Origin of the sequence: Pseudomonas sp. PWP3-1b2 (assembly GCF_049896045.1) — a bacterium.
GTDB classification, from domain to species: Bacteria; Pseudomonadota; Gammaproteobacteria; order Pseudomonadales; family Pseudomonadaceae; genus Aquipseudomonas; species Aquipseudomonas antarctica_B.
Genome location: NZ_JAFCTN010000007.1, coordinates 142,632 through 200,302, shown reverse-complemented (window position 1 = coordinate 200,302; position 57,671 = coordinate 142,632). Strand labels below are relative to the sequence as shown.

Here is a 57,671-nt window from a genome sequence, read left to right as displayed (position 1 = left end):
ATCTCATCCACCGTGCGCTGGCAGCCCGTGCAAATATCGTCGTCATCCAGCGCGCAAATGCTCACGCACGGCGAGGCGACGGGGCGTTCTATCGGGTTCATTCTTCCTGCTCTGCCAAATCCTGCGCATAGCGCTGCGCGTTATGCACATAGTGCGCGGCGCTGGCCTCGAGCATGCGTTTCTGCGCCTCGGTCAGCTCGCGCACCACCTTGCCCGGCGAGCCCATCACCAGCGAACCATCCGGGATTTCCTTGCCCTCACCGATCAGCGAGTTCGCGCCGATGATGCAGTGTTTGCCGATCTTCGCGCCGTTGAGGATCACCGCATTAATGCCGATCAGGCTGTAATCGTCCACCGTGCAGCCATGCAGCATTGCGTTATGGCCAATAGTTACGCCGGTGCCCAGGGTCAGCGGGTAGCCCATGTCGGTGTGCATCACGCTGCCGTCCTGCACGTTGCTGTTTTTGCCGATCAGAATCAGCTCGTTGTCGCCACGCAATACCGCGTTGAACCAGACGTTGGCGCCCTCCTCCAGCTTGACCTTGCCCACCAGCGTGGCATTAGGGGCTACCCAACTGTGTGGATGCGTCTCGACGCGGGCATCGCCCAGGCGGTATTTCATGGTTTTTCCTCACGGCTCGCCATTCAAACGATGGCTTAGATATTGATGAAGCTTTTGGGCGGCTGGTGCAGGCTGATCTTGGCGTCGTCATAGAGCAGGTTGATCAGCTCCACAATCATTATCGCCGTCAGGCCCCAGATCTTGTATTCGCCGAAGCGGTAGCTGGGCACATACCAACTGCGGCCCTGGTAATCGATTCGGTGAGTGTGTTCGCGCGGGTCCTGCCGGAAAAACTCCAGGGGCACGCTGAAAACAGCGGCAATCTCGGCGTCATTGGCCAGGTACTCGACGTAATCGGGAATCACGCCGACATAAGGCGTGACCCGAATGCCGTGCAGGGAAATCAGCGGGCTCAACGGGCCGATGATTTCGACCAGGCCGGGCGGCAGGCCGATTTCTTCTTCGGCCTCGCGCAATGCGGTGAAGATCAAGTCAGGGTCTTCGGGGTCGCGCCGGCCGCCGGGGAACGCCACTTCGCCGCCGTGGGTCGACAGACCACTGGCGCGCAGGGTCAGGATCAGCTCGGGTTCGTCACTGCGGGTAATCGGCACCAGCACCGCAGCCTCGGGGAAACGCCCGTCGGTTTCCAGCGTATGGGGGGTGTGGTTGCTTACGCGGCGAAGTAGCTCGTCCAGCATGAGTCATCTCGGTCTGTTGGCTACCATGCATCATGCACCAAAGCTTGCGGGCGCCCAACCCCAAAACCCGGAGCATGTCGCTAAACGACAACTTGCAGGGCCCCGCCTGCCACGCCAAGATAGACGCACTCTTCAGGAACCCCAGCATGAACTTCTGCAGCCAGTGCGGTAAACCGGTTACCAGGCGCATTCCCGAAGGCGACGGCCGCCTGCGTTATGTGTGTGACCACTGTTCGACCATTCACTACCAAAACCCCAACATCGTCGCCGGCACGGTGCCGGTCTGGGGCGATAAAGTGCTGCTGTGCCGCCGCGCCATCGAACCGCGCCTGGGGTACTGGACCCTGCCCGCAGGCTTTATGGAAAATGGCGAAACCGTGGAGCAAGCGGCCGAACGCGAAACCCTGGAAGAAGCCTGCGCCCGTGTGCGCAACCTGAGCATCTATACCCTGATCGACGTGCCGCACATCAGCCAGGTGCATATTTTCTACCGCGCCGAGCTGGTCGACCTGGACTTTGCCGCCGGCCCCGAAAGCCTCGAAGTGCAGCTGTTTGATGAAGCCGACATCCCTTGGTCCGAGCTGGCTTTCCGCACGGTCGGGCGTACTTTAGAATACTTTTTCGCTGACCGTCGGCAGCAGGCGTTCCCGGTGCGCAGCGAAGCGGTGCCGCCCATGGGCAAACCCACCGAATAAAAAAACCGGCAGATAGTCTTTAAGGGAAACCGTGTTAATGCGTCTGTTGCTCGCTCTGATCTGCCTGTCGTTCGCTACCTTTTCGTCGGCCTCCACGGTGGAAATCATCGGCGGCAAACCTGTCGAAAAAGTCCTCGTGCTCAAGTCCGCCCACCAATTGCAGCTGATCAACGACGGCAAGCCGCTCAAGACCTATCGCATTTCCCTCGGTAAAAACCCCAAGGGCACCAAGCTGTTTGAAGGTGACCGCCGCACCCCCGAAGGCTTTTACTGGATCGACTGGCGCAAGACCAGCGACCGTTTCAACCTGGCCATGCACATCTCCTACCCGAACATCAGCGACTCCGCCCGCGCGCGCCGCGAGGGTGTGAGGCCGGGCAGCATGATCATGATTCACGGCACCCCCGACACCGAAGATTACCCGGAGCAGTGGTTTCACACCCTGGACTGGACCGACGGCTGCATCGGCATGCGCAACGTCGACATGCGTGAAGTCTGGAACCTGGTCAAAGACGGCACCATGATCGAGATTCGGCCGTAAACCGCGACCGTTCGTAAAATAATTCGAAAATAATTCCTGCCTCAGGCCGCGCCTGCCGGTGAATACCAGTTCACCGCAGCGGGCTGCGCCGTTCTGCACGCGATACAGACCTCTCTAATACCACTTCATGCCAGGCCCCATTGCAGGGCCCTAAAACCGTCGCCTGCACCGTTTTGGCTGCATTGACATGGTATTTAAGTGGTATTAATTTTCGGCCAATACCGGGCGACAACATTCCAATAATGCATCGGAAACCTTAACGATGAATCCCATCCTGGGCTTACGCCCCGACGACAAACAATCCACGCCGCTGTACCTGCAATTGGCGCGCAAGCTGGAAGCGGCGATCCACGCCGGCCAGTGGACGTCCGAGCAGGCGCTGCCGTCAGAACGCGCACTCAGTGAACAACTGAGCATTTCGCGGGTGACTGCCCGCAAAGCGCTGGAAGTGTTGTTTGACCAAGGCCTGATCCGCCGCAGCCAGGGTTCCGGCACCTTTATCACGCCGCGCCTTGAGCAACCGCTGTCGCGCCTGTCCGGGTTCAGCGAGATGCTGCGCCTCAAGGGCTTTGTGCCCAGCTCCCTGTGGCTGGAGCGCGACATCACCCCGCCGACCCACGAAGAACTGATCCGCCTGTGCCTGTCGACCAGCGACAAAGTGGCGCGACTGAAGCGTTTGCGCAAAGCCGACGACACGGTGATGGCCATTGAAATGACCGTGGTCCCCGCCGCAGTGCTGCCACAACCGCAGGCCTTGGGCAGTTCGCTGTACGAATACTTTGAAAGCATCGGCAAGCCCATCGTGCGCGCCTTGCAGCATGTGCAGGCGATCAACGCGTCGGACGAGTTCGCCAGGCTGGTAGGCATCGCGCCCGGCACCGCCATGCTGTTGATGACCCGCGTCGGCTACACCGCCGACAACACGCCGATTGAAATCACCGACACCTACTGCCGCAACGACTACTACGACTTTGTCGCAGAGCTGCGCCGCCACGACTATTCCGCTGAATTGCGACTTTAGAGAACTGCCCATGTCCGAAGACAATATCCTCACGCCCCAAGGCTGGGTTCGCGGCCGCGTGGTGCACGAGCACGGCAAGGTGACTGCCATCGAAGGCGTACCTTGCGACCCGGCAGACAATGACCTGCCCTACCTGCTGCCGGGCTTTATCGACCTGCACGTGCACGGCGGTGGCGGCAAAGACATCATGGAAGGCGCCGCCGCGTTCGAGACCATCACCCGCACCCACGTGCGTTTTGGTACGACGTCGCTGCTGGCCACCACCATGACTGCGCCGGTTGACGAAATTTCCAGCGTGCTCGGCCAACTCGGCATCTTCTGTGAGCAGCGCCCTGCCGGCAGCGCGCGGGTCCTCGGCGTACACCTGGAAGGCCCCTACATCAACCCAGGAAAACTCGGCGCTCAACCCAACTTCGCCCACACCGCACTGATGGAAGAAGTGGAAGCCTACCTGCGCCTGGCGCCGATCCGCGTGATCACCATCGCCCCGGAAATTGCTGGCCACGATGCCCTGATCCGCGCGCTCAGCGCACGCGGCATACGCATGCAGATTGGCCACACCCTGGGCAGCTATGAAGAAGGCGTCGCCGCCCTCGCCGCCGGCGCCACCAGCTTCACGCATTTGTACAACGCCATGAGCCCGCTGCATCACCGCGAGCCGGGCATCGTCGGCGCCGCGCTGGCCCACGCCAAATACGCCGAATTGATTCCGGATTTGCTGCACGTACACCCCGGCGCCATGCGCGTGGCCCTGCGTTCGATCCCGTGCCTGTACTGCGTGACTGATTCCACCGCCGCCGCCGGCATGCCCGACGGCGAGTACAAGCTGGGCAGCCACACCGTGACCAAGTGCCTGGGCGGCGTACGCCTGGCCGACGGAACGCTGGCCGGCAGCACCCTGACCATGGATCAGGCGCTGCGCAACCTGGTGAAAATCGGCCTGCCCATCAGCGAAGCCTCACAGCGCCTGTCGCAATTTCCTGCGGACTACCTGGGCCTGGAAGAACGCGGCCGCCTGCAACCGGGCAGCTTTGCCGACTGCGTGCGCCTTGACCGCTCCCTGACAATCACCGACGTAATGGTCGAAGGAGAAACCATTGACTTCAAAAATGCTTGAAGAGGCATTGGCCTCCTCGGACGCCGTTGCGGCGCAACTGCAACGCCTCAGCCCGATGCTCGAGGAAGTCGCCGGCCGCCTGCGCCGCCAGCCGCCGCAAGTGGCGATGACCATTGCCCGGGGCAGCTCGGACCATGCCGCCAGTTATTTCGCCTACCTGGCCATGCAACACGTGGGCATCCCGGTGGCGTCGTTGCCGATGTCGGTGGTGACCCTGTTGCAAGCGCCGTTGAAGGTCAGCGGTCAGGTAGCGTTTGGTTTCTCGCAGTCGGGGCAAAGCCCGGATTTGGTCAACAGCCTGCGCCTGCTGCGCAAACGCGGCGCCCTGAGTATTTCGCTGGTCAACGCCGAAGACTCGCCACTGGAAGCCGCGTGCGAATTCCACGTGCCGCTGTGCGCCGGGCCGGAACTCAGTGTTGCCGCGACTAAAAGTTTTATCGCCACCCTCAGCGCCAGCGCGCAATTGATCGGCCACTGGAACCAGGACCTGTTGCTGCTGCAAGCCTGCCAGGCGCTGCCTGAGGGACTGCGCGAAGCCGCAAAACAAGCGTGGGCTCCCGCCATTGACGCCCTGCGCGACAGCCAGCGCCTGATCGTAATTGGCCGTGGCGCCGGTTTTGCCATCGCCCAGGAAGCTGCGCTCAAGCTCAAGGAAACCTCGGCGATCCAGGCCGAAGCGTTCAGCAGCGCCGAAGTGCGCCACGGACCGATGGCCTTGATCGACGAAAACTATCCACTGCTGGTGTTCGCCCCACGCGGCGCCGAGCAGGCTGGCCTGTTGAGCCTGGCCGCCGACATGCGCCTACGCGGTGCCCGCGTGTTGCTGGCCGCGCCGGACGATGTGACCGAGCGCGACCTGACCCTGAGCCGCGCCGAACACCCGAGCCTGGATCCGATCCTGGCGATTCAAAGCTTTTACGTCATGGCTGCAGGCCTGGCGGTTGCCCGGGGCATGGACCCTGACCAACCACGCCACCTGAGCAAAGTTACCCGCACTCACTGAGTCGCGTTTTCCTGATGAGTACCGTGCCCATGCCCTACAACAATAATGAATTGACCCTAAGCGCCCCCCTCAGTGGCCCGGTGCTGACCCTGGGCAACGTTCCCGACGAAGTGTTCGCAAGCGGCGCGATGGGCGACGGCATTGCCATCGACCCGCTGAATGACTGCCTGCACGCACCGTGCGACGGGGTGATCATCCACGTTGCGCGCACCGGGCACGCACTGACGATTCGCGCCGAGAATGGCGCCGAAGTGCTGATGCATGTGGGCATCGACACCGTCGAGCTGAATGGCGAAGGCTTTGCGCTGCTGGTGAAGGAAGGCGCGCGGATCACTGAAGGCCAGGCGCTGGTGCAGTTCGATCTGGACCGCATTGCGCGCCAGTGCAAAAGCCTGATCAGCCTGATCATCCTGACCAACGGCGAAGGCTTTGAGCTGCGGCCGATTGCCGGCAACACCGTCAAACTCGGCGAGCCGTTGTTGCAGATTGTGGCGCGTTCAACCACCGCGACGCAGACGGCTGTGGATAACTCAGCGGCTGAAGTACGCGCCAGCGTGCGCATCACTCACCGTGGCGGTTTGCATGCGCGCCCCGCTGCGTTGATCCGCAAGACGGCGCAGGGTTTCAGCAGCCAGGCCCATCTGCATTTCGCCGGTAAATCGGCAGCCTGCGACAGCTTGATTGGCCTGATGGGGCTGGGGATTGGCGAGGGCGATGAAGTGCGTGTGAGTTGTCGCGGCGAGGATTCCGAGGCTGCGTTGCAGGCGCTGGTCGCCGCGCTGTCCCTAGCGGTTAAAGAAGAACATCACGCACCGGTTGCCGTCGCTGTGCGTGGGGCGAACATCGAAGCCGGTGTGCTGCAAGGAGTGTGCGCCGCGCCTGGCCTGGTGTGCGGGCCGCTGTTTCGCCTGACCGGCATTGAGTTACCGGAAGACACCGGCAACCATTCCCGCGACGACCAACTGCAACGCCTCGACACCGCGCTGGAGCAGGTGCGCGGTGAAATTCGCAACACGCTGGAGCACGCCCGCCAGCGCAAAAACGTCGAGGAAGAAGAGATTTTCGCGGCGCACCTCGCCTTGCTGGAAGACCCGGCCCTGTTGGACGCGGCAACCGGTGCCATCGAAAACGGCAGCGCCGCCACCCACGCCTGGCGCGATGCAATCCAGGCCCAATGCGCGGTGTTGCTGGCGCTGGGCAAGCCGCTGTTTGCCGAGCGCTCCAATGACCTGCGCGACCTGCAACAGCGTGTGTTGCGCGCACTGCTGGGTGAAGCCTGGCACTTCGAATTGCCTGCGGGCGCGATCGTCAGCGCCCATGAGTTGACCCCCTCGGACCTGCTGCAACTGAGTGCGCAAGAAGCTGCCGGTATCTGCATGGCCGAAGGCGGCGCGACCTCCCACGTGGCTATTCTGGCCCGCGGTAAAGGTTTGCCCTGCATCGTCGCGCTGGGCGCGGAAGTGCTCGACGTGCCCCAAGGCCAACGCGTGGTGCTCGACGCCGCCAACGGTCGCCTGGAACTCATGCCCAGCGACGCGCGCCACGCCGAAGTGCACCACATTCGCGACGCGCAAAAGCAGCGCCGTCAACAGCAACAATCTCAGGCTCAAGAGCCGGCGCGCACCACTGACGGCGTGACCATCGAAGTCGCGGCCAACGTCGCCTCCAGCGCCGAGGCCCAGGTGGCATTTGAAAACGGCGCTGACGGCGTCGGCCTGCTGCGCACCGAATTCCTGTTCGTCGACCGTCGCATCGCGCCGGATGAGCAAGAGCAACGCCGCGCCTACCAGGCGGTATTGGATGCCATGGGCGACAAGTCGGTGATCATTCGCACCATCGATGTGGGCGGCGACAAACAGCTCGACTACCTGCCGTTGCCCGTCGAAGCCAACCCGGTGTTGGGCTTGCGCGGCATTCGCCTGGCCCAGGTACGCCCCGACGTGCTCGACCAGCAACTGCGCGCGCTGCTGCAAGTGTGCCCGCTGGAACGTTGCCGCATCCTGTTGCCGATGGTCAGCGAAGTGGATGAGCTGCTGCAGATTCGCCAGCGTATGGACGAGTTGTGCGTGGAGCTGGAACTGACTCAGCGCCCCGAACTGGGCGTGATGATCGAAGTGCCTGCCGCCGCGCTGATGGCCGAGCAGCTGGCGCTGCACGCGGACTTCCTGTCGATCGGCACCAACGACCTGTCCCAGTACACCCTGGCCATGGACCGTGACCACGCCGGCCTCGCTGCGCGGGTTGATGCCTTGCACCCGGCTCTGCTGCGGCTGATCGCCCAAACCTGTGCCGGCGCCGCCAAACACGGGCGCTGGGTTGGCGTGTGTGGCGCCCTCGCCTCCGACCCGCTGGCCACGCCGGTACTGGTAGGCCTGGGGGTCAGCGAGCTGTCGGTAAGCCCGCCGCAAATCGGAGAAATCAAGGACCGCGTCCGCCATCTGGACGCGGCGCAATGCCGGCAAATCAGCCGAGGCCTGCTCGACCTGAGCAGCGCCAAGGCGGTTCGCCAAGCCTGTCAACACCACTGGCCGCTGAGCTGACAACAACAAGAAAAGGAGACTCGCCATGTACCAACATTTCATCGAAGGCCTGCAACGCCTGGGCCGTGCACTCATGCTGCCGATCGCGATTCTGCCGATCGCCGGCCTCTTGCTGCGCCTGGGCGACACCGACCTTTTGAACATCGCGGTGATGCACGACGCCGGGCAAGCGATCTTCGCCAACCTGGCGCTGATCTTCGCCATCGGCATTGCTGTGGGTTTTGCCCGCGACAATAACGGCACGGCGGGCCTGGCAGGCGCTATCGGTTATTTGGTAATGATCTCCACGCTCAAGGTGATGGACACCACCATCAACATGGGCATGCTCGCCGGTATTGCCAGCGGCTTGATGGCCGGTGGGCTGTATAACCGCTTCAAGGACATCAAGCTGCCGGAGTACCTGGCCTTCTTTGGCGGGCGACGGTTTGTGCCGATTGTCACCGGGTTCAGTGCGGTCGGATTGGGCGTGATCTTCGGCCTGATCTGGCCGCCGATTCAGCACGGCATCAACAGCTTCGGCGTGCTGCTGATGGAAAGCGGCAGCCTCGGCGCGTTCGTGTTTGGCGTGTTCAACCGCCTGCTGATCGTCACCGGCCTGCACCATATCCTCAACAACATGGCCTGGTTTGTGTTCGGCAGCTTCACCGATCCGGCGACCGGCGCGGTGGTGACGGGCGACCTGACTCGTTATTTTGCAGGCGACCCGAAAGGCGGCCAGTTCATGACTGGCATGTTCCCGGTGATGTTGTTCGGCCTGCCGGCGGCGTGCCTGGCGATGTACCGCAATGCGTTGCCGGAACGCCGCAAGGTGATGGGCGGGATTTTCCTGTCGATGGCGCTGACCTCGTTTTTGACCGGCGTGACCGAGCCGATTGAATTTGCGTTCATGTTCCTTGCGCCGTTCCTGTACCTGATTCACGCCGTGCTGACGGGCCTGTCGATGGCTGTCACCAATATGCTGAATATCCACCTGGGCTTTACCTTCTCCGGCGGGTTTATCGACATGGTGCTGGGTTGGGGCAAGTCCACCAATGGCTGGCTGGTGTTCCCGGTCGGGTTGGCTTACGCGGTGATCTACTACAGCGTGTTCAACTACTGCATTCGCCGCTTCAACCTCAAAACGCCGGGGCGTGAAGATATCCCGGTGGTGCAGGCTGAAGCGATGAGTGATAACCAGCGGGCCAGCGCGTATATCCGTGCGTTGGGCGGTGCGGCGAATCTGTTGAGTGTGGGCGCCTGTACTACGCGTCTGCGGTTGGACATGGTTGATCGCAACAAAGCAGTGGATACGGAGCTGAAAGCGCTGGGCGCCATGGCTGTGGTTCGGCCGGGGAATGGCGGGAGTTTGCAGGTGGTGGTCGGGCCGATGGCCGATAGCATTGCTGATGAGATTCGCCTGGCCATGCCGTCGTTTGTGGCGGCTGCGCCGGTGAGCGTTGCGCCTGTGGATAAGCCGGTTGCGGTGAATGTGCAGGAAGCCGAGAAATGGCTGAGCGCGCTGGGTGGCCGTGGGAATGTGCGGCAGCTGGAAGCCGTGGCGATGACCCGGTTGCGAGTGGAGTTGGGGGATGATTCGGTGTTGTCCGAAGCGGACCTCACTGCGCTGGGTTGCCAAGGTGTGAGCCAGCTGGAAAGCAGGGTTTGGCACCTGCTGATTGGTGACAGGGCCAGCGGATTGGGTGAAGCGCTGGAGCGCTTGGTGACCCGCCCAATCAACGCCTGATCAAGCGCTCCCACGCGCTGCGTGGGAGCTTTACAAAATGCGTCCCCACCCAGTGCGTGGGGACGCTCAGCGTTAGCCGCCGAACACCAGGCTCACGGACTGCGCCCCCGCATTCTTCACCGTAAAGTCCTTCGCTTGCGCGGCGGTCTTCAAGGTGTAGGTGTAATTGGACGACGCGGTCCACTGCGCCTTGGGCGATTTTTGATTAGTGATCGCAGGCACGCTGCCGATGTCGGTAAAAGTACCCGTGCCTTTGTCATCCAGCATGCCGTTACTTTCACTGCCCGCACCAAAGTTGTTGCTCTCGGAAAGAATGTTGGCGTTTTGCGCCAGCGTAAAACCGAGGTGAAACTTGTTGATGTAGTTGTTATAGACATGGAAGTAGCCATAACGCATCAGCCCTGGGGCGCGCACTTCCATATTGTCGAAACGGTTGTGGCAGATCGTCAGCCGCGGGAAACCATTGAAGGCGGCGTTGTTGTCATCGGCCGGGTGGCCCAGGATCAAACCATACTTGTGGTTGCCGAAGAAGCAGTTACTGATCGTCGCGTAATCAGCCTTGTCGCCGATGTACAACAGCTTGTCGAGGCTGCCATCGTTGGCGGACCATTCGTGGCCGACGAAGGAGCAGTGGTCGATCCAGTACTTGCTGCCGTAGTTGAGGTACAGCTGAATGTCATCGTTGTCCTTGATACCAACGGAATGCTGGAAAACGATGTTTTGAAAAATGATGTTTTGCGACTGCGGTGTCGCGCGCAAGTGGATGTTGTTAAGCGTGCGATTCTGGAACGAACCGACCAGGGTTTTGTTGGAGCCCATGGACACCTTGGTCAAGCTGGACGCCGAAATATTGCTGTTGATCACCAACACGCGGGGCGTGGCATCCGCGATTTGGGCCTTGAGTTGATCCAACGTGGTGATACTGACCACTTGGCCGGACCAACCGCCAGTGACGTTAGCGGCTTTGGCAAAACCGGTGATGCCAGTGAGTTTGCTTTCTGGATAAGACATGAGTTCCCTCTCTTGAATCATAAGACCCAGGTATTTGGGTCAAGAATGAAACACGGCCGTCCTGGCCATGCTTACAGCGTTGAAGGGTGTGAATAGCGACAGGTGCTATTCACTCGCCCCCCAAATACTGTACATAAACACAGTATTTTATAAATGACGGTCGGTCAAGCCTCAGCTTCATTCCGCAGCTCGCTCCCTCGCCACAGCGTGAGTGGGGTCAGTTGTTGATGGGGACTTCCTGTAAATCCAACACCCGATCCACTATCAGTTGGATACCTTCCAGCATCCGATGAATTCCCAACACCGCATCGCGCTGCGGGCCGTCGATATCAAACGCCAGATTGCCCGCCAGTGCCTGAACTGATGCCAGGTCTTGGGAAGCGTTGGCGAGCAGGGTTTCGCTGCTCAGGTTGGGGAGTACGGTGAAGATTTGATCGGTGGGTTGAGAATCAGATGGGGGATTTGGACTGTCTTTGATCATGGTAATGCTCCTCAAAAAATGGGAACTACCAGCATCACTTGCAGATGATGGGTGGCAGCTGTGCGCGGGCCTGCAAGACCAAGGAAGGAGCATCCCGGGTAGACCCTAAAGTCTCCCGCACACAGCCACCATAAAAACGATGACCATGAAAAGCGCCACGATTATAGCGGCGCTTATGAGCTCCAACATAATTTCGGCGGGCTTGCAGTCCCGATCGCTGAATTGGCAGCGACCAGAGAAGACTAGTGAAGCGAGTTCCGAGGGACAACCTGAAAGGCTTGTGGGAAATCTCCGAGACCTGAAGAAATCGCAGACAATAAAAACCCGGCTTAGGCCGGGTTCTTTAATCACAACGAACGCCTAGACGGACGCCTCACGTTGCTGCGCTTCGTAATGCCGAGTCTGAAAAGGCATCAGCGCTTGAACCTTCAAACCCAGCCCCTCACTCAGCCCCCAGGACATCGCCAGCTCATCACGACGACTGCGCAGCGCAACAACGCCCTGAGGCTTCACCTCTTGTTTGTAAGCAGTCGCCGAAAAAAGCTCAAGAGCGTGCAGCGCTTCCACTACCCGACTATCTGTCACACACGCGAAGCGCGTGAAGCGCTCCAGCAGATAGCCCGCGCGACGAAGTTCCAATTCGCTGGAGTGAGCATCCAGAAAATTCTTCACTTCACCCACAAGATTCGCGTCCGAATACCAAACAGCTTTCGCTGCGCTCACCAGCGCATCGTCATCAGCCTGATTCAGAGGGCTCTTGACGAGAGTGTCCAAGGCGGATGATAAGACGGGACCGTTAAAAGGCTTCGCCATCTGCAGGCTCCAGATAATCGTGCAAGATATTGTTCAGAATGGATCTGGGTGGCTCTTTGTTGCCAACATACATATCAATTGCCTGCAACGCCAGCCGACGGAGCTCAGTGGTCAGGATGAAGCCAGCCCTCAGCAACGCCATGATGTCGCTCACATCTTGATCAGTGGCTCGGCCCAATTTGGAGATTGCAATGTCGATCGGTGCAGCTATATGCAGGTGCAGTACAGACTCCACAGGAAACTCGTCCAAAGGAAGACTTCGCTCCCAGTAATCTTCGTGAAGTGGGCCGAAGCTGGTGTGATATTGAAGGTCATAGTTAAGCTCCATCACACGACCGGACTGCGCATCGAAAAACTGCTCAGGAAATTCCGCCAGCAGTGTCTGAAGGCGCAGCTTGTTTCGAAAACTAGCGCAGTAAATCTCAGCGTCAACATCCGTGGAAATACGATGGTGCGTGTATAGGTGGACAGCACAACCGCCAAAGACAATGACCTTGACCGCGCCAGGCCTCGCCCCCTCAAGCATCAGTTCCACTTCAATGGATTTGAACATTGAAACCAAGGCTTGCCCGAGTGGAGTATTTGTATTGAGGCGAGGAACGACGACATCTGGAAACTCCATTATTGAATCTCAAGCCGATACGAGGTTGTTGAACGGGCGTTGAGCTCAAATCCCGATCACTGGTTTTTTCAGCGACCGCTGGAGGCTATTGAGGCTGGTTCCGAGGGACAACCTGAAAGGTGTGTAGGAAAGGCCCACAGCGCCTGCACCGACGCCATCGCAGGCAAGCCAGCTCCCACACGGTCGACTGTGGGAGCTGGCTTGCCTGCGATTGGCCCGCACAACCAACAAAAAACCCGCTGACCAAACTGGCCCAGCGGGTTTCTTGTTAAAGCAGCGTGCGAATCAAAAATCCGCCAACTGCCACACCTCATACGCCGGTGTCTCATACGGATGGCTCAGTTTCAACGCGGCCACAACAGCCACAATCAACTCATCCGTCACCACCAGCTCAACCTTCCATTCTTCAACCACTTCAACCTGACCCACTTGCCCGATAAACGGCTGGCTGCCGTCCATCGCGCGAAATTGGCCCTTGCCCAGCACTTGCCAGGCGCAGCTGTCGTAGTTGCCGATGCGCCCGCCGCCAGCAGTGAAGACGGCGGTTTTCACCGTCTCCACATGGCTGTCGGGCACGAAGAAGGCGAGCTTGTACACCGCCTTAGTTCACCCACACGCGAGCGTTGCGGAACATGCGCATCCAGGCGCCGTCCTCGTCCCACTCTTCCGGGCGCCACGAGTTCTGCACGGCGCGGAATACGCGTTCCGGGTGCGGCATCATGATGGTGACGCGACCGTCGCGACTGGTGAGGCCGGTGATCCCGCGCGGCGAGCCGTTCGGGTTGGCCGGGTAGGTCTCGGTGACCTTGCCGTGGTTGTCGACGAAGCGCAGGGCCACGGTGCCGGACAGGTCGGCTTCGAGCAATGCTTCTTCGCTGGCAAACTCGGCATGGCCTTCACCGTGGGCGATGGCGATTGGCATGCGCGAACCGGCCATGCCTTGCAGGAAGATCGAGTTGGATTCCTGCACTTGCACCATGGCGACACGGGCTTCGAACTGCTCGGAACGGTTGCGCACAAAGTGCGGCCAGAATTCGCTGCCCGGAATCAGTTCGCTGAGGTTGGACATCATCTGGCAACCGTTGCACACACCCAGGGTGAAGCTGTCGTTGCGTTCGAAGAAGCCCTGGAACGCATCACGCGCACGGCTGTTGAACAAGGCCGACTTGGCCCAGCCCTCACCGGCACCCAGCACGTCGCCGTAGGAGAAACCGCCGCAGGCGACCAGGCCTTTGAACTCGTTGAGGTCAACGCGACCGGCGAGGATGTCGCTCATGTGCACGTCGATCGCATTGAAGCCGGCGCGGTCGAACGCGGCCGCCATTTCCACCTGGCCGTTGACGCCCTGCTCACGCAGCACGGCAACCTGTGGGCGAATGCCTTTTTTGATGTAAGGCGCGGCGATGTCCTGGTTGACGTCGAAGCTGAGTTTGGTGCTCAGGCCCGGGTTTTCTTCTTCCAGGATCACGTCGAATTCCTGCTCGGCGCACTCAACGTTGTCACGCAGACGCTGGATCTGGTAGCTGGTTTCAGCCCACTGGCGTTGCAGCAAGCGGCGTTGGCCGGCAAACACGGTGTCGCCATTGAAGGAGATGTTGATTTCACCGTTGTTGATCGGTTGGCCGATGACAGCCACGCAGTCGTCCAGGCCAGCGGCGCTGAATTGGGCGAGCACGTCCGGCGTTGCGTCCTGGCGAACCTGAATCACGGCGCCCAATTCTTCGTTGAACAGCATGCCGTTGATTTCGGAGGCATCCTCGGCAACGCTGTCGAGCACGATGTTCAGGCCGCAGTGACCGGCGAAGGCCATTTCCACAACGCTGGTCAGCAAGCCGCCATCGGAACGGTCGTGGTAAGCCAGCAGGTGGCCGTCGGCGTTGAGGCCCTGGATCACGGCGAAGAAGGCTTTGAGGTCTTCTGCATCGTCGACGTCCGGCGCGTGTTTGCCGAGCTTGCCATGGGTTTGCGCCAGGATCGAGGCGCCCATGCGGTTCTGGCCACGGCCCAGGTCGATCAGGATCAGGTCGGTGGTGCCCTTGTCCATGCGCAGTTGCGGGGTCAGGGTCTTGCGGATATCAGTAACGGGTGCGAAACCGGTAACGATCAGCGACAGCGGCGAGGTGACGCTCTTGTCGGTGCCGTCTTCGTTCCAGCGCGTGGCCATGGACATCGAGTCCTTGCCCACCGGAATGGTGATGCCCAGCTCCGGGCACAGCTCCATGCCGACAGCCTTGACGGTGTCGTACAGACGCGCGTCTTCGCCTGGGTGACCGGCAGCGGACATCCAGTTGGCCGACAGTTTGATGTCGGACAGCTTGCCGATGCGCGAAGCGGCGATGTTGGTGAGGGTTTCACCAATCGCCATGCGGCCCGACGCCGGAGCGTCCAGCAGGGCCAGCGGCGTACGCTCGCCCATGGCCATGGCTTCCCCGGTGTAGACGTCGAAGCTGGTGGCAGTGACGGCAACGTCGGCCACTGGAACCTGCCACGGGCCGACCATTTGGTCACGGGCAACCAGGCCAGTGATGGTGCGGTCGCCGATGGTGATCAGGAAGCTTTTGCTCGCCACGGCCGGGTGGTGCAGCACGCGTTCGATGCTGTCGGCCAGTTCCAGCGCACTTGGGTCGAAGTCATCGCCCAGCTCGGCTTCCCGTACCGCCGAACGGTGCATGCGCGGGGCTTTGCCCAGCAGCACTTCGAGCGGCATGTCGACAGGGCTGTTGCCGAAGTGGCTATCCGTAACGGTCAGCTGCGGCTCGGCAGTGGCTTCGCCAACCACGGCGAACGGGCAACGCTCGCGTTCGCAGATGGCCTGGAAGCGCGCGAAGTCTTCAGGGCCAACGGCCAGTACGTAGCGTTCCTGGGATTCGTTGCTCCAGATTTCGTGCGGGGCCATGCCCGGCTCGTCGTTTGGAATGTTGCGCAGTTCGAAACGGCCACCACGGTCGCCATCGTTGACCAGTTCCGGGAAGGCGTTGGACAAACCGCCGGCGCCGACGTCGTGGATGAAGCTGATCGGGTTCTTGTCACCCAACTGCCAGCAACGGTCGATGACTTCCTGGCAGCGGCGTTCCATTTCCGGGTTTTCGCGCTGCACGGAAGCAAAATCCAGGTCCGCCGAGCTGGTGCCGGTGGCCATGGAGGAAGCTGCGCCGCCGCCCAGGCCGATCAACATGGCCGGGCCGCCGAGGACGATCAGCTTGGAGCCGACCAGAATCTCGCCTTTCTTGACGTGTTCTTCGCGGATGTTACCCATGCCGCCAGCCAACATGATTGGCTTGTGGTAGCCGCGCACTTCATCGCCACGCGGAGTGGTGATGGACTGCTCGAACGTACGGAAGTAACCGGTCAGCGCCGGACGGCCGAATTCGTTGTTGAACGCAGCGCCGCCCAACGGGCCTTCGATCATGATGTCCAGCGCGGTAACGATGCGCTCAGGCTTGCCGTACGGCACTTCCCACGGCTGTTCAAAACCCGGAATTTGCAGGTTGGACACGGTGAAACCGGTCAGGCCCGCCTTTGGCTTGGCGCCACGGCCGGTGGCACCTTCGTCGCGAATTTCGCCGCCGGAACCGGTGGCGGCGCCAGGGAACGGAGCAATCGCGGTTGGGTGGTTGTGGGTTTCAACCTTCATCAGGATGTGCACCGGCTCCTGCACCGCGCCGTACTGGCGGGTTTCAGGGTCCGGGAAGAAACGGCCGGCAACCGAGCCGACGATGACCGAGGCGTTGTCCTTATAAGCAGACAGAACGCCTTCGCTGTGCATCACGTAGGTGTTCTTGATCATGCCGAACAGGCTTTTTTCCTGGCTTTCGCCGTCGATGTCCCAACTGGCGTTGAAGATCTTGTGACGGCAGTGCTCGGAGTTGGCCTGGGCAAACATCATCAGTTCGATGTCGTGCGGGTTGCGCTTCAAGCCGTTGAAGGCGTCGACCAGGTAGTCGATCTCGTCTTCGGCGAGCGCCAGGCCCAGTTCGGTGTTGGCCTTCTCGAGGGCGGCGCGGCCACCGCCGAGCACGTCAATCGCGGTCAGCGGCTTCGGCTCGGCATGGCTGAACAGACCGGCAGCCTGTTCCAGCTGGCTGACGATGATCTGGGTCATGCGGTCGTGCAGGCTGCTGGCGATCAGCTCGGCTTCGGCGTCGCTGAACTGGCCAGCCACGTAGAAGGCAATGCCGCGCTCCAGGCGCTGAATGCTCGACAGGCCGCAGTTGCGGGCGATGTCGCTGGCCTTGCTCGACCAGGGCGAAATGGTGCCGAACCGTGGCAGAACCAGGAACAAGCGGCCAGTCGGCTCTTGAACGGGGACGCTTGGGCCGTACTTCAGAAGGCGTGCCAGCACTTGCTGTTCGTCGGCGGTCAACACGCCGGTTACGTCGGCGAAGTGAGCAAATTCAGCATACAGGCCTGTAACCGCTGGAACCTTTTGGCTCAGTTGCTCAAGGAGTTTGCTGTGGCGAAAGGCAGAAAGGGCAGGAGCGCCGCGCAGGATCAACATCTTCGGGACAGCCTCGGGAAGGGGGTGTGCTTTGAGGCCGTGCATTCTAGCGTAAACCGCCGCCAACGGCACCCGAAACGGCACCGCTGGCCGTTGCCGAACGTCAGTTGGCAGGGTTTGCACGGTATCGGGGCGTTTTGCGGGCCTTGGCGCGCAGTTATTTTAACCGTCACAAACCCTCGCCAACCCGCATTTCTGCGGGCTGCAGCCCGGTTCTGCGGGCACTATCAGACAAGTCCCCTGCTGTCGAGATATGGCGCCGAGGGTCGTTTGCGTATACTGCGCAGATGTTCTCCCCTACTGCTTTGCGCCCGCGATGCGCCAAATGGCTGCTCGCAACCGGACTCTTCCTGATGCTCAGCGCGTGTGTTGATAAACCCAGCACGCTCGAGCGAATCAAGGAGGATGGCGTATTGCGTGTAATTACCCGAAACAGCCCCGCCACGTATTTCCAGGACCGCAACGGTGAAACCGGTTTCGAATACGAGCTGGTCAAGCGCTTTGCCGACGACCTGGGCGTTAAGCTGGAAATCGAGACTGCCGACAACCTCGACGACTTGTTCGGTCAGTTGGGCAAACCCAACGGTCCGGTATTGGCTGCCGCCGGTCTGGTGAGCAGTGAGCAACGCCAGCAACAGGTGCGTTTCTCCCACCCTTACCTGGAAGTGACCCCGCAGATCATCTACCGCAACGGCCAATCCCGCCCGACCAACGTGGCGGACCTTGTCGGCAAGAAGATCATGGTGCTCAAGGGCAGCACCCACGCCGAGCAATTGGCGGCGCTTAAAAAGCAGAATCCTGCGATTGAATACGAAGAGTCCGACGCTGTTGAGGTAGTCGACTTGCTGCGTATGGTCGATGAAGGGCAAATCGACCTGACCCTTGTCGACTCCAACGAAGTCGCGATGAACCAGGTGTACTTCCCTAACGTGCGCGTGGCGTTCGACCTCGGCAATGCCAGCAACCAAAGCTGGGCCGTGGCGGCGGGCGAAGACAACAGCCTGCTCAACGAGATCAACAGCTACCTGGACAAGGTCGAGAAAAACGGCACGTTGCAGCGCTTGAAAGACCGCTATTACGGGCACGTGGATGTTCTCGGTTACGTCGGCGCCTACACTTTCGCCCAGCACTTGCAGCAGCGTCTGCCCAAATACGAAAAGCACTTTCGCGCCTACGCCAAGGAAGAAAAAGTGGACTGGCGATTATTGGCGGCCATCGGCTATCAGGAATCGCTGTGGCAACCGGCCGTCACCTCCAAGACCGGCGTGCGCGGCCTGATGATGCTGACCCAGAACACCGCCCAGGCGATGGGCGTGTCCAACCGCCTGGATGCCAAGCAAAGCATCATGGGCGGCGCCAAGTACCTGGCGAAGATCAAGGATGAACTGGACAACAGCATCGCCGAACCGGACCGTACGTGGTTTGCGCTTGCGGCCTATAACGTCGGTACCGGGCATCTGGAAGATGCGCGTACGCTGGCGAAGAAAGACGGCCTGAACCCCAACAAGTGGCTGGACGTGAAGAAGATGCTGCCGCGCCTGTCGCAAAAGCAGTGGTACAGCAAGACACGTTATGGCTATGCGCGGGGTGGTGAGCCGGTGCATTTTGTGGCGAACATCCGCCGGTATTACGACATTCTGACCTGGGTGACTCAGCCGCAACTGGAAGGTAACCAGGTGGTGGAAGGTAACTTGCACGTGCCGGGTGTGGATAAAACCAAGCCGCCGGAAGATAACCAGCAGCTATAGACGCCCTTCCAGCCACCACACAACCCTGTGGGAGCCGGGCTTGCCCGCGATGGCGGCGTGTCAGCCAACCTACCGCTAAATGACCCACCGCTATCGCGAGCAAGCCCGCTCCCGCATTTGCAGCTGTGCTTGGCTTAGAGGCCAGTGAGCAGGTGCACGACTCCACCCGCCAACACCATCACGCCAGGCACCCCTGCAGCCTTCAGCGCCGCCGCATCCAACCGCCCCGCATCCTGCAACTGCACCCGCACACGTGTCAGTGCTACTCGCTGCTGCGACTTCAGGTTCTGCGCCCCGCCCAGCGCCGCCAGCATATCCGCCGACAACGCACCTTGCTCCGGCACCACCACCGTCTCGGCAATCAAGTCCGGCGTCAGGGCTTTCCAGAACGCCTGCTGAAATTTCTCGAACATGCTCAGTGCTCCAAAACAGGTGAAGTATCGACGCTGGCAGCGCGGTAAAGGCGCAGGGCCTCACGCACTTGACCTGCTTCTTCCAGGCCCAGCACCTGGCGGGCGATGATCTGGCAGCCGGCCAAATCCACTTCGCGCACGGTGGCCTTGATGGTCGGGATCAATGGCACGCTGACCGACAGTTCATCCACGCCCAGCCCGATCAGCACCGGCACCGCCAATGCTTCAGACGCCAACGCGCCGCACACGCCCACCCACTTGCCGTGGGCATGGGCGGCCTTGACGGTGGTGGCGATCAGGCGCAGCACCGCCGGGTGAAAACTGTCGGCCTGGCTGGCCAGCCGCGGATGATCGCGGTCCATCGCCAACGTGTATTGGGTCAGGTCATTGGTGCCGATGGAGAAGAAATCCACGTGGGGTGCAAACACATCCGCCATCAATGCGGCGGACGGTACTTCGATCATGATGCCCAGCTTCGGCAGCTCGGCAAGCCCCAGCGCCAGCGCTTCTTCCTCAAGAATCTGCCGCGCCAGGTGCAGCTCCGACAGCAGGCTGACCATCGGCAACATGATGTGCAGGCGCGCAAAGCCGGCACTGGCGAGGATGGCGCGGAACTGCTCGCGCAACAGTTCAGGACGCTCCAGGCACAGGCGAATACCACGCAAGCCAAGAAACGGGTTGGTCTCGGCGTCCATCGGCACGTAGGCCAGTGGCTTGTCGCCACCGACGTCCAGGGTGCGCACCACGAGGTTGCGCTCAGGGCCCAGCGCACGGGCGATCGCCGTGTAGGTGCCGGCCTGCTCCTCGGGGCTTGGCGCGCGGTTGCGGTCCAGGTAGAGGAATTCGGAACGCAGCAGGCCGACGCCTTCGCCACCCAGGGTCAAGGACTGCTCGACTTCCTGCAACGAGGCAACATTGGCCGTGACCTCAACGTGATGGCCATCGCGGGTGGTGGCCGGCAAGGCAGCCTGCGCCACCTCACGCTGACGGCGCTGCACTTGCTGATGGCGGGCAGCCTGCAATTGTTCGATTTCAGCCAGGTCCGGCTCCAGGTGCAGTTCGCCTTTATCGGCGTCGAGCAGGACATGTTTGCCATTGGCCAGCGCCAACACGTGACCCGGCACGCCGCAAATCGCCGGCAGGCCGAGCGCGCGGGCGAGGATCGCGACGTGACTGGTCGCGCCGCCGCCAACGGTGACAAAACCCAGCACCTTGCGCGTATCCAGGCTGGCGGTTTGCGACGGCGTCAATTGCTCGGCGATCAGGATGGCCTGCTCCGGCAAATCCCATGCGCGGTCCTGAATACCGAGAATAAGCTTCAGCACGCGCTGGCCGACATCGGCCAAATCCGCCGCGCGTTCGGCGAGCAGGGTATGGCCCGATTCCTTGAACAGCCTGGCGGTCGCAACGGTGGCGCTGTTCCAGGCAAACGCGGCGCTCTTGCCGTGGGCCAGCAGACCGTGGGCTTGCTCCAGCAGGGTCGGGTCTTCGAGCAACTCCTGATGGGCGCGGAAGATTTCCGCCTGGGCACCGCCGGCGGCGTTGGCTTGCAGGGTTTGCAGCGCCTGGGTTGCCGCCAGCAGGCCACGCGTCAACGCATCGCGCTCGGCCGTTTCGTCGATGCCGTTTTCAGTGATCGTCAGCTCGGGCTCAGCCACTTGAACAACCTGGCCAAACGCCGAACCCGGCGACGCACACACGCCGCGCAGCAACGTCTGTGACGACACCGGCGCGAGCGCCTCAACCACCTCAGCCGGTGCCAAAACCGTCTCGCCGCAGCCGTCTGCCAACAGCGCGACCAATGCCGTAATCGCCGCTTCGGCATCGTCACCTGCGGCACTTACCTGCAGCGAATCGCCCTGCACGGTTTGCAGCGCCATGATCGCCACCAGGGATTTTGCGTTGGCGCTCTGGGTCTGCTTGTGCAGGTAAATGCTCGCGCTAAAGGCTTTAGCTGCCTGGGCGAACACCGCCGCAGGTCGAGCGTGCAAGCCGTTGGCGTTGGGCAGGGTCAGCGGCTTGGAGAACAGTGCGTCGCCCTCCTCCTCATTCACCGCTTCAACGGCCTCACCTGGGGATAACTGCAACAGTGGCTGGCCGACCTCTACCAAACCGTTCGCCAGCAGGGTAAAGGGCTCGCCACTGACCACCAGCATCAACGTCAGCAAACTGCGTGCATGGAGCGCCACGTAGTCGGCATCGAATTCAATCAGCGGCTGACCGGCCTCCACGCGCTGGCCTTCCTGCACCAATCGCGTGAAGCCCTGGCCCGCGAGGTTCACGGTGTCCAGGCCAATGTGCAGCAGCACCTGGACGCCATTGTCGTCGGTGATGCTGAGCGCATGACCACTGTCCTGAATATTGCTGATCACCCCGGCCAGTGGCGCGCAGACCGTCTGCGAGGTCGGGTCGATGCACAGGCCGTCGCCGATCAGGCGGCTGGCGAACACCGGGTCGGGCACCTTGTCCAGCGCCAGCAGCACCCCGGACAGGGGCGCCAACAGTTCCAGGGGTTGCGTTGTGGTCATGACTTCACCTGCTGTTTTGTTCTGTAAAAATCATAGGGCGAACGACGATCCAATGTGGGCGCTGGCTTGCCTGCGATAGCATCACCTTGGCCTTACCGAGAGACCGGGTCGCCTGCATCGCAGGCAAGCCAGCTCCCACATAAAGCGCGGTTATTTCCACCAATATTCAACCTGCACACCCACATTTGACCCATGCCGCGCCGTGCCATACGCGCCGGTGTCGGATAACGCCGAACCCGCCGCCAGTTCATTCGCCGCGCGCTTGGCGGCTTCGTTCCAGCTGGCGTAGGTGTAATACAAACGCACTTCCGGCCGCGCCCAGAACTCGGGGCCGTTGGGCGACCAGGTCGGGGCGAAGGTAAATTTGCTCAGCTTGCGCGTACCACCCGCAGCCTCGACCTGATCATGCCCAAGTTCGGTGACCAGCTTGAACTGCTCGCTGATCGCGTACGCGGGGCGCACACCGATGGACATCCACGTCTGATCCTGGCTGCCGGGACGAATATCTTTCTGGTACACCGCCTCGACTTGCCCACCGAAACGCGGCGTCACCTGCCAGTCGAAAAACTCCACGGCGCGGTAGCTTTTGCTGCTTTTGTCCAACGTGGTGTCGCCGGTGTAACCCAGGCCGGTGCCGGGGCCTTCGCCGTACTGCAAGGCGAATTTGTTCTTGCCGCCAAGGAAAGGTTTTTGCACATGCTGCGCGGTGATCGCCCAGCCGCTGTTGGCATCGCGGCCGCCGGCTTTGTCGATGTAGCTCAAGCCAAATTCCAGCTCGCCGCCGGGGTTGGTCTTGAAGCCCGCCACGTTAAAGTCGTGACGGGTGGCGTATTCCTTCTGGTACAGGTTGTCCTTGCGCGACAGGGCGTAGCTGTACCTGAGATCGCCGATTTTCACGTCCTCCACACCACCACCCGTGGCGCTCTGGTTCCAGTAGTAGAAGTCGGAAATATGGATGTCGTTTCGTTTGTAATAACGTCGACCGGCCCACACCGAACCGCCGTTGAGGCTCGGCAGGTTGGACCACTGCGCATACATCTGCGGCATGCGCGCCGAGCCGTTGTCTTCGCCCTGGAATTTCAGGGCGCGGTCGTATTTGTTGTAAAGCGATGCCATGGCATCGACGCTGAGTACCGAACCGTCATCCAGCGTCAGCAGGTCCTGGCGCAATTCCAGTTCCCCGTATTGCTCGCATTCGTTCCCCAGACGGTATTTGGTTTGCGCCCCCGGCAACTGGAAACATTGCTGCTTGCCACTGCCGGTTGAAGTGCCTGCGCCGCTGCGCAGGTAACCGGCAAATTCGAGAGCCTGAGCGGCATAAGAAGCAGAGAGACACGACGCAATGAGGCCCAGCTTTATTGTTGTTTTCATGAAGCACTCCGATATTTTTTATTATGTTTTTGGGTGAAGCGCCCCTGCACTCCCAGGCAGGGGTTGAAGCGGGTCTTAGTCCTTGAGGTGCAGCACAAAGGATTCATAAGGGCGCAACGTCACCGTGGCCGTACGCGGCGGGCAGTCGGGGTAGTTGCTGATCAGAAGGCGCTGCGTTTGCGCGGCGTTTATCACGTGTTCGGGCAGCTGGATTTCGCACGGCGTGCCGTAGAAATTGTTGAGCACCAGCAGACGCTCGCCATCGCCTTCACGCAGATAGGCCCACACCTGCAGGTGGTCTTGCAGCAGTTGGCGATACACACCTGCCTGAATCAGCGGCTCGCAGCGACGCAGAGCGATCAGCGCGCGGTAGTGATGCAGCACCGAATCCGGGTCATCCAACTGGCGCTCGACGTTGATCTGCGCCGCATTGGCGGGGATGCCGATCCACGGTTCGCCCGTGCTGAAACCGGCATTCGCCTGGCTGTTCCACTGCATCGGCGTGCGGCTGTTGTCGCGAGACTTCTGCATGATCGCCGCCATGCTCGACGCCTCGGACTCACCCGCATCGCGCTTGAGGCGGAAGATGTTCAGGGTCTCGACGTCGCGGTACTGGTCGATCTTGTTGAAGCCGGGGTTGGTCATGCCCAGTTCTTCGCCCTGGTACACATACGGCGTGCCTTGGAGGAAGTGCAGCGCAGTGGCGAGCATCTTGGCCGAAACCACGCGGTGCTCGCCGTCATCACCAAAACGCGAGACCACACGTGGCTGGTCGTGGTTACACCAGAACAGCGCGTTCCAGCCACCGCCGGCCTGCATGCCGAGTTGCCAGTCGGAAAAAATCTGCTTGAGTTGCAGAAAATCAAAGTCCGCCCTCACCCACTTTTCCAGGTTCGGGTAATCGACTTTCAGGTGATGAAAGTTGAAGGTCATCGACAGCTCTTTGGACTCCGGCCGCGAGTAGCGGATGCAGTGTTCAAGGCTGGTGGATGACATTTCGCCGACGTTGATCAGGTCATGCCCTTCGAACACTTCGCGGTGCATTTCCTGCAGGTATTCATGCACGTTCGGGCCATCGGTGTAGAAGCGCCGGCCGTCAGTGTTGTCTTCGGGGAAATCGGCGGGTTTGGAGATCAGGTTGATCACGTCCAGACGGAAACCGCCCACGCCTTTGTCGCGCCAGAAGCGCATCAGCTTGAACACCTCGGCGCGCACTGCGGGGTTGGCCCAATTCAGGTCGGCCTGGGTGTGGTCGAACAGGTGCAGGAAGTACTGGCCGGTTTGCGCCTCGTATTCCCACGCCGAGCCGCCGAACTTGGATTCCCAGTTGTTCGGCTGGTCGCGCCAGATGTAGAAGTCACGGAACGGGTTGTCGAGGCTGCTGCGCGCTTGCTGGAACCACTCGTGCTCAATGGAGGTGTGGTTGACCACAATGTCGAGCATCAACTTGATGCCACGCTTGGCCGCTTCGCTGATCAGCAAGTCGCAGTCGGCCATGGTCCCGTAGCTCGGGTCGATGGCGTAGTAGTCGCTGATGTCGTAGCCGTTGTCGCGTTGCGGCGAGCGCAGGAACGGGGTGATCCACAGGCAATCCACGCCCAGCCATTTCAGGTAATCAAGCTTGTCCACGATGCCCAGCAGGTCACCGGTGGCGTTACCCGCGTGGCTGTGGAAGCTTTTGGGGTAGATCTGGTAGATCACCGAGTGTTGCCAGTTTTGCATGGTGGGTTCCTTCAGTAGAGTTTTGTGCCTGGCTCCAGGGCCTTATCGCAGGCAAGCCAGCTCCCACATTGATTTGTGAACACATTCAAAGGTGGAAGCTGGCTTACCTGCGATAGCGATCAATCAGGCGACCCGATACCCCGGCCGAACAATCTTCATGCTCAACGCACAGGTCAAAACAAACGGCACGACCATCGCAATCACCATCCCGATCACGAAAACCGGGATGAACTGCGGAAGGATCGAGATAAACGCCGGCAAGCCACCGACGCCAATGGCCGACGCCTGCACCTTGTTCATCGACAGGAAAATGCTGCCCAGCGCCGAGCCCAGCAGGGCGGCATAAAACGGAAACTTGAAGCGCAAATTCACCCCGAACATCGCTGGCTCCGTGATGCCGAAATACGCAGATATCGCCGAGGTCGACGCCATGCTTTTGTCCCGCGCATTGCGGGTGGTGTAGAACACCGCTAGCGCGGCGCTGCCCTGGGCCAGGTTGGACATCACGATCATCGGCCAGATAAAGGTGCCGCCGTGTGTAGAGATAAGTTGCAGGTCCACGGCGAGGAACATGTGGTGCATGCCGGTGATTACCAGCGGCGCATACAACAGGCCGAAAATCGCCCCGCCAACCATCGGCGCCAGGTCAAACAGGGTGACCACGCCTTCGGTGATCAGGATGCCGAGGTGACGGGTCACCGGGCCGATGATCGCCAGCGCCAACACGCCGGTGACGACGATGGTGGTGATCGGCACGACCAGCAGTTGAATCGCGTTGGGCACCCGCGCGCGCAGCCATTTCTCGATCACGCTCATCACATACGCCGCCATCAGGATCGGCAGGATTTGCCCCTGATAGCCGACCTTCTCGATCTGGAACAGGCCAAAAATATCGAAGTACGGCAGGCTCTGGCCGTCCAGCCCCGCCACCGCCTTGCCGTAGTTCCAGGCATTGAGCAGGTCCGGGTGCACCAGCATCAGGCCGAGCACGATGCCGAGGATTTCACTGCCGCCAAAACGCTTGGCCGCCGACCAGCCCACCAGCGCCGGCAGGAACACAAACGAAGTGTTGGCCATCAGGTTGATCAGGCTCCACAAACCATCCAGGTTCGGATAGGCCTCCAGCAGCGTCTTGCCCTCGATGAACATGCCCTTGGCGCCCATCAGGTTGTTGATGCCCATCAACAGGCCGGCAATGATCAGCGCGGGCAGGATCGGCATGAACACATCGGAGAACACACGCACCAGACGCTGCATGGCGTTGGTCTTGTCGGCGCCCTTCTTCTTCACGTCGGCGATGGTTGCGGCGGCAAGGCCGGTGTGTTCGCGCAGGGCGGCGTAGACCTTCTCCACTTCGCCGGGGCCGATCACCACCTGGAACAAACCGCCGGTGAAAAACGAGCCCTTGACCAGATCGACGCCGTTCAACGCACTGCTATTGACCAGGCTCGGGTCCTTGAGCGCCAGGCGCAGGCGGGTAACGCAGTGGGCAGCTTGCTCAAGGTTGTCGCTGCCCCCGAGGTTCTCGAGAATCTCGCGGGCAATGTTCGAATAGTCGTGGCTCATGCTTGTTTTCCACTTTGATTTTTTTATTTGAGGGCAGTCATTGGCAGCACGCCGAAGGCAAAAGTACTCGTCTGTACGAGTTAAAGCAACAACTCGTACAGACGAGTTTGCAAATGTTTATCTGTTGTAGGCCCACGCATCGCTACAGGCCACAGATATCCAAGGGTCTAATGGACAAACCCTACACGGGCCACTAATGTTCCTGCCGTGAACGCGCCGTTCACCTTCACCACGTCGGGCACAGAGCCATCCCCATGAGCAAATACAACCAGATCTATACGGATCTGCTTGCCAGCATCACCACTGAACGGCTGCAACGCGGCACGCGCCTTCCCTCCGAAACCGAATTGATGGACACCTACCAGGCCAGCCGAGGCACCGTGCGTCGGGCAATCGAGCAGCTGCAGGAGCGCGGGTTCGCGCAAAAAATCCACGGCAAGGGCACCTTTGTGTTGTCGCCGAACCCGATTGAGTTCCAACTGGGCGGCATCGTCAGCTTCCACGAAACACACGCCGACCTTGGCGACGACGTGCGCACCGAAGTAGTCGAGTTCAGCCAGTTCCCGCTGGAAGGTTCACTGCTGCAACACATCGAAGCCGAGCCCGGCACGCCCATTACCCGCATCAAACGGGTGCGGCGAATTGGGGGCAAACGGGTAATTCTCGACATCAACCACTTCGTCGCCGACGTGATCCCAGGGCTTGACCGCTCGATTGCCGAGCAGTCGATCTATGCGTTTATCGAGCAGACCCTGCAGCTGCAAATTGCCTACGCCCAGCGCACCATCGAAGCCCTGCCGCGCAGCAAGGACGATCAGGCGCATCTGGACCTGGATGGGCAAAGCCATGTGATCGTGGTGAGTAACCAGACGTTTTTGCAGGATGGGCGGCAGTTCGAGTACACCGAGTCGCGGCATACGTTGGATAAGTTTTACTTTTCGGATATTGCGCGGCGGTGAGCCATCCCTGGCACTACGTACCCCGTCGCCATGCGAAGGCGGCGTTAACGTAGTTTCGAACTTAGCGAGGCAGTGAAGGAAGTGGAGCGGGCACACCGGCTGGCAAGGGTGTTTGGGCCACGTTGAAAACGGCAGCCAATGTGGCGTAGTAGCCGTCGAGCGCCACAAAGTCGATGACGCCGCGGTCACCCCACTTCTGATGGACGCGCTGGTAAGTCGCGTCGCTCACACTCTTGTTGCGGTGCAACTCGTCAAAAAAGTCATAGAGCGCTTCTTCGTCCGATGGCATACCCACAGGTCGTTGGCCTTCGGCCAGTGCTCTTATAAGCGTCGACGAAAGTCCAGCCTTGGGCGCTAGCTTTTCATGCGCATGCCATTCGTTCTGGTTGCTCCAATGGCGCAGAGTCATCAGGATCACAAATTCAGCCAGACGAGGTTCGAGCCCAGCGTGATAGCGAAGGTATGCGCCGGTATCCTGCAAGCGGTTGAGAAGTTCAGGGTCGCGCAGCAATACGCTGGTGCCGATGCTGCGCGGTGAACCGCCAGGTGGCACAGATTTGGCGACTAGATCGATGGCGTTTTTCTGCGCCGCAGTAAGCGTTTCAGGGGCAAGAGGCGGCATTCTGTCAGCGGCCATCGCTGAGACGCTGACTGCACCAATGCATCCGGCCAGGAGGAAGGAGCGTAGTTTCATGTTTTATCTCTCGTTGCTGAGCGTGAATCTGCATGAGATGTTTTCAAGGCAGACTAGATACCTTTAGTGACCAGGCGGAATTTAGTCTATTGAGGGGGAAACGCTGAATCCAACACCCTTTATTGATGCACGCAATCTGATTTGGTTATCGCTTCAGGGGCTTTTCATCCTGGCCTGTAGGCAACGCGAATCGACAGCGGTACTTAGTTCATGAACATCCGACGCAAGCCATCGTTATGCTGATTAACGACCGTGGCATTAAGATCATCGCTGCTGGAACGGCATATCTGTCATCGATGCAGACTTCCGACTTAAACATCGCCAACTAAGTGTGAGCCGGGCGCCAAAACACGCTTGAATCAATGATAGGCGTCGCAAGGCTTGTATAAATACTTACTTGGTCAGCCCCAGTTGAACGCGAGCTTCCATGGCCGTGGCAATTCGTCCGCCCATTGATTTAACGATGTCACATGCTCGCTCAACAAGTTCTGCGTTGTCTTTTGCCAGAACGCCTTTAGCGATATAAATGTTGTCCTCAAGTCCCACACGAACATGCCCGCCACAGAGCCACGCTTGAGCAACCATTGGAAACTCATCACGTCCAATTCCAAAGGCACCCCACATAGCATTAACGGGTAACAGGCTTCGTGCATAAAGCATTGTCTCAGGCGTAGCTGGAAAACCATACTTCACCCCTAAAACGAACGTCCACAGGCCCGGCCCTTCCAATGTACCGTCCGCCATGAGGTCGAGTGCCAGACGTATATCACCAGAGTCAAAAATTTCGAGCTCCGGTTTAACGCCAGCCTCGCGAATGATCGATGCCATTCGCCTAACATTTTTGGGTGTGTTGATCACGACTTGACTGCCCGAATTCATCGTATTCAGGTCAAGCGAGCAGATGTCCGGTTTCAACGCAGCTATGTGCTCCACCCGACGATGAGGGGGAAGCAATGTGGTTCCCGGCCCAGCTACACGTGGATCCATATCGCCTGGAACAAAGCGACCTCCTGGCCCCGTTGTGAGATTGATGATGAGGCCTTTATTGTCTTTGCGGATCAACTCCATGACCTCTCTGTACAGAGACAGATCCATGGACGGTTGACCGCTCTGCGGGTCTCGAACGTGGATGTGAGCAACGGCTGCGCCAGCCTCGGCGGCCTCCAAAGCGGATGTGGCGATCTGCTGGGGTGTCACAGGCAAGCCTGGATGTTGTTCAGGCTTCGTCAGGTTGCCGGTAATCGCACACGTGACAATCGTCTTTTGGTTGTTCATTTTCCGTCCTTAATTCAGTTGGCGTCCGCCGTCGACGACTATGTTCACCCCAGTGCTGAATTTGAGATGGGTTGCACAGGCTGCGACGGCAGCCGCAACATCATCCGGGGTACCGATGCGTGAGAGAGGCGTTGTTGCTGCGACCTTGCTGTTGAAATCCGCGCCGCGTCCCGGGACAAAGTGAGTATCAACCACGCCGGGCGAAACGTTCAGGATGCGGATTGTTGGTGCGAGCGCGCGTGCGAGCGCAACGGTCATGACATCGAGACCAGCCTTTGCGGCGCAGTACGCGATATTGCTTCCCTGCCCTGTTGTGGCCGACACCGATGACAGATTTACCACCAACCCATCACCCGAGGCTTCCAGCAAGCCGCGAAAGGCGCGAATAGCCGCGAACTGGGCGCGCCAGTTCACTTTCATGATGTTGTCGATCAAATCGTCGTCAAGCATATCGAGGTCGCCGTGCGGGACCGGTTGGGTATAGCCTGCGGCATTGATCAAAATGTCAGCGCGGCCGAAAACACTTCGCGCTTTTTCTGCCAGTGCCGTCAGCGTGGCACTTTCGAGCAGCGATGCAGTGGCAGCCAAATGGCCGACGCCGACCAGCGAGTCAACCACACGTTGCGCACGGCTAATGTCGCCGTGGCCGCAAACGATCACTGTCGCACCCGCATCTGCAAGCCTACGGGCGACCGCTGCACCAATGCCGCCTGTACCGCCGATAACCACAGCAACTTTTTTATTAAGCATGTTTTCCAAGTTCCACCCGCTTTTCTGAATACAGAAAGTTTAATTAGGCGACAGTAAAATCCATTCAAGCTGGCGCCTTTAAATGAAGGTTTTTAGCGCCTTTAAACTAGTCAAGCGTGTGAACTTAAGAGAGCATTCGCGAGGACGGAACGCTCGTTGATAACGTCGTAAGCTCGATATTCTTGTCCCGGCGCTGGCGTAGACATGGCCGCCATGAAGATGTTGTCGGACTGTATGAAATTGATTTTCAGCGACGTTGACTGGCACGTCCAAAACAATAATTGTCTCGACCCAATACCTTAAAAGCATTGCGCTTAGCGGACGTGCCAACAAACAGTCTTGATTGGCTAGAAGTTTTTGTCAGGCATGTATACTTTGGAGCAAAGTGATTGTCTCAAGGCCCACGGCAAAGCGGGGGCTCCTGATCAATAGGCCGACACGGCCAAACAACCAACGAGAGCGCCACGTAAGCCTATGGACTTGAGACAGTTGAAATATTTCAAAGCATTGGCCGTGCACCAGCACTTTGGCCGTGCCGCCACCGTGTTGCATATTGCGCAGCCTGCTTTAAGCAGACAAATTCAGTTGCTTGAGTCCGAACTAGGGGTGCGCCTGGTAAGTCGGCATTCAAGAGGCGCATCGCTGACCGCTGAGGGAGAGCTGTTGCTTGAGCGCGCCACCTTTCTACTTCGTTATGCCGAACAGATAAAAATCGATATCGTTGAACTTCAAGCCTCTCCACGAGGCCCGGTCGTTCTCGGACTTCCTCCCGCCTTGGCAAGTTTCATCGTGCCCCCGTTGGTGGCTAAAATGAGGACTCGCTACCCCGACATACATCTTCGAATCCATGAGAGTTTTGCCCCGGTTCTCTGCGATGCGCTCGAGCAGGGCACGATTGATTTCGCAGTGTTAAGTGGCCCGATCGTGGCCACGCCTCTCATTCAGGTAATGCCGTTACTGAATGAAAAAATTTGTGCGGTAGGTCGCTTCGATGACGAACGCTTACCGAATGGCCCCATCAACATCGCAAGTTTGCAAGGCATACCGCTCGTACTGACGGGAGTGATGACATCGGGTGTGCGCCTCGCGCTCGACCGCGCGTGCGCCATGGCTGGGGTGACGCTCGATGTTTTGATCGAGGTTGAGAGCGCGACCTTGGCAGCCCAGTTAGTAAAGGACGGCGTGGGATGGACGATTCACTACGCGGCAGCCGTCGCTCTTGACGTTGAAGACAAGACGCTGCGAGTCGCGCCAATCGAAGGGCTCATCTTGCGACGCTACCTTGCTCAGGCGGTTCTGCGTCCACCTTCGAAGGCGACCGTGGCAATGATTTCCTTGCTTCACGAGACGGCTGCGTCACTGGTACAAGACGGGCAGTGGCCAATGGCCGAGATGGTTTCTCCGAGCGGCGTCTAACCTTGGCCAGCGCTGCTCCTTCCCGGGGCTTATGGCCGCTCTGTTTATGCGTCTGCCTGTCGACGTGGTCGCGATAATCTGAGAAAAGCTCAGGCACGAAGAGTCTCTGAAGCGTATGGCAACCTGGGAGCGGCGGGTTCAGTAACGCTTTGCTTGGCAATGCACAAGTTGCCAGATTTCTCCAGACCCAAAAAGCCAAAAGCCCGCAATTACGCGGGCTCCGGAGCATTTCTTGCTAGATCGTGCCGGACAATGCCGGACGTCCGATCATTCCCACTCGAACATAAACAACCATAAAAAGTCTTTACAAATCATATTGTTATTTTAATTTTTTCAGTTGATACCACGAAAAATGCCATTAACGAAAAGCTGTTTTCGCACGCACTGCATTACTCATGTGTTGCAGTCATCGGTTAGGAGCAAAAACTTGCGTTTTGCCTCTTCTTTCCTCTTTCAGTTCAAATAGCCCTTGCTGGAGCGCAAGCCTGACGGCATGTAGGAAAACCTCCTGCAACACCGTCGACGGCGGCGTAGGATCTACCGGGACATTTCACCGGCGAGACCATAAGACCGTGCGCCGCATCAACAGGGCAAATGCCTCGTGCGCTACGAGGCCCCTAAAATCAGCACAATCCCGCTAATGAGGCGCGAGCATTCTTGGATATGCTCGATCCAGGTATTAATATCTAGCAAACTATCTGATTCGCTTGCCTCAGCACTCGCAATACGCGTGAAGATCGTCACATTCCTGAGCGTTTTCCTGAGCGTTGTTATCGCCGCCTTGCCCGTCACGGAACTTTCGGACTAAGCCTCAATCAGAGCGCATGACTGAATGTAGGAAATTTCGTTTCTGCTCGTCGAAACCCTTACATTTTTCTATTTTCTTCAGTGCCACTGCCGTTCCAGGCGGTTCACTTATTGTGCCTCTGATTCTGATCACAAGGATGTGAAATGCCCGCGGACTCACGCTGCCCACTGCACAAGCCAAGCCCCTCTCGATATGTCGTGGGGCTGGCCCGCTTGTCGTCGATGAATGCAAGACACCTCGCGCTGACGGCGCTGGCAGTGTGGACACTCTTTACGATCGCCGCCGCTCAGGCTGCCGGGCCTGAAGAGGAATTACTGCGTCAGCAGGAGCGTGAGCGCGCGCTGCGTGATCAGTTGGAATCGCGGCCCGATGTGCGGCTTCAGGCACCTGCGCTCGACGAAGGCGGCTCTCGTCTTCCTGTAAAAGAAGCACCCTGCTTCGCCATTAAAGACATCCGCCTGATTGGCGACGCATCCGAGAAGTTTCAATGGGCGCTGAAGGCCGCCAACCCCGAGGACGACCCCGCCGTGGGGCGTTGCCTGGGTGGCGCGGGTATCAACATGACGATGAAGCGCATGCAGAATGCGATCATCCAGGCGGGATTTGTCACCACCCGCGTGCTTGCCGAAGCGCAGGACCTCAACAGCGGAATTCTGGTGCTGACAATCGTGCCGGGGCGCATCCGCGAAATCCGCTTTGCCGAAGGCACCAGCCGTCGCGCCACCCTGTGGAATGCGATGCCTGCCAACCCCGGCGACCTGCTTAACCTGCGCGATATCGAACAGGCGCTGGAAAACTTCAAGCGCGTGCCCACTGCCGACGCCGACATTCAGATCACCCCCACCCTGGCGGCTGATGCCAAGCCCGGCGAAAGCGATGTGGTGATCAAATGGAGCCAGCAGTTTCCGGCCCGCGTGAGCCTGTCCTTCGACAACTCGGGCAGCAAATCCACAGGCAAGTATCAGGGCAATGTGTCGCTGTCGCTGGACAACCTGCTGTCGCTCAACGACTTGTTCTACGCCAGCTTCAACCACGACCTGGGCGGCGGCGAGTCCGGCCGACACGGCTCCAATGGCAATACGCTCCACTACTCGCTGCCGATGGGTTACTGGCAACTGGCGTTCACCACCAGCGAGTACAACTACGAGCAGTCGGTCGCCGGCGCTACCCAGACGTACCAGTATCGAGGCGAAAGCCGTACCAACGATCTGCGCCTGTCGCGTCTGCTTTACCGCGATGCCGTGCGCAAGACCACGGCGTGGGGTGGCCTATGGACACGGTCTTCTGAAAACTTCATCGACGACACCGAGATCGGCAACCAGGATCGGCGCATGGCGGGCTGGCAGCTCGGCCTGGATCACCGGGAATTTATCGGCACCTCTATTCTGGACCTTGGCGTCGCCTACCGTCGCGGCACCGGCGCACATGATTCGTTGTCGGCACCCGAAGAAGCCTCTGGAGCCGGCACATCCCGCTCGCAGATCATCACCGCCGACGCCCAGTTCCAAGTGCCCTTCACCATCAGCGACCAGCGTCTGCGCTATATCGGCAGTTGGCGGTCGCAGTGGAACCGCACGCCGTTGGTGCCGCAGGACCGCTTCTCGATTGGCGGACGTTACAGCGTGCGCGGGTTTGACGGCGAAAACATTCTTTCTGCCGATCGCGGCTGGACACTGCGCAACGAAGTCGGCCTGGCGCTGGGGCAAACCGGCCAGGAGCTTTACACCGGTGTCGACTACGGCGAAGTCAGCGGTCAGGCCAGTAAGTTCCTGATTGGTAAACGACTGGCGGGGGCTGTGGTGGGTGTGCGTGGTGGTTACAAGGGCCTGTCTTATGACTGGTCGGTAGGCACACCGCTCAAGAAGCCCGATGGCTTCAAGACTGCCAACGTGACCAGCGACTTTACCGTCATCTGGTCGTTCTGAGGGGTAATGCCATGCGTTTTGAAACCCTGGACATCACGGCACCCGGCCTGATTGACGAGCCTTGGAACGAGGCGGCGGTGCTGGGCTCGGTCACTTGGTTGTGGATGCATTCCAGCGCTCACCGGGATGCGCCACTGCACAGCTTACCGACACTTCTGCTGCCGGCGCTCAAGCATCGCCAATTCGTGCTGGGCAGCGAGCACGGCAAGCCGGTGTGCTACCTCTCTTGGCTTAACGTCGATGTGGCAGCGGAACAACGCTATTTGCAGCAATCACCGTTGACATTGAGCGAGGCGGACTGGAATTGCGGCGAGCGCCTCTGGCTCAACGACTGGGTCGCGCCGTTTGGCCATACGGCCACCTTTACCCGAATCCTCCAGCGCCACCTGTTCGCCAACCGATGCGGTCGCGCGCTGTATCACCGGGGCGACGAGCGAGGCCTGCAAATCAAGACATTCCAGGGCATCGGTGTGATCCCTGAACAGGCCAGAGCCTGGTTTGCAGCTCACCCGGTTGCCACAGCACCGTAACTTCAACTTTTGTATCGCGGGCCGGCTCCGCAAATGGAATTGCTATGAACAAGCACCTGTACCGAATTGTTTTCAACAAGGCACGCGGGCTGTTGATGGTGGTGGCGGAGAACGTCACCAGCCAGGTCAAGGCGCCGGGCACTCGCGTCAGCCTCACCACCGCCGCCGCGGGCTGCACGGCAACGCTCGGGCCGATGCGTTTTGCATTGATGATCGCGCTCGGGCTAGTGTCCTGGAGCGCTGTACCGGTGTGGGCGGCGGGCACGATTGTGGCCGATCCGACTGCCGCAGCCGGCCAGCGTCCGACGGTGATTCAAAGCGCCAACGGCACGCCGCAGGTGAATATTCAGGCGCCCAGCGCGGCCGGGGTTTCGCGTAACACCTACAATCAATTCGATGTCGACCCGCGCGGCGTCATCCTCAACAACAGCGGCGCCAACACCCAAACGCAACTGGGTGGCTGGATCGAAGGCAACGCAGCGATGGCCAAAGGCAGCGCGCGGGTCATCCTCAATGAGGTCAACGCCAGCAACCCCAGCCAGTTACGCGGCTATGTCGAAGTCGCCGGGCAACGCGCCCAGGTGGTCATCGCCAACCCGGCCGGCATTACCTGCGACGGTTGCGGCTTCATCAACGCCAACCGTGCGACCCTGACCACCGGTCAGGTGCAGCTGGAGAACGGCAGCATCAGCGGCTACACCGTGAACGGCGGCACCCTGAACATTCAGGGCAAGGGCCTTGATAGCCGCGACGCCGATTACACCGACCTGATTGCCCGTACCGTGCAGGTCAATGCGGGTATCTGGGCCAATGACCTTAAGGTCACCGCCGGACGCAATCAGGTCAACGCCGATAACACCCAGGCCAAGCCTCAGGCCAGCGCCGACGGCGACAAGCCAGCCGTCGGCATCGATGTGGCGCAATTGGGCGGAATGTACGCCGGGAAGATCGTGCTGGTGGGGACCGAATCGGGTGTCGGCATGCGCAATGCCGGGCAAATTGGCGCCATGGCGGGTGAAGTGGTCGTCAGCGCAGACGGCAAACTGCACAACATGGGCACAATCAGCGGCACCACAGCCACCCGTATCACTGCCACAAGCGTTGACAATAGCGGCTCGCTTTACGCCAAGGGCGATTTGAACCTCACCAGCTCCGGGGATATCGATAACAGCGGCACCATTGCCAGCCAGAATCAAACAGCCCTCAGCGCCAAATCGATTCGTAGCACCCAGGGCTCAAGCCTGGCGGCGGGCGCAGGCGTGGATGGCAAACTGGGCAGCAGCGGCAACCTTGCGGTGCGCGCCACCCACGTCAAAGCGCAGGGTCAAAACCTGGCGGCAGGCGATGTCAGCATCCAGGCCGATGATCTGGACCTCAGCGGCAGCCAGACTCAAGGCCGCAATGTCACCCTGACCGCCAACAACGGCGATAGCAACCTCAGTGGCAGCCGCGTGGATGCCAGCCAGACCCTCGCGGCCAACGCGACAAAAACCCTGCGAACAGACAGCGCCAGCGTCAACGCCGACAACCTGCAACTGAACGCCAGCGACCTGTCCAACGTCGGCGGCGAACTGGTGCAGACCGGCGTCGCCGACACCTCGATAAACGCCAGCGCGACCCTCGACAACCGCAGTGGACGCATTGCCTCCAACGCCAACAATGCACGGCTCAGCGCCAGCCGCGTCGACAACAGCGGCGGCACCATCGAGCATGCCGGCAAGGGTTCGCTGGGCATTCAGGCCAACCAACTCGGCAGTACCAAAGGCAGCATTGCCAGTAATGGCAGCGTGTCGATCAAGGCTGACGACGTGGTGCTGGATGAAGGTCTGGCCCAGGGCCAACAGCTCACACTCCAGGCCCGCACCCTGTCCAATCAATACGGGCGCATTCTGCAAACGGGGCTGGAGCCTTTACAGATCAATGTCAGCGAGCAATTCAACAATCAGAACGGCCAGGTCAGCAGCCCAGGCGCTGTGGCGATCAACGTTGGCACGCTGAATAATAAGAACGGCAAAGTTGTTGCAACCGACGGCGGCCTGCTGACGGTGACCGCCAGTGATCTGATCGACAACAGCGGCGGCACGCTGGCGGCCAGCGGCACCGCGCAACTGAACGGCGCACGCCTGGAAAACACCCAAGGCACCGTCAGCGCCGGTGGCGAGCTGCAAGCGCAGTTCAGCCAGTTGAACAACATCGGCGGCACGCTCGCGTCTACCCAGCGCATGGCGATCATCGCCGGGCAGTTCAACAACACCAATGGTGTGCTCGGCTCGGTGCAGTCCGGCCTTTCGGTCAACGTGACCAACGGCGCGCTGACCAACAATGGCGGGCGTCTGGAAGCCCAGGGTGACATCGCCGTTACAGCTCAGGGCCTGGATAACCGCAGTGGTGTGATCAGCGGTCAGGCATTGGACCTCAACAGTAACGGCGCTCTGGCCGTCAACAGCGACGGTACACTCGACGCCCGCGCCACCCTCGACCTGCGCAGCGGCGAGTTGCGTAACGCGGCGGGCTTGATTCAGTCCACAGGCAAGCTGTTTATCGACACCGGCAGCCAGGCGCTGAACAACCTGCAATCCGGCACCACCAAAGGCATCAGCGGCCAGGATGCCGTGGAAATCCGTAGCGACAGCCTCAACAACAGCGCAGGCTTTTTGAGCGCCAAGGGCAACCTGTTGCTCAACGCCAGCGACGTGGCCAACACCGACGGTGGCCAGATCATTGGCGAGAAAACCGTCCACATCGAAGGCGCACAACTGGACAACCGTGGCGGCCAATTGCAAAGCCTCGGCGACGTTGAACTGGTGCTGGGCCAGACCCTTAACAATCAGGGCGGTCTGGTGCGCAGTGCCGGCGCATTGAGCCTGAGCACCGACGCGCTCGACAACAGCTCCACGCAGGGCACCAACCAAGGCCTTGAAGGCCGCAGCATGAACCTGGCGGTCAACACCCTCAACAACCAGAGCGGTGCTTTACGCACCGATGAAGGTCTATTGCTGGGCGTGAGCCAGACGCTGAATAACCAGAACGGGCTGATCTCTTCGACCGGCGACCTGACGATCAGCGACCGCGATACCGCGCAGCGTCGCCAATCGGTGAATAACCTCGACGGCACGCTGATTGCGGGCAAGCTGCTGTCGCTCAACGCCGCGTATTACAGCGGCACGGGCCGGGCGCTGAGCCTGGGTGACATCAACTTCAGGTTGCAGAGCGGCCTTGATTTGAGCGGGCAGATTCAGGCCAACAACAACGTTGATCTGAGCACCGCAGGGGCGCTCAACAACACCGGGCGTTTACTGGCGGGCAGGTCGCTGCTGGTCGGCGCACAGACGCTCGACAACAGCGCCAACGCCGAAATCAGTGCGGGCCAGGTGCGCCTGAACGCCGCCGACACGCTGACCAATCGTGGGCTGATCGACGGCCAGCAAGTCCGCGTGCAGGCAGCGACGCTGAATAACCTCGGCACCGCGCGCCTGTATGGCGACCAACTGGCGATAGCCACCTCGACGTTGAACAACCTCGATGAAAATGGCACCGCAGCAACGATAGCAGCCCGTGAGTCACTGAATATCGGCACCGGTACTCTGAATAACCGTGAGGAGTCGCTGATCTTCAGTGCTGGCGACCTCGCCATTGGCGGGACCTTGAGCACGCTCGACACCGCTGAGGGTCGCGCTCAATTGCTGACCAATGCCAGCGCGACCCTCGAAGCGCTTGGCGATCTGTCTTTGAACGTACAAAGCGTGCGCAACACCAACGAACATTTCAGCACGCGCGATGTTGAGGTCAGTCGAACACCCGAGCAGGAATTTCAACTCACCGGCTCGACCAACCGCTACCAAGCCAACGAGATCTCCCTGCGTCACGATGAGGTGAATTACCTAGTCACACCCGAGGGCCAGCGCGACAACTGGAACCGCTACGACTACACCCGCGTCGTCAACGAAACCCAGATCGCCACCTCGGCCCCGGCGCAGATCCTGTCTGGCGGGACAATGCAGATCAGCGCCGGCGACGTGCTCAACGACAAGAGCCGCATCATCGCCGGCGGACTATTGCAGGCAGACGTCACCAGCCTGACCAACACCGAAGTGTCGGGCCAGCGCACCACCGTCGACAGCGGCAGCGTCACCAACTTCTACCGCATCCAGCGCAAGGGCCGCGACCGGCAAGGCGCGAACACCGCAGCCTATACCCCTGCCCCGCTGATTCAGGATATTTCCCTGCAACCTACCGTCTTCGCGCAGAACACAGCGGTCAGCGGCACGGGCACCCAGATCAGCGCACGCGGTACTCAGGCCGTCGGCCAGCAGATCGCTTCCACCGGTACGGTCAGCGCTCCGGCCGCCCGTACCTTTCAAGTAGCTCCGATCGTTCAGGTGGCAGCGCAGACCACCCAGAACGCACAAGGCGTGGCCGAGCAAATTCGCACCGGGGGCCCGTCCCTGGAATTGCCGAATAACAGCCTGTTCACCACCCATCCGCAGACCACCAGCAATTACCTGATCGAAACCGACCCGCGTTTCGCCAGCTATCGCACCTGGCTGTCGTCGGATTACATGCTGGAGCGTTTGCAAGTCGACCCTGCCTTGACCCAGCAGCGCCTTGGCGATGGCTTCTATGAGCAGAAACTGATTCGCGAACAGGTCGCGCAACTCACTGGTCGGCGCTTTCTCGACGGCTACGCCAACGACGAAGCGCAATACCGGGCGCTGATCGACAACGCCGTCACCCTGGCCAATCAATGGCAACTGGTGCCCGGCGTCGAGCTCTCCCCCGAGCAGATGGCTCAACTGACCAGCGACATCGTCTGGCTGGTACAAAAAAAGGTCACCCTCGCCAACGGCGAAACCCGCAACGTGCTGGTGCCACAGGTCTATGTGCGGGTGCAGGAAAGCGACCTTAACGGCTCTGGCTCGCTGATTGCCGGGCAACGCCTGAACCTGAACATTGCCGGTGATCTGGTCAACAGCGGCAGCCTGGCCGGGCGCAGCGTGATGGCGATTACCGCGCAGAACATCGAAAACCTCGGCGGCCGCATCCAGGCCGACAAGGTCTCGCTGACAGCACGGGAAAACCTCGACAACCTCGGCGGCCTGATCGGCGCGACAGACAGCCTCGCCATCAACGCCGGGCAAAACGTCAACGTTGTGTCCAGCAGTCGCGACAGCAGCAGTGCCCAAGGCACACGAACCAACCTGTCACGCGTGGCCGGCCTGTTCGTCAGCGGCGCTGACGGCACCATGGACGTCAACGCGGGCAAAGACCTCAACCTGACCGGCGCTCAGGTGGTCAGCGCAGGCGCCGGCGGCAGTACCTCGCTGCAAGCAGGCAACAACATCAACCTGACCACCGTTGGCGAAGCCCATCAGCAATCGGTTAACTGGAATGGCAGCAACTGGCGCAAAGACGCCAGCCAGACCGAAGTCGGCTCAACCATTCAAGGCCAAGGCGATGTACGCCTCAGTGCCGGGCAGGACCTCAATGCCCGAGGCGCAAGCGTCACCAGTCAGCAAGGTGCAATCATCGCCGACGCCGGGCGCGACGTGAACCTGACCGCTGCGCAAAACACCCAGTTCGCCGATGAAGCGCACAAATTCAAAGGCAGCAACGGCCTGTTCTCCAGCAAGACCACCACCACACGCGACACCGTCAACCAGACCCAGGCGCAGGGCTCGACGCTGAGTGCCGAGAAAACCTATGTGCAGGCCGGTCGCGACATCAACGTCAGCGGCAGCAACGTGGTGTCCACCAACCAGACCGTCCTGGCGGCTGACAACAACATCAATATCGAAGCCGCGACGGAAAGCAGCAGCGAACGTCACGACAAGTCAGTCAAGAAAAGCGGCCTGTTCAGCGGCGGCGGCATCGCGGTCACGCTCGGCACACAGCAGCAGACGGTCAAGGACCTCACCACCAGCCAGACCGCCGCGGCGAGTACCGTGGGCTCGACCAAGGGAGATGTGCTGATGGAAGCGGGCAAAGGCTACCGCCAGGTGGGCAGCCAGGTGAGCGCGCCCGAAGGCAGCGTCGATATCACCGGGCAAACCATCGATGTCGTTGAAGCCCGCAACACCAGCAAGCGCGAACGTGAAACCCTGTTCAAACAGACCGGGTTCACTCTGACGGTGACTAACCCTGTCATCAGTGCAATCCAGACCACCCAGCAGATGAAGCAGGCATCGGAGAAAACCGATGACGGGCGCATGAAGGCGCTGGCAGCGGCCACGGTCCTGCTGGCCGGTAACAACGCCGCCACGGCGGTGGCAATGGACCCTGGCGCGGCAGGCGGTATCAACATCAGCCTGTCGCTGGGCACCAAGAAGAACGAAAGCAAAACCACCCAGACCAGCGACAGCGCCGCCGGCTCGACCATCACCGCTGGTCAAGACGTGCGCCTGCGCGCGACTGGCGCAGGTGCAGACAGCAACATCACGGTCCAAGGCAGCCAGATCAAGGCCGGACGTGACGCCAGCCTGATGGCCGACGGCGACATCAACCTGCTCGCCGCCAACAACACCAGCCAGCAAAACACCGACAGCAAAGGCAGCAGCGCCAGCATCGGTATCGGCCTCTCGCTGGGCGGTAGCAGAAACGGCTTTACCCTGGACCTGGGTGCCACCGGAAACCGGGGCCAGGCCGACGGCGACGAGCTGACCCATACCAATACCAAAGTGGAGGCTGGCAACCAGTTGCTGCTGTCATCCGGCGGCGACACGCAGCTTAAGGGGGCGGTGGCCAGTGGCAAAAAAGTCATCGCCGACGTCGGCGGCGATCTTAATATCGAAAGCCTGCAAGACACCAACACGTACAAAGTCGATGAAAAGAGCCTGGGCATCGGCATCAGTCTTTGTATTCCACCGTTCTGCTACGGCATGAGCTCGATAAGCGGTGCCAGCGCAAACTTCGGCGCAACCAACATCGACTCCAACTACGCCAGTGTCACCGAACAATCGGGCATCAAGGCTGGCGATGACGGTTTCGACATCAACGTGCGGGGCAACACCGATTTGGTCGGCGGCGTGATCGCCAGCAGCGACAAGGCCGTGCAGGACGGCAAAAACAGCCTGGTCACCTCCAGCCTCACCAGCCGCGACATCAAGAACAAGGCGGATTACGACGCCAATACCGTGAGCCTGGGCGGCGGCTACAACGAAGTCGGCAAGGACCAGAAGGGCAACGCGCAGACTGGCGGCAAGGTGAACCCGGGCACCGACCTGGCCAAAAACGAGAACAACATCGGCGCCAACATGCCGATTGCCATCAGTGCCAGCGACAACGCCAGCAGCGTGACACGCAGCGGCATCAGTGGCGGTGCCGTCGTCATCACCGACGACGCTGAACAGCAGAAACGCACCGGCAAGACCGCTGAGCAAACCGTCGCCAGCCTCAACCGCGACGTGTCCAGTGACCGCGACGGCAGCAATTCGCTCAAACCGATCTTCGACGAAGATGAAATCCGCGCCGGTTTTGAGATCGTCAGCGCGTTCTCCAACGAAGCCAGTACCTTCCTTGCGAACAAAGCCAGGGAAGCGGACCTCAAACGCCAACAGGCAAAAGAGCTGCAGTCAAAAGCAGACAATCGTGACACGCCAATGAGTGACGCTGCGCGCCTGCAACTGCAGCTCCAGGCGCGGGAGTACTCGGCACAAGCCAACGCGATCTCCGAAAACTGGGGCGCAGGCGGTACCTATCGCCAGATCACTACCGCCCTGATCGGTGCTGCAGGCGGCAATATCAGCGCGGGCAACGCTGCCTTCGTGCAAGGTCTGGTGGTCAATTATGTACAGCAACGGGGCGCCGGCTACATCGGCGACCTGGTGGCCAAAGGCGAGCTCACCGAAGGCTCGCCACTGCACGCGGCCCTGCACGGCATCGTCGCTTGCGCAGGTGCCGCCGCCAGCAGCCAAAGTTGCGGCAGCGGCGCGGCAGGCGCGGCAGCATCAAGCCTGCTCACCGGCCTGTTCTCACAAAGCAGCCCCGACGAAAGCGAAGAGCAACGCGAAGCCAAACGCAACCTGATCGTCAGCCTGGTGACCGGCCTAGCAGCGACCGGCACCTCTATCGACCCGACCACCGCCAATACCGCGGCGGGTGCGGCGGTGGATAACAACTGGCTGGCGACTCAGCAGATCGTGCAGTTCAAGAAGGAATACGACGAAGCAAAAGGCGTGATTGCCGCTGGCAAAGTCGTTGCCAAATGGTCGTACATCAGCGGCCGGCAGGATGTCCTGACCCAATTCGGCATCGGCAAAGGGTTGGCCCAGTCAGGCTGGAATGACGTCACGGGCCTCGCCGAATTTGTTGCGCACCCCATCGAAGGACTTACCGGCCTTGGCCAACTGATTAATAACCCGGAGGCCAGAAAGCAGTTTGGCGACAGCGTCGTCAACGAACTCAACGTCAAGATAGAAACAATCAAGACCGCGCTGGAAGTCGGCGGCGACGAAAACGCCGAAGCCTTGGGCAAGGCCATCGGCGAAATCGCCTGGCAGGTCGGCAGCATTGCAACGGGCGTCGGCGGGGCTGCGAAGGGTGGCGTGGCGCTGGCCAAGGCGGGGATCAAGGTTGGAGCGCAGCAGCTTGAAAAGATGGTAGTAGACGGCGCCAAGCTGGCCAAGGTCGAAGCCTCCAAGACGAGTAACGCCTTGCCACATCGGCCTGTGGCCGATGCGCCAGAGACTACACCCACGCGCACTTCGGACGAGCTCGCGGGTAATAATAAACCCACGACAGACTCTCCCAATACAAATGAGAAACCTGAAACACCGCCAAACCCGGATAAGGCCGTGCCGGCAATGGACGAGTTTACGGTAAAGGCGTTCAATCCTTTCAGTAGCGACAAGTTCAAGGCGATGACGCCAGAGCAGCAAAAAAGCTTCCTCAAGGAATACAATAAACAGCTCCTAGCGCAGCAGAATGCTATCAACCGTATGACGGTGGAGGAGTTCAAGACTGCTCGGGATGCCTACGATAAGCTCGGACGCAATCCAGATGCCGCAGCCGCACAGCAGAAATTCGGCAAGGACTTCGAAAATGAAGTCAGAGGCAGTATCACTGAGTCATTAATGACCAAGGGTACCGACTTCAAGACTGCCTCTGCGCAAGCGGCCGTCAGAGCCAGAGAGATTCGTTCTGAGCTGGCAGCGCTGCACGATCCTGATATGGTCGCAGGTGGTTGGTTCAGTCACGAACCTGTCAGAATGGGCGATTCACTGATCAACTCGTCGATCGGAGGCAGCTGGCCGAGCCGCTTGAAAGCGTTGGATGAGGCAGTGTCTTCGGCCATCGCCAATGGTTCAGGGCAGGCGAAGATGAATGTCAGACTGGAGTTACTAAGAGGGCGTGGAAATTGAGAGACGAATTTTTTCAATCATTGATCGATAATCTAGGCGAACCAAACTCGCGTCGAGAAGTGCCCAAGTCAAGTATCGACAAGTATCGTTCAATATTACCCAAGGCCCTGCTTGGTTATTGGCAGAATGAAGGTTGGTGCTCTTATGCTGATGGGCTGTTCTGGATTGTAGATCCGGAGCCATACAAGACGACGCTCGATATGTGGCTGCAGGGCAGTGGCTTGGCAGAAGTCGACAACTATAATGTGATCGCCAGGGATGCATTTGGTTCGTTGTATGCATGGGGTGAGCGTTACCAGCGCAAAATTACAATATCAAGTCTAGCGGGCGGTATTGTTGCGCTGAAGAACCAATTGATTAAGCCCAACCCGGTCCCGGATAGAACGCTGGGTATATTCCTTGGTTCTACCAGTCGAGAAAGTCTCGACTTCGAGGACAATCAAGGCAAGCCGCTGTTCCAGCGCGCACTGGCAAAGCTTGGGCCGGTTGGCGAAGATGAGATGTACGCGTTCGAGCCCGCCCTTTGCATTGGAGGAAAGGCTGACCTGGAGCATATGAAAAAGGTGGATATCCATGTTCACCTGATGATTCTTGATCAATTACGACGTTGAATAAGATTAAATAAATAAAATAATTATTCCGTTCGCAACAGGATCAATTGTGGAATTAACGCCCCCCCATCATTGGCCTAAAAGAAAAGGGAGCGTGACCGCATCGAAGGGCTTGCCGTCGTCATCGTGCATCGACCGCTTGCTTCCGGCCGCAAGTAGCCGCGCCATATCGGGGCGGCTCCAGGGGCGTCCGTCGGGGCGGGCGCCGATCAATCCCCATTTCGTGAGCGCCGTCCAGTAGACATAGGCAGGCGGCTGGCTGATTGTACGAGGATAGACCTCACCACCGATCACGCCGTCGGGTTCCCCTTCACTACCCTTGAACTGAAGGCGCCCGGTCAGCTTATGCTCAAGATCAGTGAATGCGTGCCCGAGATCTTTTGGGGACGGCCGCTTCGCCCGCAAGCTCTGATATAGCCACGGAATGAGGAGCGCGTATCGGAGCCGGGTGTGTAGAACCGAGGTGCCCGGGAAGAAATGGTCTGCGTAACGGTGGTGAACAATTAGGAAGCCAACCTCATCGCGGACCCCGGAGCTGGCACCGAACATCATCTGCTCTGCCTGCCCAAGTGCCTTTCGCGAAAGAAACGTAAAGCCAAAAGATGACAAGAGGCTGCTCCCTAGTAACTCTACAAATCAGATTGCTGCTTGATACCAGATAAAGTACCAGTTCCTCGACTCACAGTATTGACCTCGCACAGCGCCGTGATCAACCACATTATCCACGCGTTAAGCGGCTGATCACGGTGATCCGGAAGCAGCGATATACCTCATAATCCACGGCATTCACATAGAGATGCAAGGAAGCTCATATATCGCAATTATTCTAGGCGAGATTCCAACCTGCCGATTAAATCATTTATCGTTAAACTTATAGCTAATAGAGGCACTCTCCGAACTGACAATTACTACCGAATGCGCGTTAGTGCTGTTCTCGCCTGCCACTTCCAAATAATAAAGCTCGGGAGTTCTTAATAGCAGCTTCCCTTCAATGGCACTACCAGAAACAGATTTACCAAACCCTAACGGCTCGGTTAGCACAACAGGCATTCCCCCAACACGCATCTGAAACAGAGCGTTACCGGCAAGCGCAGCCGCATAGGAATGAAATATAACAGGAGTAACTAGTGCTATCCCTGAAAAAACCAACGGCACCCACCAGCGATTGATTTTCCCATCAATGCCATTAGAAATCCAAAAGAGTACATAGCCTCCTATCAAAAATGCGAAGAACAATGTTGCAACCAAGAGATCATAACTCTTAGCGTAATACGCAACACCCAGTAGTCCCACAGCAACCAGAAACGCTGCCACCGTTGACAAAGCAACTAGAGACCAAGGAGCTTTCGCCTTCCAAAACATAGCAGCCCCCATCAAAGACACAGACAAAACAATAAAATTAAATAGCACATTCAAACTAATAATGCGCATACCTCCCTGCTGGGAGCCAAAGATCTCGTAAGCAAAAAAGCCATGCTGTCGCATATAAATTGACAGCAATAAACTAGGCAGCACGGACAACGTCATGGCGAGCAGTGCTGCAGAGCCAAGATATTTGATGAGGCCCCGTTTATTTTCGACCACTACCTTGAGCAGTTCCTTTTTTGCATCGCCACCCCTTTCCCAAAACAGCACACATAACATCAACAGTACAAAAAACATTTCCACTACAAAACCTCTCCCTATCAGCGAACAAAACAATATGCACCTACTGACTGCTACACACAGCAGGATCCATAGAAGCAGCGTGTATTCTTTTCGGCTAAAGCAGCAGAAACTTAAGCGTCGTACAAACAAAAGCCCACGATTAGGCGGGCTTTTGGGGCATATGGAAAGTACTCACTCCCACTCGAACATAAACGATCATAAAAAACCAATATAAATCATAGCTTTATTTTTATCGTTTCTGCTGATACCACGAAAAACACCATAAACGAAAACCTGTTTTCACAAGCATTGCATCATTCATGCGATGTGGTGATCGGCTGGGGAATTGACCCGTCTGCCAATACCGCCCTGATCCTGTATTGACTCAAGATCCAATGCCGGAAAGTACTCGCAGACCAAGAGTCACGGTCAGTGAAATGTTGGTAAATGGACCAATACTTCATAAGCTGAAACACGCTCGCCTATGGGAATGACTGAACGTGCTGGACGGCAATCAAACAGTGCATAACCGCTATGAGGATACCGGGGCCGCTTGCAAACCCTTCTAGAGCGACTCACCCTACGGCGTCTCACACTTATCCGAGTCAACCCATAAGGAAGAACGCGATGTTCACGAGGAGCCTGTTGCTGGGTTTTTGCGTTGTGTTACTAGTTGGCTGCACGGGAAGGGGCTTTCAACCGCCAGCTCCGGATTACACAAAATGGTACAAGGAGGGCGTATCGCAGACCGGGATCGTTGCTGCGATGCGTGCGTGCGGATATACCAATGTTGATGGCGCAGGAGACAGGTCGCCAATCGATGTGAGGTTAACGAATTTCTATTGCATGAAAGACGCAGGCTACAAACGCAAAGATAACGTGGACATGTGCAAGCTCGGTCGTATTGGTGAGTCTGCGGTGTGTGACGGGCGCCGGTAATCGGGCACAGTCCGGGGCGCTCATGGACATGGAGAATGTGATGTTGCTGACTCGAAATAAGTTGTTGGGCCTGAGCCTTATGGCAGTAGTTGGGGGCTGTACCCCTTTTCAACCGCCACCCGCGGACTACACCCAATGGAAAAAGAAGGGCCTCTCCCAGCAGGGCGTCAAAGACGCAATGCGGGCTTGCGGGTATACCAACCTTGATGGCGCTGGCGACACGTCGCCGATTGATGTGGTGCTGACGCGCTTCTACTGCATGAAGGATGCGGGTTTTATCCGCACGGACGATCTGGACCTGTGCAAGCTAGGCCGCATTGGCGAATCTCCGGTGTGCGACGGCCGCCGTTAACCCATCACCCAAAGGACACACGGAATGAACAATCTACGCAATGGACTGTATGGCGCCGCACTGGCCCTGGCGGCAACAGCGCTGGGCGGTTGCGCCTCCTCGGCGGCGGTCACCGGCGAGCCTGGGGTAAACATGGGCGACAGCTATCAGAAGGTGCTTGCGGTGGTCAGCCGCAACAATACCGTGACCAAACAGGTCGATGGCCAAGGCTTCCGGGCGGAGGGTTACTCAGCGATGTTCAAGGACTGTCGCGTCAAGTACTTCCTGTTCCAGGACGCCGATGGTTTGCAGCGCGTGAGCTATGAGCCGGCGCCACACCTGTCGGTCAACCAGAACTGCCGCCAGCCTTAACTTCCCCCTGCGAGTCGATGCCTGATGAGACTGTTGCCTGTAATCCCCGTCGTGCTGCTAGCACTGGGCGGCTGCGGCCAAGTGGCGAACGTGCGTTCGCTGTCCACCGGCTACGTGCCCCCGCAAGGCGGCGAGACTGCCCGTATCCGCCTGCTCACCGACGGCCTGGTGCGCGCCGTGCCGGGGCGTGACTGTCTCGACTGGAACGTGCCCGGCGCGGGGGTGATGGCGTCGGCGAAACCCGGCTTCCCCGACCATAACGGCGAAAACCTCGGCATTCCCGGGCCGATCTTTTCGTGGGCCGGCGCGGTCTCGTCGGAGCTGGTGGTGCCGGCGAACAAGCCGATCGCGTTCCATTACCTGGGGCGCCTGCAATATTCCCGGCAGTGTGCCAAGACCATGACCTTCGTGCCTCGGCCTGGCGTGGACTACATGGTGCAGGCCACCATGTCGGCGGACTGTTCGTTCCAGCTGGATGAATTGGAGGCGGGCGGCAAGCAGTGGGCAATGGTCCAACCGCAGCCAGCGGGGAAGGTGTCGATGTGCAAAGCGATTGATAACTTCTAGCCGAAAATCTGCGCGGGTTGAAGGCTGCGCGTGAAGTTATTCAAGACACATACCATGGGGAGATGGGCAAACAGTTATTACTGACGTCTGCGCTGCTAAGCGTTCTCGATACCATGCCGGCATTCCTTATCCGGGACATGGTATCGATAGAGCTTTCTCATATACCTACGATGTGCGCCATTAACAACGCCACTGATAACGTAGCAAACACCACTATCGAATTTTATTTTTTACAATAAAATCAGATAGTTGAAAACAAACCTCACTCCCACTCAATCGTCGCCGGCGGCTTGCTCGACACGTCATAAGTAACGCGCGAGATCCCTTCGATCTCATTGATGATACGGCCGCTGACAGTCTCCAGCAGTTCGTACGGCAGGTGTGCCCAGCGCGCGGTCATGAAGTCGATGGTTTCCACAGCACGCAACGCAACTACCCACGCGTAACGACGGCCATCGCCTACAACGCCTACAGATTTAACTGGCTGGAACACCACGAATGCCTGGCTGACTTTGTGGTACCAGTCGGCTTTGCGCAGTTCTTCGATGAAGATGTGGTCGGCGCGACGCAGCAGGTCGGCGTATTCCTTTTTCACTTCACCGAGGATGCGCACGCCCAGGCCTGGGCCCGGGAATGGGTGGCGGTAGACCATGTCGTACGGCAGGCCGAGTTCCAGGCCCAGGCGGCGGACTTCGTCCTTGAACAATTCGCGCAGCGGTTCTACCAGCTTGAGGTTCATTTCCTCAGGCAGGCCACCCACGTTGTGGTGGGACTTGATCACGTGGGCCTTGCCGCTCTTGGCGCCGGCCGACTCGATCACGTCTGGGTAGATGGTGCCCTGGGCGAGGTACTTGATGTTGTCCAGGTGTTTGGCCTGGGCATCAAAGACGTCGATGAAGGTGCGACCGATGATTTTGCGCTTCTTCTCTGGGTCGGACTCGCCGGCCAGGTTGTTGAGGAACTGCTCCTCGGCGTTGGCGCGAATCACTTTAACGCCCATGTTCTCGGCGAACATGGCCATCACTTGCTCGCCTTCGTGCAGGCGCAGCAGGCCGTTGTCGACGAAGACGCAGGTCAGTTGGTCGCCGATGGCTTTGTGCAGCAGTGCAGCTACCACGGAGGAGTCAACGCCGCCGGACAGGCCGAGCAACACGTTGTCGGTGCCAACCTGGGCGCGAACCTGGGCAATGGCGTCTTCAGCGATCTTCGACGGGGTCCACAGGGCTTCACACTCGCAGATGTCGAGGATGAAGCGCGACAGGATGCGCCCGCCTTGCTTGGTGTGGGTCACTTCCGGATGGAACTGCACGCCGTAGTAGCCGCGTTCGTCGTTGAACATCCCGGCAATCGGGCAGCTCGGGGTGCTGGCCAGGACGTGGAAGTCGGCCGGCATTTTGGTGACCTTGTCACCGTGGCTCATCCATACGTCGAGGCCGAACAGGCCGTCGGCGTCGATGTGGTCTTCGATGCCGTCCAGCAGGCGGCTTTTGCCGACCACGTCGACACGGGCATAACCGAACTCACGCAGCTCGGAACCTTCAACCTTGCCGCCCAGTTGCTCGGCCATGGTTTGCATGCCGTAGCAGATACCGAAGACCGGTACGCCCAGGTCAAATACTGCCTGCGGGCAGCGCGGGCTGTTGGCTTCGTGCACGGACTCGGGGCCACCGGCGAGGATGACGCCTTTCGGGGCGAATTCGCGGATCGCTTCGTCATCCATGTCGAACGGATGCAGTTCGCAATACACACCGATTTCGCGCACGCGGCGGGCGATCAGCTGAGTGTACTGGGAACCGAAGTCGAGGATCAGGATGCGGTGGGCGTGAATGTCGAGGGCCATGAAGTCAGTCTCGTCTAATGATTCAGAAACAACTCGGGGCTGAATAAGACAGCCCCGGTTACTTAACATTTTGCTGAAAGCATCAACCTACGCGGTAGTTTGGCGCTTCCTTGGTGATCTGCACGTCGTGGACATGGGATTCAGCCATGCCGGCGCCGGTGATCCGCACGAACTCAGGCTTGGTGCGCATTTCTTCGATGTCGGCGCTGCCGGTGTAGCCCATCGAGGAACGCAGGCCGCCCATCAGTTGGTGGATGATCGCGCTGAGGGTACCTTTGTACGGCACGCGGCCTTCGATACCTTCCGGTACGAGCTTCTCGGCGCCTGCCGAGGAGTCCTGGAAGTAACGGTCGGAAGAGCCTTGCGCCTGGGACATGGCGCCCAGCGAACCCATGCCACGGTAGGCCTTGTACGAACGGCCCTGGAACAGTTCAATTTCGCCCGGCGCTTCTTCAGTACCGGCGAACATCGAGCCCATCATCACGCAGGAAGCACCGGCAACGATGGCCTTGGACAGGTCACCGGAGAAACGGATGCCGCCGTCGGCGATCAACGGAACGCCAGTGCCTTCAAGGGCAGCGGCGACGTTGGCGATGGCGCTGATTTGCGGCACGCCGACACCCGCGACGATACGCGTGGTGCAGATCGAGCCAGGGCCGATGCCGACCTTGACCGCGTCAGCGCCGGCTTCAACCAGGGCCTTGGCCGCCGCGCCGGTGGCGATGTTGCCGCCGATCACTTGTACTTCAGGGAAGTTCTCTTTAACCCAACGCACGCGGTCGATCACGCCTTTGGAGTGACCGTGGGCAGTGTCAACCACCACCACGTCAACGCCGGCCGCCACCAGGGCCGAGACACGCTCGCCGGTGTCTTTGCCGGTGCCGACCGCAGCGCCAACGCGCAGACGACCTTGGTCATCCTTGCTCGCCAGCGGGTAAGCCTTGGCTTTTTCGATGTCGTTGACGGTCATCATGCCTTTGAGGGCGAATTTGTCGTCGACGATCAGCACGCGCTCGATGCGGTGTTTGTGCAGCAACTCACGAGCGTCATCCTTGTCGGCACCTTCACGCACAGTGACCAGACGCTCTTTGGGCGTCATCACTTCACGGACGGTGATTTCAAGGCGGTTTTCGAAACGCACGTCACGGGAGGTGACGATGCCGACCAGGTCGCCATCGTGCAGCACGGGAACACCGGAGATGTTGTGCAGGCGGGTCAGGTCGAACAGGTCACGTACGGTGGCGTCAGCGTCGATAGTGATGGGATCTTTCACCACACCGGCTTCGTAACGCTTAACCTTGCGCACTTCGGCAGCTTGCTGCTCGATGGTCATGTTCTTGTGGATAATGCCGATGCCGCCTTCCTGAGCCATGGCGATTGCCAAACGGGCTTCGGTGACGGTGTCCATGGCAGCAGAAACCAGGGGAATATTCAGCTCGATGCCACGGGTTAGGCGGGTCTTGAGACTGACTTCGTTAGGAAGCACCTCGGAATAACCGGGCACTAGGAGAATGTCGTCGAATGTCAGAGCTTCTTGGCTGATACGCAGCATCGCGGGGGCTCCCGAGCGGGAAAATGGAAGCGCGCCATTATATACATGCACCCTGTCTGGCTCAATGTAAAACTCTGACAAACTTGGTAATACTGATAGAAGGGTTACAACTCGACCTTGACCCAGCTGATCTTCTGGTCCAGCCAGTCGGCGAATTCGTCGATGAAGCTCTGCTTGAAGCCCGCCTCCGCCCAGTTATTGAAAATAAATCCCAGGTTGGAGAACCCGCATTCCTGCAGGAACAAAAACCCGTTGATGTCATCTTCATGCCCACACAGCGGGCAGGTGAAGTTGTCGGTGTGGCCGGGCATCCAGTCTTCCAGGCTTTCGAACAGCGCTTCGCCAACTTCCTTGAGGCATTCCGGGCAGCCGGCTTCTTCGAGAAAGCCTTTGGCCGGGGTATAGATGCAGCGCTTGTAGATAATTTCGAGACCGTTGACGGGCTCGTTGAACGGCAACGCTTGCGGGTGCAACACCACCGCACGGGCGCCGTCGGCCAGGGCGTACGCCATGCGGTTGCCGGTGCGGCCACAGGTGGTCAGCTCTTCCTTGATGATGTTCTTGCGCACCAGCCAACGCACGATTGCCCGGGCGCGGGGTTCGTGGACGGGCAAGGTGGAGATTTTCGGGACAAGGATGCTTTGGGAATTCATGGGAGTCCTGCGGTGTGGCTACTGGCGCCATCGCGGGCAAGCCCGCTCCCACATTTTGATGTGTGAATATATTCAAATGTGGGAGCGGGCTTGCTCGCGAAGAGGCCCTGAAGGCTGGCAGCTTAATCCCTGCCCCACACAGGTCAAGCACTCAAATACCGCCCGATCAACGCAATGCCACTGGCCAGCACCAGCCAAGTCACCAGTCTGATGAAAGCTTCACGCGACAGGCGCAGCGTCAACCTGCGCCCACACCACAACCCCAGCGCCATCGCGGGCAACAGGCACAACGCCAACATCAACAAGGCCGAATCCGCATACACCCCGGCCATCAAAAACAAACCCAGGCGCACCACCGTGCTGCAACTGATCAACGCACTCTGCGTAGCCCGCGCCGCATCCTTGGGCAACCGGCTGTTCAGATAGAGGGCGTATAAAAAACCACCACTGCCAAACAACGCACCAAACAGCCCGCCGACCGTGCCCATGGGAATTGCCCAGCCTTTAGCGAGCTGCGTGGGCCGCGCCTTCACCACCAGGCTGTAAATCGCATAGGCGCTGATAAACAGCCCCATCAACAGCAACAACACATCCGAATGCAGGTTGAGCAAAAACACCACGCCGAGAGTGCAACCGATGGCCATGCACGGCAGCAACCGCAACAGCTCCGGCTTATTCACATCCCGCCTCGATTGCAGCAGGTTGCCAAACGCCGCGACAAAATCCAGCAGCACCAGCAGCGGAATGATCTTCGACAGCGGCATAAACAGGATAAGGACCGGCCCCGCCACCAGCGCCGTGCCGAACCCGGCAATGCCAAACACCACGTAGGCGACGACGATGCCCAGGCCGATCACCAGCCACTCCACGCCGCCAAACGACCACTGGCTCATCAGCTCAACCGGGCTCATGGTTTATTCCTTGAAAGAGATGGGCCTCACTTTAGCTATCGTCGAGTGTTGCGGCTAATATCTTCAAAGCCCTTTACCCATCTCAAAAAGGCATGGCGCATGATCTCCACCCGGCAACTGCGCTACTTCGTTGAAATCGTCGACAGCGGCAGCTTCAGCACCGCTGCCGAGCGCCTGTTTGTGGCTCAATCTGCCCTGAGCCGACAAATCAAGGCGCTTGAAACCCAGCTACAAACCCCGCTGTTCGAGCGCACTGCGCGCCTGCCTCGGTTGACGGCTGCCGGTGAAGCCTTTTATCCACGAGCACGCAACCTGCTCAGCGAATTGCTCAAGGCCAGCGAGATGGCCACCCAAGTGGGCAATGGCCAGCGCGGTACCTTGCGCCTTAGCCATTCCAGTACGGTGCCGATGAGCGGGCCGTTGCTGCACGGCATCAGCACCTGGCTGGAGCGCTGCCCCGGCGTGTCGATGGACATCGTCAAACTCTCCTCTGAAGCGCAACTGGAGGAAATTGCCGACGGTCGCCTGGAGGTCGGGCTGTTGCGCCTGCCGGTATTGCGCCAGCGTGAGGGTGTGCGCGTGGTGCCTTTATTCAGTGAGCAACTATTGCTGGCGGTGCCGCCGAAGCACCGGTTGGCGCTCAGCCAAGCGCCGATTGAATGGGAGCAACTCAAGGACGAGGCATTTATCTCGATCCCCCATCCGCAACGCGGTGGCCTGAGTTATCTGTCAGCCGAGTTGTGCATGCGCGCAGGATTTTTCCCCAAGGCGGCGCGAGTGATGTCACGCAAGACCACCCAGCTGCAGCTGATTCAGGCCGGCTTCGGTATTGCCTTGTTACCAAAATCCATGAGGGACATCGCCCCCGCCACCGTGCACTTTTTGCCCCTGGCCGACCCGGACTGCCTGAGCACCGTGGCCGTGGCCTGCGCACAGGCGCCCAGCGCGCTCGTAGAGCAGTTCTGTCAAACGCTGCACGAATGCCTATAAACTGCCGCCCATGATTAAAGATCCTTTTGCCCGCTTAAACCTGGACCGCGAAGTCCTGACTGTCAGCCAACTCAACGGCCGCGCGCGGGTGTTGCTCGAAGACGTGTTCACCAATATCTGGGTCGAAGGCGAGATCTCCAATCTCGCCCGCCCGGCGTCCGGCCACGTGTATTTCACCCTCAAGGACAGCGGCGCCCAAGTGCGTTGCGCGCTGTTTCGCAACAATGCCGCGCGGGTTCGCCAGGCCTTGAGAGACGGCTTGGCGGTGAAGGTGCGCGGCAAGGTCTCGCTGTTTGAGGGCCGTGGCGATTACCAACTGATCCTCGATACCGTGGAGCCCGCCGGTGACGGCGCGCTGCGTTTGGCGTTCGACGCGCTGAAGGAAAAACTCAGCGCCGAAGGCCTGTTCAGTGCCGAGCGCAAAGTGCCGCTGCCGGCACACCCTAGGCGCATTGGCATCATCAGTTCGCCGACCGGCGCGGTGATTCGCGACATCATCAGCGTATTCCGTCGCCGGGCGCCGAACGTTGAACTGACACTGATCCCGACCGCCGTGCAAGGCCGGGAGGCGATCCCGCAGATCGTGCGGGCGCTGAAACTCGCCGACGCGCGGGGTTTCGACGCCTTGATCCTGGCCCGAGGCGGCGGCTCGCTGGAAGACCTGTGGTGCTTCAACGAAGAAGCGGTCGCCCGCGCCATAGACGCGTGCGTCACGCCCATTGTCAGCGCCGTCGGGCATGAAACCGACGTTTCAATCAGCGACTTTGTAGCCGATATCCGCGCCCCGACGCCCTCCGCGGCCGCTGAATTGCTCGCGCCGGACTCCAGCCACCTGACGCGCCAGGTTGAAAACCTGCATCGCCGTCTGGTGATGCTGATGCGCAACCGCCTGACCCACGACCGCCTGCGCCTGGAAGGCATGGCCCGTCGTTTGCGTCACCCCGGCGAGCGCCTGCGTCAGCAAGCCCAGCGCCTGGATGACCTGGACATGCGCCTGCGCCGCGCCTTCGAGCGCAGCCTGAATACCCGCCGCGAACGCCTGATCCGCCTGGAAACCCGCCTCGCCGGCCAACACCCCGGCCGCCAGTTGGCCCTGCTGCGCCAACGCCTGGACAGCCTCGCCGAACGCCTGCCCCGCGCCATGCGCGAAGGCCTCAAGGCGCGTCGCCTGCAACTGCAAAGCCAGGTGCAAACGCTGCACGTGGTCAGCCCGCTGGCAACGCTGGGCCGTGGTTACAGCATCTTGCTGGACGAGCGCGGCCACGCCATTCGCAACGCCGCCCAAACCCACACCGGCCAGCGCCTGACCGCGCGCCTCGGTGAAGGCCAATTGCAGGTGCGGGTGGAAGACAACCACCTGACGCCCGTCACCCTTTCGCTACTGGATTGATTGATGCCACGTTTTCTCAGCTTGTTGATGCTCGTTTGCCTGACCTTTAACGCCCACGCCGACAGCTACATCACGCGCCTGCTGAACAAGCCGGTGCCTGGCGGCGTTGCGGTGGTCGACCTGGGTACAGCGGCGACGGCGCCCAAAGCGACGTACTTGAACCGGCCGGTGCTGGTGGTGAAGGAACAGAACAACTGGTTGGCGATTGTGGGGATTCCGCTCACCACCAAACCCGGTACCGAACGCATCAGCAGTGGCGCGCAAAACCTGCCGTTCGTGGTGGGGTTCAAGAAATACCCCGAGCAGCACATCACCCTGAAGAACAAAAGCCAGGTGAACCCGGCCCCGGCGCAACTCAAGCGCATCGAGGGCGAACTGGCAGTACAGCTCAAGGCGTATCGCAGCTTTAGCCCAAACACGCCAAGTAACCTGCTGCTGGATAAGCCGGTGAACGGGCCGCTGTCGAGCAAGTTTGGCGTACGCCGGTTCTTTAATGGCGAGGAGCGCAACCCGCACTCGGGCCTGGACTTTGCGGTCGGTGCCGGCACGCCCATCAAGACCCCGGCAGCCGGCAAGGTGATCCTGACCGGCAACTACTTCTTCAACGGCAACACCGTGTTTGTCGACCATGGCCAGGGCTTTATCAGCATGTTCTGCCACATGTCGAAGATCGACGTGAAAGTCGGCGACCAACTGGCACGCGGCGCGGTGGTCGGCAAGGTTGGCTCCACGGGCCGTGCGACCGGGCCGCACATGCATTGGAACATCAGCCTCAACGACGCCCGGGTGGACCCGGCGATCTTTATCGGCGCGTTCCAGCCCTGATAGGCAGGGTGAGACAACTGGCCTCCGCGGGCAAGCCCGGCTCCCACATGGGAACATCCTTCACTGTGGGAGCTGGCTTGCCTGCGACGGCGCCAGACCAGTCGACTCTATTGCGCAGCTGGCAAATGCTACGCAAACAAAACATGAACTATTGAAATTTACAGCAATAAAATCTCGCCCCATAAGCAAACAACAGAACTTCTCTCAATTTTTCTCGACTGCTTGCCATCTTTCACCCCGGCGGTTAGGGTTGAGCTTATGAAAACCTCTCACACCCTCATTCAGCTCCGCCAGCACCGCAGCCTGTGCCTCGTCAGCGCACGACTGCCAGGCTGAATCGATCTGCCTCGCCCCCAGCTTCATCCCCAAAAACAGTTTTACGGCAGGCCGCCTTTTCTCGGCCCCTACAGCAAAGGATTTCCCGATGAGCATGCTCAAAGACCCGTCTTCGAAGTACCGCGCGTTCCCGACCATCGATATCCCGGACCGCACCTGGCCGTCCAAGACCATCACCCAAGCGCCGATCTGGTGCAGCTCCGACCTGCGTGATGGCAACCAGTCGCTGATCGAGCCGATGGACGCCGCGAAAAAGCTGCGCTTCTGGAAGACCCTGGTGGCAGTAGGCGTGAAGGAAATCGAGGCGTCGTTCCCGGCCGC

General features: G+C 59.6%; 45 protein-coding genes (2 of these 45 cut by a window edge). 22 read left to right on the top strand and 23 right to left on the bottom strand.

The window, feature by feature from the left end:
- The 3 genes in view from ACP7A2_RS07525 to ACP7A2_RS07515 are tightly spaced (at most 35 nt apart) and all read right to left on the bottom strand, a layout consistent with a single transcriptional unit that may run on beyond the window.
- Positions 1-101: the 5' portion of a DUF1289 domain-containing protein gene (locus ACP7A2_RS07525; RefSeq protein ID WP_426133699.1), read on the bottom strand. The gene continues 115 nt to the left of window position 1, outside the view; the window shows 101 of its 216 coding nt (coding positions 1-101); its start codon is at positions 99-101; its stop codon lies beyond the left edge, outside the window.
- Entirely contained in the window at positions 98-622 is a 525-nt protein-coding gene (locus ACP7A2_RS07520; RefSeq protein ID WP_426133698.1) for a gamma carbonic anhydrase family protein, read from the bottom strand. The genes ACP7A2_RS07525 and ACP7A2_RS07520 overlap by 4 nt, the downstream gene beginning before the upstream one ends.
- A 35-nt stretch (positions 623-657) precedes the next feature.
- Complete coding sequence (locus ACP7A2_RS07515; protein WP_426133697.1) at positions 658-1,260, bottom strand: CoA pyrophosphatase; 603 nt, start codon at positions 1,258-1,260, stop codon at positions 658-660.
- A 146-nt stretch (positions 1,261-1,406) separates the two neighbouring features.
- Between ACP7A2_RS07515 and ACP7A2_RS07510 the strand changes: the two genes are divergently transcribed.
- The 7 genes from ACP7A2_RS07510 (at position 1,407) to nagE (ending at position 9,900) form a co-directional block, all read left to right on the top strand.
- Positions 1,407-1,955: an NUDIX hydrolase gene (locus ACP7A2_RS07510; RefSeq protein ID WP_348056022.1), complete on the top strand. Its 549-nt coding sequence runs from the start codon at positions 1,407-1,409 to the stop codon at positions 1,953-1,955.
- A 37-nt stretch (positions 1,956-1,992) separates the two neighbouring features.
- A complete protein-coding gene (locus ACP7A2_RS07505) occupies positions 1,993-2,496 on the top strand; it encodes a L,D-transpeptidase family protein (RefSeq protein WP_348056020.1) in 504 nt (167 codons plus the stop codon).
- 262 nt (positions 2,497-2,758) lie between these two features.
- Positions 2,759-3,517: a GntR family transcriptional regulator gene (locus ACP7A2_RS07500; RefSeq protein ID WP_348056018.1), complete on the top strand. Its 759-nt coding sequence runs from the start codon at positions 2,759-2,761 to the stop codon at positions 3,515-3,517.
- Between the two features lie 10 nt (positions 3,518-3,527).
- Complete coding sequence (nagA, locus tag ACP7A2_RS07495; protein ID WP_426133696.1) at positions 3,528-4,634, top strand: N-acetylglucosamine-6-phosphate deacetylase; 1,107 nt, start codon at positions 3,528-3,530, stop codon at positions 4,632-4,634.
- Entirely contained in the window at positions 4,627-5,637 is a 1,011-nt protein-coding gene (locus tag ACP7A2_RS07490; protein WP_426133703.1) for an SIS domain-containing protein, read from the top strand. Before nagA ends, ACP7A2_RS07490 begins: the two co-directional genes overlap by 8 nt.
- A gap of 29 nt (positions 5,638-5,666) precedes the next feature.
- Positions 5,667-8,177: a phosphoenolpyruvate--protein phosphotransferase gene (ptsP, locus tag ACP7A2_RS07485; RefSeq protein WP_426133695.1), complete on the top strand. Its 2,511-nt coding sequence runs from the start codon at positions 5,667-5,669 to the stop codon at positions 8,175-8,177.
- Between the two features lie 25 nt (positions 8,178-8,202).
- Positions 8,203-9,900, top strand: coding sequence for an N-acetylglucosamine-specific PTS transporter subunit IIBC (gene nagE, locus ACP7A2_RS07480; protein ID WP_426133694.1), 1,698 nt, complete (start codon positions 8,203-8,205; stop codon positions 9,898-9,900).
- 72 nt (positions 9,901-9,972) lie between these two features.
- On the opposite strand, the gene ACP7A2_RS07475 is transcribed toward nagE, so the two are convergent.
- The 6 genes from ACP7A2_RS07475 to purL form a co-directional block, all read right to left on the bottom strand.
- A complete protein-coding gene (locus ACP7A2_RS07475) occupies positions 9,973-10,911 on the bottom strand; it encodes a pectate lyase (protein ID WP_426133693.1) in 939 nt (312 codons plus the stop codon).
- 217 nt (positions 10,912-11,128) lie between these two features.
- A complete protein-coding gene (locus tag ACP7A2_RS07470; protein WP_426133692.1) occupies positions 11,129-11,392 on the bottom strand; it encodes a DUF6124 family protein in 264 nt (87 codons plus the stop codon).
- 360 nt (positions 11,393-11,752) lie between these two features.
- Positions 11,753-12,205, bottom strand: coding sequence for a hypothetical protein (locus ACP7A2_RS07465; protein WP_426133691.1), 453 nt, complete (start codon positions 12,203-12,205; stop codon positions 11,753-11,755).
- Positions 12,189-12,827, bottom strand: a complete 639-nt coding sequence (locus tag ACP7A2_RS07460) for a DUF6036 family nucleotidyltransferase (protein WP_426133690.1) — start codon at positions 12,825-12,827, stop codon at positions 12,189-12,191. Before ACP7A2_RS07460 ends, ACP7A2_RS07465 begins: the two co-directional genes overlap by 17 nt.
- A 285-nt stretch (positions 12,828-13,112) precedes the next feature.
- Positions 13,113-13,424, bottom strand: a complete 312-nt coding sequence (locus ACP7A2_RS07455) for an NGG1p interacting factor NIF3 (protein ID WP_426133689.1) — start codon at positions 13,422-13,424, stop codon at positions 13,113-13,115.
- 4 nt (positions 13,425-13,428) lie between these two features.
- On the bottom strand, positions 13,429-17,325 hold the full coding sequence (purL, locus tag ACP7A2_RS07450; RefSeq protein ID WP_426133688.1) for a phosphoribosylformylglycinamidine synthase: 3,897 nt from the start codon (positions 17,323-17,325) through the stop codon (positions 13,429-13,431).
- Positions 17,326-17,612: 287 nt separating this feature from the next.
- Here purL and mltF point away from each other — a divergent pair, with 287 nt between their 5' ends.
- Positions 17,613-19,073 (top strand): membrane-bound lytic murein transglycosylase MltF, encoded by a 1,461-nt coding sequence (gene mltF / locus ACP7A2_RS07445; RefSeq protein ID WP_348055999.1) that lies wholly within the window; start codon positions 17,613-17,615, stop codon positions 19,071-19,073.
- A gap of 134 nt (positions 19,074-19,207) precedes the next feature.
- Here mltF and ACP7A2_RS07440 read toward each other — a convergent pair whose 3' ends face one another.
- From ACP7A2_RS07440 to treP, 5 genes are all read right to left on the bottom strand, one after another.
- Positions 19,208-19,486, bottom strand: coding sequence for a PTS transporter subunit EIIB (locus ACP7A2_RS07440; RefSeq protein ID WP_426133687.1), 279 nt, complete (start codon positions 19,484-19,486; stop codon positions 19,208-19,210).
- A 2-nt stretch (positions 19,487-19,488) separates the two neighbouring features.
- Positions 19,489-22,014 carry a phosphoenolpyruvate--protein phosphotransferase gene (gene ptsP / locus ACP7A2_RS07435; protein ID WP_426133686.1) on the bottom strand — a complete coding sequence of 842 codons (2,526 nt, stop codon included), beginning with the start codon at positions 22,012-22,014 and terminating at the stop codon, positions 19,489-19,491.
- A gap of 150 nt (positions 22,015-22,164) precedes the next feature.
- A complete protein-coding gene (locus tag ACP7A2_RS07430; RefSeq protein ID WP_426133685.1) occupies positions 22,165-23,385 on the bottom strand; it encodes a maltoporin in 1,221 nt (406 codons plus the stop codon).
- Positions 23,386-23,460: 75 nt separating this feature from the next.
- Entirely contained in the window at positions 23,461-25,107 is a 1,647-nt protein-coding gene (gene treC / locus ACP7A2_RS07425; RefSeq protein WP_426133684.1) for an alpha,alpha-phosphotrehalase, read from the bottom strand.
- 123 nt (positions 25,108-25,230) lie between these two features.
- Entirely contained in the window at positions 25,231-26,673 is a 1,443-nt protein-coding gene (treP, locus tag ACP7A2_RS07420; protein WP_426133683.1) for a PTS system trehalose-specific EIIBC component, read from the bottom strand.
- 254 nt (positions 26,674-26,927) lie between these two features.
- Between treP and treR the strand changes: the two genes are divergently transcribed.
- Positions 26,928-27,632 (top strand): trehalose operon repressor, encoded by a 705-nt coding sequence (gene treR / locus ACP7A2_RS07415; protein ID WP_426133682.1) that lies wholly within the window; start codon positions 26,928-26,930, stop codon positions 27,630-27,632.
- A 61-nt stretch (positions 27,633-27,693) separates the two neighbouring features.
- Here treR and ACP7A2_RS07410 read toward each other — a convergent pair whose 3' ends face one another.
- The 3 genes from ACP7A2_RS07410 to ACP7A2_RS07400 form a co-directional block, all read right to left on the bottom strand.
- The gene (locus ACP7A2_RS07410) at positions 27,694-28,326 is read right to left on the bottom strand and encodes a carboxymuconolactone decarboxylase family protein (protein ID WP_426133681.1); all 633 of its coding nucleotides are present in this window, start codon (positions 28,324-28,326) and stop codon (positions 27,694-27,696) included.
- Between the two features lie 393 nt (positions 28,327-28,719).
- Complete coding sequence (locus tag ACP7A2_RS07405) at positions 28,720-29,601, bottom strand: 3-keto-5-aminohexanoate cleavage protein (protein WP_426133680.1); 882 nt, start codon at positions 29,599-29,601, stop codon at positions 28,720-28,722.
- Positions 29,602-29,610: 9 nt separating this feature from the next.
- The gene (locus ACP7A2_RS07400) at positions 29,611-30,351 is read right to left on the bottom strand and encodes an SDR family NAD(P)-dependent oxidoreductase (protein ID WP_426133702.1); all 741 of its coding nucleotides are present in this window, start codon (positions 30,349-30,351) and stop codon (positions 29,611-29,613) included.
- Positions 30,352-30,840: 489 nt separating this feature from the next.
- On the opposite strand from ACP7A2_RS07400, the gene ACP7A2_RS07395 reads away from it, so the two are divergent.
- The 5 genes from ACP7A2_RS07395 (at position 30,841) to ACP7A2_RS07375 (ending at position 44,997) form a co-directional block, all read left to right on the top strand.
- Positions 30,841-31,767, top strand: a complete 927-nt coding sequence (locus ACP7A2_RS07395) for a LysR family transcriptional regulator (protein WP_426133679.1) — start codon at positions 30,841-30,843, stop codon at positions 31,765-31,767.
- Between the two features lie 1,029 nt (positions 31,768-32,796).
- Positions 32,797-34,500 (top strand): ShlB/FhaC/HecB family hemolysin secretion/activation protein, encoded by a 1,704-nt coding sequence (locus ACP7A2_RS07390; protein WP_426133678.1) that lies wholly within the window; start codon positions 32,797-32,799, stop codon positions 34,498-34,500.
- Positions 34,501-34,511: 11 nt separating this feature from the next.
- On the top strand, positions 34,512-35,030 hold the full coding sequence (locus tag ACP7A2_RS07385) for a toxin-activating lysine-acyltransferase (protein WP_426133677.1): 519 nt from the start codon (positions 34,512-34,514) through the stop codon (positions 35,028-35,030).
- 44 nt (positions 35,031-35,074) lie between these two features.
- Positions 35,075-44,386, top strand: a complete 9,312-nt coding sequence (locus ACP7A2_RS07380; RefSeq protein ID WP_426133676.1) for a hemagglutinin repeat-containing protein — start codon at positions 35,075-35,077, stop codon at positions 44,384-44,386.
- A complete protein-coding gene (locus ACP7A2_RS07375) occupies positions 44,383-44,997 on the top strand; it encodes a GAD-like domain-containing protein (protein WP_426133675.1) in 615 nt (204 codons plus the stop codon). The genes ACP7A2_RS07380 and ACP7A2_RS07375 overlap by 4 nt, the downstream gene beginning before the upstream one ends.
- A 69-nt stretch (positions 44,998-45,066) precedes the next feature.
- On the opposite strand, the gene ACP7A2_RS07370 is transcribed toward ACP7A2_RS07375, so the two are convergent.
- Complete coding sequence (locus tag ACP7A2_RS07370; protein ID WP_426133674.1) at positions 45,067-45,606, bottom strand: DUF6361 family protein; 540 nt, start codon at positions 45,604-45,606, stop codon at positions 45,067-45,069.
- A gap of 246 nt (positions 45,607-45,852) precedes the next feature.
- Positions 45,853-46,665 (bottom strand): hypothetical protein, encoded by an 813-nt coding sequence (locus ACP7A2_RS07365; protein ID WP_426133673.1) that lies wholly within the window; start codon positions 46,663-46,665, stop codon positions 45,853-45,855.
- Between the two features lie 606 nt (positions 46,666-47,271).
- On the opposite strand from ACP7A2_RS07365, the gene ACP7A2_RS07360 reads away from it, so the two are divergent.
- From ACP7A2_RS07360 to ACP7A2_RS07345, 4 genes are read left to right on the top strand one after another with little or no spacing between them, the layout of a single operon-like run.
- On the top strand, positions 47,272-47,583 hold the full coding sequence (locus ACP7A2_RS07360; RefSeq protein ID WP_426133672.1) for a hypothetical protein: 312 nt from the start codon (positions 47,272-47,274) through the stop codon (positions 47,581-47,583).
- Between the two features lie 28 nt (positions 47,584-47,611).
- Positions 47,612-47,935, top strand: coding sequence for a hypothetical protein (locus ACP7A2_RS07355; protein WP_426133701.1), 324 nt, complete (start codon positions 47,612-47,614; stop codon positions 47,933-47,935).
- Positions 47,936-47,959: 24 nt separating this feature from the next.
- Entirely contained in the window at positions 47,960-48,286 is a 327-nt protein-coding gene (locus ACP7A2_RS07350) for a hypothetical protein (RefSeq protein ID WP_426133671.1), read from the top strand.
- Between the two features lie 24 nt (positions 48,287-48,310).
- Positions 48,311-48,853 (top strand): hypothetical protein, encoded by a 543-nt coding sequence (locus ACP7A2_RS07345; RefSeq protein ID WP_426133670.1) that lies wholly within the window; start codon positions 48,311-48,313, stop codon positions 48,851-48,853.
- 262 nt (positions 48,854-49,115) lie between these two features.
- Here the strand turns inward: ACP7A2_RS07345 and guaA are convergent, their stop codons facing one another.
- The 4 genes from guaA to ACP7A2_RS07325 all read right to left on the bottom strand — a co-directional run bounded on the left by guaA (position 49,116) and on the right by ACP7A2_RS07325 (position 53,809).
- Entirely contained in the window at positions 49,116-50,693 is a 1,578-nt protein-coding gene (gene guaA / locus ACP7A2_RS07340) for a glutamine-hydrolyzing GMP synthase (protein WP_426133669.1), read from the bottom strand.
- A gap of 82 nt (positions 50,694-50,775) precedes the next feature.
- On the bottom strand, positions 50,776-52,245 hold the full coding sequence (gene guaB, locus ACP7A2_RS07335; RefSeq protein ID WP_426133668.1) for an IMP dehydrogenase: 1,470 nt from the start codon (positions 52,243-52,245) through the stop codon (positions 50,776-50,778).
- A 104-nt stretch (positions 52,246-52,349) separates the two neighbouring features.
- The gene (locus ACP7A2_RS07330; protein ID WP_348055955.1) at positions 52,350-52,898 is read right to left on the bottom strand and encodes a sugar ABC transporter ATPase; all 549 of its coding nucleotides are present in this window, start codon (positions 52,896-52,898) and stop codon (positions 52,350-52,352) included.
- Positions 52,899-53,041: 143 nt separating this feature from the next.
- Positions 53,042-53,809 carry a sulfite exporter TauE/SafE family protein gene (locus tag ACP7A2_RS07325; protein ID WP_426133667.1) on the bottom strand — a complete coding sequence of 256 codons (768 nt, stop codon included), beginning with the start codon at positions 53,807-53,809 and terminating at the stop codon, positions 53,042-53,044.
- Positions 53,810-53,908: 99 nt separating this feature from the next.
- Here ACP7A2_RS07325 and ACP7A2_RS07320 point away from each other — a divergent pair, with 99 nt between their 5' ends.
- The 4 genes from ACP7A2_RS07320 to leuA form a co-directional block, all read left to right on the top strand.
- Positions 53,909-54,799 carry a LysR family transcriptional regulator gene (locus ACP7A2_RS07320; RefSeq protein WP_426133666.1) on the top strand — a complete coding sequence of 297 codons (891 nt, stop codon included), beginning with the start codon at positions 53,909-53,911 and terminating at the stop codon, positions 54,797-54,799.
- Between the two features lie 10 nt (positions 54,800-54,809).
- Positions 54,810-56,189 carry an exodeoxyribonuclease VII large subunit gene (xseA, locus tag ACP7A2_RS07315; protein ID WP_426133665.1) on the top strand — a complete coding sequence of 460 codons (1,380 nt, stop codon included), beginning with the start codon at positions 54,810-54,812 and terminating at the stop codon, positions 56,187-56,189.
- Between the two features lie 3 nt (positions 56,190-56,192).
- Positions 56,193-57,014 (top strand): peptidoglycan DD-metalloendopeptidase family protein, encoded by an 822-nt coding sequence (locus tag ACP7A2_RS07310; protein WP_348055947.1) that lies wholly within the window; start codon positions 56,193-56,195, stop codon positions 57,012-57,014.
- A gap of 424 nt (positions 57,015-57,438) precedes the next feature.
- On the top strand, positions 57,439-57,671 hold the 5' portion of the coding sequence (gene leuA / locus ACP7A2_RS07305; RefSeq protein WP_426133664.1) for a 2-isopropylmalate synthase. It continues 1,447 nt past the right edge of the window; only the first 233 of its 1,680 coding nucleotides appear in the window; its start codon is at positions 57,439-57,441; its stop codon lies off the right edge, out of view.

What these genes read in the sequence shown, in the direction of transcription:
- ACP7A2_RS07475 (WP_426133693.1), bottom strand. Translation starts at nt 10,911, where the DNA reads ATGTCTTATCCAGAAAGCAAACTCACTGGCATCACCGGTTTTGCCAAA.
- ptsP (WP_426133695.1), top strand. Translation starts at nt 5,667, where the DNA reads ATGCCCTACAACAATAATGAATTGACCCTAAGCGCCCCCCTCAGTGGC.
- ACP7A2_RS07325 (WP_426133667.1), bottom strand. Translation starts at nt 53,809, where the DNA reads ATGAGCCCGGTTGAGCTGATGAGCCAGTGGTCGTTTGGCGGCGTGGAG.
- guaA (WP_426133669.1), bottom strand. Translation starts at nt 50,693, where the DNA reads ATGGCCCTCGACATTCACGCCCACCGCATCCTGATCCTCGACTTCGGT.
- ACP7A2_RS07350 (WP_426133671.1), top strand. Translation starts at nt 47,960, where the DNA reads ATGAACAATCTACGCAATGGACTGTATGGCGCCGCACTGGCCCTGGCG.
- ACP7A2_RS07505 (WP_348056020.1), top strand. Translation starts at nt 1,993, where the DNA reads ATGCGTCTGTTGCTCGCTCTGATCTGCCTGTCGTTCGCTACCTTTTCG.
- mltF (WP_348055999.1), top strand. Translation starts at nt 17,613, where the DNA reads ATGTTCTCCCCTACTGCTTTGCGCCCGCGATGCGCCAAATGGCTGCTC.
- treP (WP_426133683.1), bottom strand. Translation starts at nt 26,673, where the DNA reads ATGAGCCACGACTATTCGAACATTGCCCGCGAGATTCTCGAGAACCTC.
- ACP7A2_RS07310 (WP_348055947.1), top strand. Translation starts at nt 56,193, where the DNA reads ATGCCACGTTTTCTCAGCTTGTTGATGCTCGTTTGCCTGACCTTTAAC.
- ACP7A2_RS07440 (WP_426133687.1), bottom strand. Translation starts at nt 19,486, where the DNA reads ATGTTCGAGAAATTTCAGCAGGCGTTCTGGAAAGCCCTGACGCCGGAC.
- ACP7A2_RS07320 (WP_426133666.1), top strand. Translation starts at nt 53,909, where the DNA reads ATGATCTCCACCCGGCAACTGCGCTACTTCGTTGAAATCGTCGACAGC.
- ACP7A2_RS07345 (WP_426133670.1), top strand. Translation starts at nt 48,311, where the DNA reads ATGAGACTGTTGCCTGTAATCCCCGTCGTGCTGCTAGCACTGGGCGGC.
- treC (WP_426133684.1), bottom strand. Translation starts at nt 25,107, where the DNA reads ATGCAAAACTGGCAACACTCGGTGATCTACCAGATCTACCCCAAAAGC.
- ACP7A2_RS07410 (WP_426133681.1), bottom strand. Translation starts at nt 28,326, where the DNA reads ATGAAACTACGCTCCTTCCTCCTGGCCGGATGCATTGGTGCAGTCAGC.
- ACP7A2_RS07470 (WP_426133692.1), bottom strand. Translation starts at nt 11,392, where the DNA reads ATGATCAAAGACAGTCCAAATCCCCCATCTGATTCTCAACCCACCGAT.
- xseA (WP_426133665.1), top strand. Translation starts at nt 54,810, where the DNA reads ATGATTAAAGATCCTTTTGCCCGCTTAAACCTGGACCGCGAAGTCCTG.
- ACP7A2_RS07355 (WP_426133701.1), top strand. Translation starts at nt 47,612, where the DNA reads ATGGAGAATGTGATGTTGCTGACTCGAAATAAGTTGTTGGGCCTGAGC.
- nagA (WP_426133696.1), top strand. Translation starts at nt 3,528, where the DNA reads ATGTCCGAAGACAATATCCTCACGCCCCAAGGCTGGGTTCGCGGCCGC.
- treR (WP_426133682.1), top strand. Translation starts at nt 26,928, where the DNA reads ATGAGCAAATACAACCAGATCTATACGGATCTGCTTGCCAGCATCACC.
- ACP7A2_RS07380 (WP_426133676.1), top strand. Translation starts at nt 35,075, where the DNA reads ATGAACAAGCACCTGTACCGAATTGTTTTCAACAAGGCACGCGGGCTG.
- ACP7A2_RS07405 (WP_426133680.1), bottom strand. Translation starts at nt 29,601, where the DNA reads ATGAACAACCAAAAGACGATTGTCACGTGTGCGATTACCGGCAACCTG.
- ACP7A2_RS07465 (WP_426133691.1), bottom strand. Translation starts at nt 12,205, where the DNA reads ATGGCGAAGCCTTTTAACGGTCCCGTCTTATCATCCGCCTTGGACACT.
- ACP7A2_RS07330 (WP_348055955.1), bottom strand. Translation starts at nt 52,898, where the DNA reads ATGAATTCCCAAAGCATCCTTGTCCCGAAAATCTCCACCTTGCCCGTC.
- ACP7A2_RS07460 (WP_426133690.1), bottom strand. Translation starts at nt 12,827, where the DNA reads ATGGAGTTTCCAGATGTCGTCGTTCCTCGCCTCAATACAAATACTCCA.
- ACP7A2_RS07360 (WP_426133672.1), top strand. Translation starts at nt 47,272, where the DNA reads ATGTTCACGAGGAGCCTGTTGCTGGGTTTTTGCGTTGTGTTACTAGTT.
- purL (WP_426133688.1), bottom strand. Translation starts at nt 17,325, where the DNA reads ATGTTGATCCTGCGCGGCGCTCCTGCCCTTTCTGCCTTTCGCCACAGC.
- nagE (WP_426133694.1), top strand. Translation starts at nt 8,203, where the DNA reads ATGTACCAACATTTCATCGAAGGCCTGCAACGCCTGGGCCGTGCACTC.
- ACP7A2_RS07390 (WP_426133678.1), top strand. Translation starts at nt 32,797, where the DNA reads ATGAATGCAAGACACCTCGCGCTGACGGCGCTGGCAGTGTGGACACTC.
- ACP7A2_RS07515 (WP_426133697.1), bottom strand. Translation starts at nt 1,260, where the DNA reads ATGCTGGACGAGCTACTTCGCCGCGTAAGCAACCACACCCCCCATACG.
- ptsP (WP_426133686.1), bottom strand. Translation starts at nt 22,014, where the DNA reads ATGACCACAACGCAACCCCTGGAACTGTTGGCGCCCCTGTCCGGGGTG.
- guaB (WP_426133668.1), bottom strand. Translation starts at nt 52,245, where the DNA reads ATGCTGCGTATCAGCCAAGAAGCTCTGACATTCGACGACATTCTCCTA.
- ACP7A2_RS07490 (WP_426133703.1), top strand. Translation starts at nt 4,627, where the DNA reads ATGCTTGAAGAGGCATTGGCCTCCTCGGACGCCGTTGCGGCGCAACTG.
- ACP7A2_RS07520 (WP_426133698.1), bottom strand. Translation starts at nt 622, where the DNA reads ATGAAATACCGCCTGGGCGATGCCCGCGTCGAGACGCATCCACACAGT.
- ACP7A2_RS07385 (WP_426133677.1), top strand. Translation starts at nt 34,512, where the DNA reads ATGCGTTTTGAAACCCTGGACATCACGGCACCCGGCCTGATTGACGAG.
- ACP7A2_RS07500 (WP_348056018.1), top strand. Translation starts at nt 2,759, where the DNA reads ATGAATCCCATCCTGGGCTTACGCCCCGACGACAAACAATCCACGCCG.
- ACP7A2_RS07400 (WP_426133702.1), bottom strand. Translation starts at nt 30,351, where the DNA reads ATGCTTAATAAAAAAGTTGCTGTGGTTATCGGCGGTACAGGCGGCATT.
- ACP7A2_RS07430 (WP_426133685.1), bottom strand. Translation starts at nt 23,385, where the DNA reads ATGAAAACAACAATAAAGCTGGGCCTCATTGCGTCGTGTCTCTCTGCT.
- ACP7A2_RS07510 (WP_348056022.1), top strand. Translation starts at nt 1,407, where the DNA reads ATGAACTTCTGCAGCCAGTGCGGTAAACCGGTTACCAGGCGCATTCCC.